Source organism: Pseudomonas sp. F8002 (assembly GCF_013385495.1).
In the GTDB taxonomy this organism is placed as follows: Bacteria; Pseudomonadota; Gammaproteobacteria; order Pseudomonadales; family Pseudomonadaceae; genus Aquipseudomonas.
The window spans coordinates 196,176-253,846 of sequence record NZ_JACAPW010000002.1 but is presented as its reverse complement, the minus strand read 5'-3'; the positions used below and the strand labels follow the sequence as shown (position 1 = coordinate 253,846).

Genomic DNA, 57,671 nt, shown 5'->3' with positions numbered 1-57,671 from the left:
ATCGACCAGGGTGTAGGTGAGGTCGCCGATCAGCTTCACCACCAATCCCAGCAGGGTGAAGATAAACAGGGTGCCGAACACCACCGGGTAGTCGCGGTTGATCGCCGCTTCAAAGCTCATCAGGCCCAGGCCGTCGAGGGAGAAGATCACTTCCACCAGCAACGAGCCGGTGAAGAAGATGCCGATGAAGGCCGACGGGAAGCCGGCAATCACCAGCAGCATCGCGTTGCGAAACACATGGCCGTACAGCACGCGGTGGTTGGTCAGGCCCTTGGCCTTGGCGGTGACCACGTACTGCTTGTTGATCTCGTCGAGGAAGCTGTTTTTGGTCAGCAGCGTCATGGTGGCGAAGTTGCCGATCACCAGGGCGGTCACCGGCAGGGCAAGGTGCCAGAAGTAATCGAGGACCTTGCCGCCCCAGCTCAACTCATCAAAGTTGTTGGACGTGAGCCCGCGTAACGGAAACCAGTCGAAGTAACTGCCGCCGGCGAACACCACGATCAGCAGGATCGCAAACAGGAACGCCGGGATCGCGTAGCCGACGATAATCGCCGAGCTGGTCCACACGTCGAAGTGGCTGCCGTGCCGCGTAGCCTTGGCGATCCCCAGGGGGATCGACACCAGGTACATGATCAGGGTGCTCCATAATCCGAGGGAGATGGACACCGGCATCTTTTCCTTGATCAGGTCGATGACCTTCGCATCGCGAAAAAAGCTGTCGCCAAAATCCAGCCGGGCGTAGTTCTTGACCATGATCCACAAGCGTTCCGGCGCCGACTTGTCGAAGCCGTACATCTTCTCGATTTCCTTCACCAGCGCGGGGTCCAGGCCCTGGGCGCCGCGGTAGCTGGAACCGGCCACCGAGACTTCGGCACCGCCCCCGGCAATCCGGCTGGTGGCGCCTTCAAAGCCTTCGAGCTTGGCGATCATCTGCTCCACCGGGCCACCCGGGGCGGCCTGGATGATCACAAAGTTGATCAGCAAAATGCCGAACAGGGTCGGGATGATCAGCAGCAGTCGACGAAAAATATAGGCCAGCATCTCAGTCGCCCCCGCTCGCCGGATCGGCGCTCTGGTTGGTGTCCACGGTTATCGCAGGTTTCACGTCGGGTTTGCTCCACCAGGTGGCGGTGCCGACGTCATACCGTGGCGAGACCTTCGGATGGCCGAGGTGGTCCCAATACGCCACGCGGAAGGTCTTGATGTGCCAGTTGGGGATCACGTAGTAGCCGAACTGCAGCACGCGGTCCAGGGCCTTGGCGTGGGCCACCAGGCTCTTGCGCGAGTCGGAGTCGATGAGTTCTTCCACCAACTGGTCGATGGCCGGGTCTTTCAGGCCGATGTAGTTGCGGCTGCCGGGCTTGTCGGCGCTGGACGACTTCCAGTACTCGCGCTGCTCGTTACCGGGCGATGAGGATTGCGGGAAGCTGCCCACCACCATGTCGAAGTCCCGGGAACGGATGCGGTTGATGTACTGCGAGATGTCGACCCGGCGAATCACCAGGTCGATCCCCAGGTCTGCCAGGTTACGCTTGAACGGCAACAGGATGCGTTCGAACTCGGTCTGTGCCAGCAGGAACTCGATGGTCACTGGCTTGCCGGTGGTGTCGACCATCTTGTCGTCGACGATCTTCCAGCCGGCCTCTTGCAGCAGTTGATAGGCCTCGCGCTGCTGGGTGCGGATCATGCCGCTGGCGTCGGTCTTCGATGGCTCGAAGGCTTCGGTAAACACCTGGGGCGGGATCTTGTCCCGCAGCGGTTCAAGAATCGCCAGCTCATCCGGGCCGGGCAGGCCGGTGGCGGCCATCTCGGAGTTTTCGAAATAGCTGCGGCTGCGGGTGTAGGCGCCGTTGAACAGTTGCTTGTTGCTCCATTCAAAGTCCAGCAACAGGCTGATGGCCTTGCGCACCCGCACATCCTGGAACATCGGTTTGCGGGTGTTGAACACGAAGCCCTGCATGCCGGTGGGGTTGCCGTTGGGGATTTCTTCCTTGATCAGGCGGCCCTGGGTGACGGCGGGGGTGTTGTAGGCATTGGCCCAGTTTTTCGCGCTGATTTCCAGCCAGTAATCGAACTGCCCGGCCTTGAGGGCTTCGAGGGCCACGGTGTTGTCGCGGTAGTAATCGGTGACCCGGTAATCGAAGTTGTAGAAACCCTTGTTGATCGGCAGGTCCTTGGCCCAGTAGTCCTTGACCCGCTCGTAGCGGACCGAGCGCCCGGCCTTGACCTCGGCCACCTTGTACGGGCCGCTGCCCAGCGGAATCTCCAGGTTGCCCCTGGAGAAGTCGCGGCCCTCCCAGTAATGCTTGGGCAACACTGTCAGTTGCCCAAGGATCAGCGGCAGTTCGCGGTTGTTGGTGCGCTTGAACTTGAACAGCACCCGCAGCGGGTCTTCGGCGATCACTTCGTCGACATCCGCGTAGTAGGTCTTGAAGATCGGCGAGCCGTCCTTCATCAGCGTCTGGAAGCTGAACACCACGTCTTCGGCACGGATCGGGTGGCCGTCGTGGAAGCGCGCTTCGGGGCGGATGTAGAAGCGCACCCAGCTGTTGTCCGGGGCCTTTTCGATCTTGCCGGCTACCAGGCCGTATTCGGTGATGGGTTCGTCCAGGCTTTGCTGGGCGAGGGTGTCGTAGATCAGGCCGATATCATCTGCCGGCACGCCCTTGCTGATGAATGGGTTGAGGCTATCGAAGCTGCCCATGCTGGATACGCGGAAGGTACCACCCTTGGGGGCATCCGGATTTACGTAGTCGACGTGTTTGAAATCGGCGGGGTACTTGGGCGGTTCGTTGTAGAGGGTCAGGGCATGTTGCGGGGCCGCATTGGCCGCGGCGCAAAACAGCAGGCTGCCAAGGATCGCAGTACGCAAAGGTATCATTGGGCTTTCTCCGAAGCTTTCAGCCACCATGCGCTCAGGCCCAGGCTGTAGGGCGGCGTGGTGACGAAGGCGAACCGGTTGCGGTACGCCAGGCGATGATAGTTGAGGTACCAGTTGGGAATACTGTAGTGCTGCCACAGCAGGACGCGGTCCAGCGCCCGGCCGGCGGCCAATTGTTCTTCACGGGTTTGCGCCGCCAGCAGTTGGTCCAGCAGGTGGTCGACCACCGGGTTGGCGATGCCTGCGTAATTCTTGCTGCCCTTGATCCCCGCCTGGCTGGAGTGGAAATACTGCCACTGCTCAAGGCCGGGGCTGAGGGTCTGGTTGAGGGTCATCAGAATCATGTCGAAGTCGAACTGATCGAGGCGTTGTTTGTACTGTGCGCGGTCTACCGTGCGCAAGCGGGCATCGACGCCGATGCTTGTGAGGTTTTCGACATAGGGTTGCAGGATGCGCTCCAGGTTCGGGTTCACCAGCAGAATCTCCAGCCTCAGCGGCTGCCCGTCACTGTTGAGCAAGCGTTGCCCGGACAGCTTCCAGCCGGCGTCCGCCAACAATGCGAGGGCGCGGCGCATCGTGTCGCGAGGAATGCCACGACCGTCGGTCTGGGGCAGGCTGAAGGGCTGGGTAAACAGGTTGGCCGGCAGTTGGTCGCGATAGGGCGACAGCATCAGCCACTCATGACCGGTCGGCACGCCGGTGGCGGAGAATTCGCTGTTGGGGTAATAGCTGAGGCTGCGTTTATAGGCGCCGCTGAACAGGGTGCGGTTGGTCCACTCGAAATCGAACATCAGCCCCAACGCTTCGCGGACCTTGGCCTGGCTGAAGGCCGGGCGCCGGCTGTTCATGAACAGGCCCTGGCTCTGGGTCGGTATCTGGTGGGCGATCTGCGCCTTGATCACATCGCCGCGGTTGACCGCCGGGAAGTTGTAGCCATTGGCCCAGTTTTTCGCCTGGTGCTCGATATAGATATCGAACTCGCCGGCCTTGAACGCTTCGAAGGCCACGTCGCTGTCGCGGTAAAACTCCACCTCGACCTTGTCGTAGTTATACAAACCACGGTTGACCGCCAGGTCCTTGCCCCAGTAATCCTTGACCCGCTCGAACACCAGTTGTCGCCCGGGGCTGACCTTGCTGATGCGGTAAGGCCCGCTGCCCAGCGGCGGCTCGAAGGTGGTGGCCTTGAAGTCGCGGTTTTTCCAGTAATGCTGGGGCAATACCGGTAGCTCGCCCAGGCGCAGGATCAGCAACGGGTTGCCGGCGCGCTTGAACACAAAACGAATGCGATGCCGGTTAAGAATGTCGACCCGGGCCACTTCCTGCAGGTTGGTGCGGTACTGCGGGTGGCCTTCGGTCAGCAGCGTGCGATAGGAAAACGCCACGTCGTAGGCGGTGATCGGCTTGCCATCGTGAAACCGCGCTTCAGGGCGCAGGTTGAACACCACCCAGCTGCGGTCCTCGCTGTATTCCACCGATTGGGCAATCAGGCCGTAGCTGGAGGTGGGTTCATCGCCGGAAGGGGCATATTGGCCGGTGCCGACCATCAACGGCTCATTGAGCTCGTTGACGCCATATTGCAGGAAATTGGCGGTGGAAACCGGGCTGGAACCCTTGAAGGTGTACGGGTTGAGGGTGTCGAAAGTGCCAAACGCCATGACCCGCAAGGTGCCGCCCTTGGGCGCTGCGGGGTTTACCCAGTCGAAGTGGGTGAATTTGGCCGGGTACTTGAGCGTGCCGAACTGCGCATAACCGTGGCTCTCGGTAATGGTCGCGTTCGCGGAAAAGCTCAAGGCCAGACTTATTAGTAGAAGGAGGGGACGCTTCAAGTCAGAGATCCGATCCAGGCGGCTTGGGCTTTATGAACCGTACAGTAACAGCTTGTTCCGATTGGAAAAAGGCTGGCGCCGTAGGAGGGAGGCTACAGGCTTGGGTGGGGGTTCGCAGGGTGAAGAACAAAGGGGGAGCTGTTGCCAGTTCCCCCTCGTGTTTGCTGCTTAGCGCGGCCCGGAAACCACCAGCATCTGCCCAGGTTTCAGGGCCTGGCCAGTGCGTGGGTTCCAGCGCTTGAGATGTTGCATCTCGACGTTGAAGCGCTTGGCGACGATGTACAGCGAATCGCCTTTCTTGACCTTGTATTGCACCGGCTTCTTGCTGTCGGCCTTGGCCACCAGCTTGCGGGTGTCCTGCATCACCAGGGTCTGGCCGACCTTGAGCGCCTGCCCATTGAGCTTGTTCCAGCGCTGCAGGTCATGTACATCGACCTTGTTGGCCTTGGCGATCAGCGTCAGGTTGTCGCCGCTGCGCACCTTGTAGTTGCGGGTGCGACCGGCAATGGCCTTGTGCTCAACGTCGTCGAACACCGGCTTTTTCGGGCGCATGCTCAGCAATTCTTCGGGCTTCATCGCCGAAAGGCTGCTGGCCAGCAACTGCGCCTTGGACGTCGGCACCAGCAAATGCTGCGGGCCGTCCAGGGTGGTGCGCTGTTTCAAGGCCGGGTTGAGCTGGAACAGTTCGTCTTCGTCGATCTCGGCCAGCGCGGCGACCCGTGACAGGTCCATGCTGGTCTTGATTTCTACCACTTCGAAGTACGGCGTGTTGGCGATCGGGTTCAGGTTGACGCCATACGCCTCGGGGGCCAGCACTACCTGGGACAGCGCCAGGAACTTGGGCACGTAGTCCTTGGTTTCCTGGGGCAGTGGCAGGTTCCAGTAGTCCGTCGGCAAACCGAGCTTCTCGTTACGCTCGATGGCCCGGCTGACCGTGCCCTCACCGGCGTTGTAAGCCGCCAGGGCCAGCAACCAGTCGCCGTTGAACATGTCATGCAGGCGAGTCAGGTAGTCGAGGGCAGCGGTGGTGGAGGCGGTGATGTCGCGGCGGCCGTCGTAGGCGCGGGTCTGGCGCAGGTTGAAATAGCGCCCGGTGGCGGGAACGAACTGCCACAGGCCGACCGCATCGCTGCGGGAATAGGCCATTGGGTTGTAGGCACTTTCAATCACTGGCAGCAGCGCCAGCTCCAGGGGCATGTTGCGTTCTTCAAGGCGTTCGACGATGTAATGAATGTAGAGGCTGCCGCGTTCGCCGGCGTTCTCGAGGAAGGATGGGTTGCTGGCAAACCACAATCGTTGCTGTTCAATGCGCGGGTTGACGCCTAACCCGTCCTGCAATTGAAAGCCCCGGCGCATGCGTTCCCAGACATCCTGGGGCACTTCCGGGCTTGGCTTCTCTGATAGCCAAAGGGGTTTTTGCTTGATCTTGGCGGTAAGGTTTGGCTTGGGTTGCACGGTGGATTGTGCGGCAAAATTAGTCGATTGGCAGCCCGCCAGAGTAGCGGACACAGCCACCGCCACGGCTTGAGCCAGGCGGGTCAATGCGTCTGAATGGTTGGTTTTACGAATAGATGACGACATTGGCTGGAAGTAAGTTCCGGGCAAAAATGTCGGGCGATTCTAGAAAGCGCGTGGGTTGCGGTCAACCATTCAGAAATTACGTACTAAATTCCGCGCGCTTAGAACGTATCTTTCCACGACCTCAAGCTAGCAAACACCTCACTCCCGGCCCGGTTATCGCGGCCATTCCGTTCGTCCGCTTTTTCTTTAACGGATGTTTCAGAGGTCCGCAGAAAAGGGTTGGTGCGTTTTTCCAGGGCCAAAGTCGAAGGCAATGTTATCTGGCCGTTCGCCCGCAGTTGCCGCACGTTCTCCACCCGTTCGGCGATATCCGCGTTATGCGGTTCCACGGCCTGGGCGAATTTCAGGTTACTTTGTGTGTATTCGTGGGTGCAGTACACCAGCGTGTTGGCCGGCAAGGCCGCCAGGCGTTCCAGTGAAGTGTGCATTTGCTGCGGGGTGCCTTCGAACAGGCGGCCACAACCGGCGGCGAAGAGGGTGTCGCCACAGAACAGCACGCCCTCGTGATAAAAGGCGATGTGCCCCAGGGTATGGCCGGGTACGGCAAACACCTCGAAGTCCCAACCCAGCACGTTGATGCGGTCGTTATCCTGGAGTGCCACGTCCCGCGCCGGGATCTTTTCATTTGCCGGGCCGTAGACCGTGGCGCCTGAAACACTTTTAAGTTGCTCGACGCCGCCGACATGATCATGGTGATGGTGAGTCACCAGGATGTCGCTGAGGGTCCACTCGGGATGCTGCTGGAGCCAGGCCAGCACGGGCGCGGCATCACCGGGATCGACCACCGCGCAGCGCTTGTTCGGCTGATCCTGTAACAACCAGATGTAGTTATCGGTGAAGGCGGGCAGGGCACTGATCTGTATCATTCTTTGATTCGCCAAGCTGAACACATTGGTGCATCTTAGAGCTTCTTGGCGCGTTGGAGAATGCAATGACTGATAAAGCGTTCGCCCAGGCCGATCCCGAGTGGCTGGCACTGATCGGTGCCGCCCGTGAATGGCTGTCCGGGCCTGTCGGGCAATTTTTACTGGATGAAGAACGGCGCATGCTCGAAGACGAGCTGGGTCGGTTCTTTGGTGGTTACCTGGTGCATTACGGGCCGTCGGCACAAACCCCGCCGTCGGCACCCCAGGTGCAACGCAATGTGCGCCTGGGGGCGCCGCTGCCGGGGGTTGAAATCGTCTGCGAGGAGCAGGCCTGGCCGTTGAGCGAGCATGCGGCCGATGTGGTGGTGATGCAGCATGGCCTGGATTTCTGCCTGTCGCCCCACGGTTTGCTGCGCGAAGCGGCCAGCAGCGTGCGCCCTGGTGGCCATTTGCTGATCATTGGCATCAACCCCTGGAGCAGTTGGGGCTTGCGCCATGTGTTCGCCCATGACGGGCTGCGCCAGGCGCGCTGCATCTCGCCGTCGCGAGTCGGCGACTGGTTGAACCTGCTGGGCTTTGCGCTGGAGAAACGCCGCTTCGGGTGCTATCGTCCGCCGCTTGCGTCTGCCAAGTGGCAAGGCCGGCTGGCCGGCTGGGAACGCAGGGCCGGTGCCTGGCAATTGTCCGGCGGGGGTTTCTACCTGTTGGTGGCGCGCAAGATCGTCGTTGGCCTGCGCCCGGTGCGCCAGGTGCGTCGCGAGCCGATGGGCAAGCTGGTGCCGATGCCGATGGCCAAGGTCAATCGCAAGCAGAGCGAACAGTAAACATACCTTTTTGATTTCAGGTCGAGCCTCTCGACCTCGGGCACTTGTCGGTCGATTATCGGCAACCCGCTTTGATGGATCCCGCTTTAATGGACAGTGAAATGACCGATACCGTAGAACTCTTCACCGATGGCGCCTGCAAGGGCAACCCCGGCCCCGGCGGATGGGGCGCCTTGCTGGTGTGCAAGGGCGTGGAGAAGGAACTGTGGGGCGGCGAAGCCAACACCACCAACAACCGTATGGAACTGATGGGCGCGATCCGTGGCCTGGAAGAGCTCAAGCGCCGTTGCGACGTATTGCTGGTGACCGACTCCCAGTACGTGATGAAGGGCATCAACGAGTGGATGGTCAACTGGAAGAAGCGCGGCTGGAAGACTGCGGCCAAGGAGCCGGTGAAAAACGCCGACCTGTGGCAATTGCTCGATGAGCAATGCAATCGCCACAACATCACCTGGAAATGGGTGCGCGGGCACATCGGCCATCCCGGCAACGAGCGGGCCGACCAACTGGCCAACCGCGGTGTGGATGAAGTGCGCGGCTACAAACAGAGCTGATGCCGTCTGACGTGTTAAGATCCCGCCCCTTGAAATGTACCAAACCGTTGAGAGCTGAACCCTGATGGCCATCCGATCTGTTGTACTCGATACCGAAACCACCGGCATGCCGGTGACCGACGGCCACCGGATCATTGAAATCGGCTGTGTCGAACTGATGGGCCGCCGCCTCACCGGCCGGCACTTCCACGTCTACCTGCAACCGGATCGGGAAAGTGACGAAGGCGCCATCGGCGTCCACGGCATCACCAACGAATTCCTGGTGGGCAAGCCACGGTTTGCCGAAGTGGCGGATGAGTTCTTTGAGTTCATCAACGGCGCGCAACTGATCATCCATAACGCGGCGTTCGACGTTGGCTTCATCAACAACGAATTCGCGCTGATGGGGCAGACCGACCGGGCTGATATCACCCGGCACTGCTCGATCCTCGACACCTTGATGATGGCGCGTGAGCGTCACCCGGGCCAGCGCAACAGCCTCGATGCGTTGTGCAAACGCTATGGCGTCGACAACTCCGGCCGTGAACTCCACGGCGCGTTGCTCGACTCCGAGATTCTCGCCGACGTCTACCTGACCATGACCGGTGGCCAGACCAGCCTGTCCCTGGCCGGTAATGCCTCGGACGGCAATGGTTCGGCGGAAGGCTCGGGCAATCGTCCTTCGGAAATCCGCCGCCTGCCAGCGGATCGCCAGCCCACTACGATCATTCGTGCCAGCGAGCAGGACATGGCCGAGCATGCAGCGCGCCTCGAGGCGATCGCCAAGTCTGCCGGCGCACCCGCGTTGTGGACCCAATTGACCCAGCAATAACCTTTACCCCAGCGCCAGCCCCTGGCTGGCCCTGATCAGGTCATATGCCTTGCGCGCAATCGGGTTCGCCGTGTTCGGACGGATCCACAGGTAGTACGTCACCTCCGGCATCCTCGGCAATCCATCGTTTTCCCCCAATACCCGCATATCCGGCCCGAGCATCTCCATGCTCCGTGGGGTCACGCCGAGCCCTGCGCGGGTTGCCGCCTTGATACCGATCAGGTTCGATGCCAGGTACGCCTGGCGCCACGGGATATTCGCCCGTTCCAGCGCCTCAAGGGCGTAGCGCCGATAAATGCTCGGCTCATCCACCAGAATCAATGGCAGCGGCTCGCTTGGCGAGTGAATGTATTGCGCCGAACAAATCCACCACACCGGCGAGGTGCGCAGTGCAAAGCCCTCCAGGTTGGCATCGGCGCGGGTGGAAATCACCATGTCGACCTTGCCCCGGTGCAGGTCATCCATCAGGAACGGGCTGCGCCCGACGTCGATCTCCAGGCGCAGGCGCGGTGCCGAGCGGGCGATGTGGCTGAGGATCGGCGGCAGGATGGTGTCGGCGATGTCGTGGGGCGAGCCGATACGCAGTACGCCGCTGAGGCTGCTTTCCCGCAGGGAATTGAGTGCATCGTCATTCAGCGAGAGCATCTGCCGCGCATGCCGCAACAGCTGCATCCCGGGTTCTGTCAGTTGTTTTTGCCGGCCACGTTTTTCAAACAGGCTGACGCCCACTTGTTGTTCCAGACGCTGCATATGCTGGGTGACGGAAGATTGTGTGCGTGCCAGGTGAGTGCCGGCTTCGGCAAAGCTGTGGTGGTCGACCACGGCGATAAAGGTGCGGAGCAGTTCAAGATCGAGGGTCGACATGGCCATTCCAGGGCGTTTTTATATCAAGGGTGCGAAGATAAACATTACAGATGTTTATGTTTTGTCGCGCCGGGTTTTTACGAGGGCTAATGAATTCGAGTATATGGCCAAAAGTCAGCGAGTCCATATACGGGAAGTTATAACGATATTAGATATTTGAATTTCCGTTAGCCCGGCACTCTCCCTAGCATGCCCCCACATCAGGTCGGGGTACGCCGATCGCTAATGAGGGGAGTTCCATGGGGTTTGTGCGCGCGGCGGTAAAACGAAGGTTGCCTGTGGTCCTGGGCGCGTTGATCGCCCTGGGCGGCAGCGCAGTGGCTCAGGCCGATGCGACCCTGGACAAGATCCAGCAGCGCCATGTGCTGGTGGTCGGCGTGCTGCTGTCTGGCGGGCCGTTTGGCGGCATCGACCCCACCACCCAGAAGCCCAGGGGCTTGAACGTCGACCTGGCCAACGAGCTGGGTCGTCAGTTGGGCGCCGAGGTGCAGCTGGTGCCGGTATTGCCGGCCAACCGTGTGCAGTTCCTGCAACAGGGCAAGGTCGACCTGCTGATCGCCAATATGGAATGGACCGCCGAGCGTGGCGAGATCCTCGGGTTCGTGCCGACGCCGTTCTACAAGATCGGCGGCACTGCTGCCGTACTCAAGGACAGCAAGATCACTCGCTGGGAAGATCTCAAGGACCAGCCGGTGTGCACCTCCCAGGGCAGCAGCTACGTCAAGCCGCTGACCGAACTGGGCGCGCAGATCAAGGCCTTCAAGAGCTCTTCGGAATCCCTGCTGGCCCTGCGCGGTAACAACTGCGTCGCTGCGGTGCATGACTCCACCCTGGTCAACCCGCTGATCAACGACAGCGCCGAATGGAAGGATTACCGCACCCTCAGTCCCGAGCTGAACCCGGCGCCATCGGTAATCTGGACCCGCCGTGGCGAGAGCGACACCCAGGCCAAACTCGACCCCATCGTCAAGGACCTGCACCGCAGCGGCTGGCTGATCGAAGCCCAGACCCGCAACCACATCACCCCGGCGTCCCCGGCGCTGGTGGAGTTGCAGAAACAGTTCAAGGGCGCCTGACACATGACATTGAGAACCCTGACTGCCTTGGGCCTGGCACTGTGCGCCAGCCTGGTCCACGCCGACGCCACCCTCGACAAGATCCAGCAACGCCACGCCATCAGCGTCGGCGTGATCCTCAGCGGTCCGCCGTTTGGCACCATCGACCCCAAGACCGGCGAACACCTGGGCTACAACGTCGAACTGGCCAAGGGCCTGGGCCAGGCGCTGGGTGTGGAGACCAGGACCGTTTCGGTACTGGCGCCCAACCGCGTGCAGTTCCTGCAACAGGGCAAGGTCGACGTGCTGATCGCCAACATGCAGTACACCGACGAACGCGCCGAGATTCTCGACTACGTGCCCACGCCCTATGAAGAAGTCGGCGGCGCGGCGTTGATCCGCAAAGGCGCCGGCATCACCCAGTGGGTCGACCTCAAGGACAAGCCGGTGTGCGTGTCCCAGGGCAGCAACTTCATCAAGCCGTTGCAGGAAATCTACGGCGCGCAGATCAAGGCGTTCCGCAGCCAGTCCGAATCCCTGCTGTCGTTGCGCGGCAATGGCTGTGTGGCGGCGGTGCACGTCAGCCCGACCATGCACGCGCTGCTCGGCGATGCCGAATGGTCCGGCTACGAGATCCCGTTGCCGGGGGATTTGATCCCGTCCAAATCCGTGATCTGGATCCGCAAAGGCGAACACGACACCCAGGCCAGGCTCGACGCCATCGTGCGCGACTGGCATCGCAGCGGCTGGTTGATCGCCCTCGGCGAACGTACCGGCATGGCTCCGTCCCAAGCCCTGCGTGATCTGCACGAGCAGTACAGCCATGAGTGAAGCGCTATTCGCTACCCTGCAACAACTGCTCGGCGCCGCCCATGTGCAGCGCAGTGAAGATGCCGCCCAGTACCTGACCGACAAACAGGGCCGCTACACCGGCGAGGTGATCGCCGTGGTGCACCCGGCCAACACCGAGGAAGTGGCCGCCGTGGTGCGTGCGTGTGTCGCCCTTGAAGCGCCCATCGTGGTCCAGGGCGGCAACACCGGCCTGATGGCGGGCGCCACACCGGATGCCAGCGGCCGCGCGGTATTGTTGCTGCTCGACCGCATGAACCGGGTGCGCGTGATCGATACCGACAACGACACCCTGACCGTCGAAGCCGGCTGCATCCTGCAAAACATCCAGGACGTGGCCCGTGAAGCCGGTCGCCTGTTTCCATTGAGTCTGGGCGCCGAAGGCAGTTGCACCATCGGCGGCAACCTTGGCACCAATGCAGGCGGCACCGCCGTGCTGCGTTATGGCAACACCCGCGAGTTGACCCTGGGCCTGGAAGTAGTGACCGCCGAAGGCGAAATCTGGAATGGCCTGCGAGGGTTGCGCAAGGACAACACCGGCTACGACCTGCGGGATTTGTACGTGGGCAGCGAAGGTACCCTCGGGATTATCACCGCCGCGACCCTGAAGCTGTTCCCGCTGCCCAAGGCCCAGGCGACAGCGCTGCTGGCCTTTGACGAGTTGGCCCAGGCGGTGGCGTTCCTGTCCCATGCCCGCGCCGGTTTTGGTGCAAACCTCACTGCATTCGAATTGCTCAGCGCCGATTGCCTTGCGTTGCTGCGCGAGCAATTTCCAGAGGGCCCGCAACCGTTTCTCAACGCCAGCCAACCCTGGTTTGCCTTGCTGGAGCTGTCGGATAACCACGGTGAAAGCCACGCCCGCGAAGCCTTCGAAACGGTCCTCGGTGAAGCCTTCGAACAGTCACTGCTGGCCGACGCACTGATCGCCGAAAGCCTGGCGCAAAGCGAAGCGCTATGGCTGCTGCGGGAGAACATGAGCGAAGCGCAGAAGCGTGCCGGACGCAATATGAAGCACGATATCTCGGTGCCCATTTCGCAAATCGTCGCCTTCGTCGCCCATACCGATGCGCTGTTGCAGACGCATTTCCCCGGTGTTCGCAACTTCACGTTCGGGCACCTGGGGGACGGCAACCTGCATTACAACGTGGCTCATCCGCTGGATTCAACGGTTGACGAGCACATGCGCAACTACGCCGAATTGAGCTTGCTGGTACACGACAGCGCCCACGCCCACGGCGGCTCCATCAGCGCCGAACACGGGATTGGCCAGCGCAAGGTCGGCCTGCTGGGCCGCTACAAAAGCCCGGTGGAACTGGACCTGATGCGCCGCATCAAGCGGGCCCTCGACCCGAAAAACCTGCTCAATCCCGGCAAAGTCCTTGAGGTGCAGCCATGACCGTTCGCCTGTCCAAGCGGGTGCAGCGCGTGTCGCTGTCGGCCAATGCGGCGGCCAAATCCCGCGCCACGGAACTGCGTGACGCCGGCCGCGACATTCTGGACCTGACCACCGGCGAGCCGGATTTCGATACCCCGGAGCACATCAAGCAAGCCGCCTGCGCAGCCATTGCTGCGGGCGCCACCAAGTACACGCCAACACCCGGGGTAAAAGCCTTGCGCGTGGCCGTGCAGCGAAAACTGGCCGAAGAAAACCACCTGGACTATTCGCTGCCGAATATCGTGATCGCCAACGGCGCGAAACAAATCATCTTCAACGCCTTCGCCGCAACCCTCGACGACGGCGATCAAGTGCTGGTGCCGACGCCTTACTGGCCGTCGTTCCCCGACAGCGTGCGCTTCAACGGTGGCGAACCGGTGTTTATCGAGTGCGGGCTGGAGCAGGGCTGCAAGCTGCTGCCGGCCCAACTGGAACAGCACATCAATCAGCGCACCCGCTGGCTGATCCTCAACGGCCCGGGCAACCCGAGCGGTGCCGTGTACAGCGAGGCTGAATTACAGGCGCTGGCCGAGGTGCTGCGTCGCCATCCCCAGGTGCTGGTGCTGCTGGATGAACTCTACGAACACATTCGTTTCGACGGCCGCCCGGCCCAGAGCCTGCTGAACGTCGCACCGGATTTGCAGGACCGTTGCCTGCTGGTGGGCGGCGTGTCCAAGACCTACGCCATGACCGGATGGCGCATCGGTTTTGGCGCCGGGCCGCAGACGCTGACCAACGCCATGGCGGTGGTGCAATCGCAATCCACCTCCGGCGCTTCTTCCGTCGGTCAAGCCGCTGCATTGGCCGCATTCACCGGCGGGCTGGGCTTTTTGGCCGAGCAGGTAGCGGCCTATCAACTGCGCCGGGACCTGTTGATGATGGCCCTCGGCACTGTCGAGGGCCTGGAAGTACTCGAACCCCAGGGCGGCTTTTTCGTGTTCGTGCGTTGCGCCGGGTTGCTTGGTCGCTATCGCCCGGACGGTGAGCGGCTGGACGATGATGGCGATGTCGTCGCGTACTTGCTGGAGGAGGGCGTCGCCGGAGTAGCGGGCAGTGCCTACGGCCTGTCGCCGTGGTTTCGCCTGTCCATCGCTACGGCGACCGACAGCGTGGCCGAGGCCGGCCGCCGTATCGCTGTCGCCTGCGGCAAGCTGCGGGGCGTCGAATGAGTCATTGGCTGGAGCTTTTTGTGCACTGGGCCGCCGGTATCGGCCTCAACTACAGCTTCCTGCTGGATGCCTATCAGCGCGGCACCCTGGAGCAGGGCGCGCTGACCACGGTGCTGTTGTGCCTGTTCACCATCGTCGGCAGCCTGCTGGCCGGGATCAGCCTGGCGGCGCTGCTGACTTCCGGCAACCCGTGGCTGGCCAAACCGGCGCGGGTGTTTATCGAAGTCACCCGCAACACGCCGACCCTGGTGCAGCTGTACTGCGCATTCCTGGTGTTGAACATGCTGCTGACCCAGGCCGTCGGCGCGGCCAACCCGCTGACGCCGTTTGCCTGGGTGGTGATCGTGATTTCGCTGCACAAGGGCGCGTTCCACGCCGAAGCCCTGCGCGCCGGCATTGAGGCGGTGCCCGCCGTGACCCTGGAAGCCGCCAGCTCCCTGGCCTTCAGCAGCCGGCAATTGCTGTGGAATGTGCAGTTGCCGTTGGCCCTGCGTTTCGCGCTGCCGTCGCTGATCAACAACCTGATCGACCTGGTGAAAATGACCGCCGTGGCCTCGGCCATCGCTGTGGGCGATATCACCTACGCCTCGATCATGATCTGGACCCAGAGCGACAACGTGCTGGAGCTGATGATTCTGATCCTGAGCTTTTTCGGCTTGCTGAGTTTTACCGTCAATTGTGTGGGGCGCTGGCTGGAAGCGCGCCTGAGGATGCCCGGCTATGGCCATTGATTCATTCCCGGTGCTGTCGGCGTTGCTGCAATGGTCGCCGGCGCTGGTGACTGGTTTCGGCCAGAACATCCTGATCAGCCTGGTGGCGATTGGTCTTGGTTCGCTGCTGGGGCTGATGGTGGGCGCGTTAGCGCTGTCGCCGTTGCGCCTGCTGCGGTTGCCCGCGCGGATCTGGGTGCAGGTTTTCCGCAATGCACCGTGGCTGGTGCTGATCTATTTCACCACCTACGTGTTCCCGTTCGAGATCCATATCGGCAGCAGCTACGTGTCGTTCCCGGACTGGGTCAAGGTGACGATTGGCCTGGCATTGCCGGCCAGCGCCAACGTGGCGGAGATCTTTCGCGGCGCCATCGGCTCGATCCCCAGCACCCAATGGGAAGCGGCGCGCTCACTGGCATTTACCCGCGGCCAGATATTCAGCTCGATCATCCTGCCCCAGTGCTTCAAGCGCATGTTGCCGCCGTGGATGAACCTCTACGCGGTGGTCACCATGGGCACCGCCCTGGCGTCGCTGGTGGGCGTGCACGACGTGATCGACACCGCACAGATCGCCAGCAACACCGTGAACATGACCGGCTTTACCGTGGTGATCTACCTGAGTTTGCTGGTGCTGTTCTTTGCCTACTGCTACCCGATTTCCCGTTTGACCCAACGCCTGGAGCGCCGTTATGCCTTCTATTGAACCCCTGGTCAGCCTGCGGGATTTGCAGCTGTCGTTCGGTGACAACCGGGTGCTCAAGGGCATCGACCTCGATGTGCATCGCGGCCAGGCGGTGTCGATCATCGGCCCGTCGGGCTCGGGCAAGTCGACCATCCTGCGTTGCATCACCGGCCTGTTGCAGCCCCAGCGCGGAACCATTCGCGTGGGCGAAACCCGGGTCGATACGCTGACCCAGGAAGCCCAGCGCATCGAGTTGCGCAAGCGTGTGGGTTTTGTATTCCAGCAATACAACCTGTTCCCGCATTTGTCCGTGCTGGAAAACCTGGTGATCGCCCCGCGCAAGGTGCTCGGTCGCAACCGTGCCGATGCCGAGAAAGATGCCCGGGCGCTGTTGGCCAAGGTGCGCATGGAGCACAAGGCCGATGCCTATCCGGGCCAATTGTCCGGCGGCCAACAGCAGCGGGTGGCGATTGCCCGGGCGTTGGCGATGCGCCCGGAACTGATCCTGTTCGATGAAGTGACCTCGGCCCTGGACCCGGAAACCGTCGGTGAAGTACTGACGGTGATTCGCGAGCTGACCGAAGAAGGCATGACCTGCGTGCTGGTGACCCACGAAATGCGCTTTGCCGAAGAGATCAGCGACATCGTCTATTTCACCGAAAACGGCGTGATCGTCGAGCACGGCAGCGCCGAGCAGATCTTCCAGCGTCCCACCAGTGAACGGACCCAGGAATTCCTGCGCCATGCCTTGGGCGATCCCGGCCGTCGGCCGCCGATCGCCAACGATCCGTACCTGTTGACCAACCTGAGCCGCTACACCCTGTCCGTCTAACAAGAGGAACCTCGTCATGAGTACCGCAAACCGTGCCGCCGTTATCGAAGACTTCCTGCAGCAGATCCGCGTCATCAACCAGCGTGGCGTAGACCGCGCGGCCCTGGTGGAAATCGTCGGGCTGCTGGAAACCCTGGCCGAGCGCCGGGACCTGTTCAACTTCAGCGAATTCCCCGCGCCGGTGCCGGGGCAGGGCAGTACCGCGTTCCGCTATCGCCTGAACGACGACGGCGACACGCCCACCCTGTACCTGAACTCGTTGCTGCCGGGCAAAAGCACCATCCCGCACAACCACGAAACCTGGGCGATCATCAGTGCCGTTGAAGGCCAGGAAATCAACTACGTGTATGGCCGCAACGATGAAGGGCGTGAGGAAGGCTTCACCACCCTGACCCTTGAGAAAGAAGTCGTCGTGCAGCCGGGCACCTCTATCTCGTTCCTCGGTGAAGACCTGCACGGGATTCGCGTTGAGGGTGAGCAGGCGACCTTGCATTTCCACCTGTACGGCTTGCCGCTGGAATCCCTCAATGGCCGTTATGGCGTTGAAGCAGACGGCCGGATCCTCAACTACAACGCCTCGCAGATGGCGCCTTCAATCCGGGCCTATTCCTGAGCACAACACACATCAAATGTGGGAGCGGGCTTGCTCGCGAATGGGGTGTGTCAGCCAATGAATGCGTTTCTGACCCACCGCATTCGCGAGCAAGCCCGCTCCCACAATTGGATCCGCGTTCATCCAGGGTTTTTTATGATTGATCTGTATTACTGGCCTACGGGCAACGGCCTGAAAGTCGGCATCCTGCTGGAAGAGCTGGAGGCGGAGTACCGCCTGATTCCGGTCAACATCCGCGAAGGCGCGCAGAAGCAGGAAAGCTTCCAGCGCATCAGTGCGAATGGGCGGATTCCGGCGATTGTCGACCACCGCCTTGAAGCACCCCTGAGCCTGTTCGAGTCCGGGGCGATCCTGAACTACCTGGCGGACAAGGCCGGGCGCTTCCTGCCGCCCGCCGGTACCGCCGAGCGCCAGAAGGTCCAGGAATGGCTGTTCTGGCAGGTAGGGCATATCACCCCGTACCTGAGCCAGTTGCAGCTGTTCAAGGAGAAGGCCCCGGAACCGATTCCCTTTGCCCTGGACCTGCTGAACGCCGAAGCCACGCGCCTGTATCGGGTGCTGGAGCAGCGCCTGGCGGAGGTGCCGTATGTGGCGGGCGAATACTCGGTGGCCGACATGGCGATCTTCCCGTGGATCCAGCCCCTGCGCCAAGGCCAGGACCTGGCGGACTACCCGAACATCCAGGCCTGGCGTCTGCGCATCAAGGCGCGCCCGGCAGTCCAGCGGGCCTATGCCAAGGGCCGTGAAGTGGCCGCCGGCGAGCGTTCGCTGGCCTTGCAGTAACCCATCTATTTTTTGCGGGACTTCCATGAGCCAGACCATCACACCCGGGCAATTGCAACAATGGCTGTTTGACGGCCAGGAAATCGCCCTGTTCGACGTACGCGAGCACGGCCAATACGGCGAGGCCCACCTGTTTCACGGGGTGAACCTGCCCTATAGCCGCCTGGAACTGGAGGTGCAGCGCCTGGCACCGAATCCCCGGGTGCGCCTGGTGATCTACGACCAGGACGGCGGCGATGTGGCTGCGCGCACGGCACTGCGTTTGCAAGCGCTGGGCTACCGCCATGTGCATGTGCTGGAAGGTGGTGCGAACGCTTGGCAGGCGGCGGGTCTGCAGTTGTTCGCCGGGGTGCATGTGCCGTCGAAAGCCTTTGGCGAATTGGTGGAAGAGGCCAGCCACACGCCCCACGTCACCGCGCAGCAACTGGCGGACTGGCAGGCCACGGGCGAGCCGCTGGTGGTGCTGGACGGTCGGCCGTTCGATGAATACCGCAAGATGACCATTCCCGGTTCCATCTGCTGCCCCAATGGTGAGCTGGGCTACCGCGTGCACGATCTGGTGCCGGATGAAACCACGCCGATCGTGGTCAACTGCGCCGGGCGTACCCGCAGCATTATCGGTGCCCAGACGTTGATCAATCTGGGTGTGAAGAACCCGGTTTATGCATTGGAAAACGGTACCCAGGGTTGGTACCTGGCGGATTTCAAGCTGGAGCATGGCAGTACCCGGCGTTATGCCGATCAGGTCTCGACGGATCTGGCCCGACAGCGCGCGGCTGCCCGGCAATTGGCGGAGCGGGCAGGGGTGGTCAGTGTCAAGGCGGAGCAGGTTCGCCAATGGGCAACGGACCCGGCCCGTAGCCTGTTCCTGTGCGATGTGCGTACCGCTGAAGAATTTGCCGCCGGCAGTTTGCCGGGGGCGCAACACACGCCGGGCGGGCAGTTGATCCAGTCCACTGACCTGTACATCGGCGTGCGTCAGGCGCGGGTGGTGCTGTTGGACAGTGATGGTGTGCGTGCGCCGATTGTCGCCAGTTGGCTGCGGCAGTTGGGGCATGAGGCGTATGTGCTGGAGGGTGGCGTCCACAGTGGATTGGCGCTGGAGGTAAAGGGGACTGTCTCCTTTGAAGCGCTGCCGGTGATATCGGTGCAGGCACTGGCTGACGCGTTGAAGGATGGCACCGTTGACCTGGTGGACCTGCGCCCGAGCATGATCCATCGCAAGGGCCGGATTGTCGGTTCGCGCTGGTCGATTCGTTCGCGGTTGACCGCGGGTGGGCGTCCACTGGTGCTGCTGGCTGATGATCCGGCACTGGCCGCTTTTGCTGCGTTGGGCTTGGGCGGCGATGTGCGTTTGCTCGACGGCGGCTATGCCGCGTGGGTTGCGGCCGGTTTGCCGGTGATCGAGGATGCGCAAACGCCTCCGGACAACCAGTGCATCGACTTCCTGTTCTTCACCCACGACCGCCATAGCGGCAACAAGGACGCTGCTCGCCAATATCTCGCCTGGGAAATTGGCCTGTTGGCACAGATGAGCGAAGCGGAAATCGCCAGTCTCAAGCCGTTGTTGCCCGCGTCACGGGTGCGTACCCGGCTGATTCACGCGGCGCGTACCGAAGGCGGCAATGGTGGTCGGGCGGTGAACGTACCGATCACCCGCCTGAGCACCGTGCTGTTCGACAACCTGGCCCAGATGCGTGACGCGCGCTCCCGACGCGACAGTGAGCGGGTCCTGAGCTACGGCGCACGTGGCAATCCCACTGCGTTTGCGCTGGAAGATCTGGTCACCGAACTTGAGGGGGGCTATCGCACACGGCTGTATGGCACCGGGCTCGCCGCCGCGGCGCAGACGTTCCTGGCCTACCTGCGGCCCGGCGACCATGTGTTGATCACCGACGCCGTCTATTCGCCGGTGCGCAAACTGGCCCGGGAGTTCCTCCAGCCATTCGGCATCGAAGTCAGCTATTTCGCCCCGGACGGCAGCGGCCTGGAAGCGCAACTGCAGGCCAACACCAAAATGGTCTACGCCGAAGTGCCGGGTTCGCTGCTGTATGAACTGTGTGACCTGCCCGCGCTAGCCGCACTGTGCAAGCCGCGAGGCATTCTGCTGGCGGTGGACAACACCTGGGGCTCGGCGTACCTGTACCGGCCGCTGGCGCTGGGTGCCGACATCTCGATCATGGCCTTGACCAAGTACCTTGGCGGCCACAGCGACGTGATGATGGGCAGCGTCTGCACCACCGAAGCGGCATGGCCGGCCCTGGCGAAAATGAGCGATACCTTTGGCAATGCAGTGAGTGCCGACGATGCCTACCTGATCCTGCGTGGCGCACGCACCCTGGCCTCTCGGCTGGACGTGCACGAGCGCCAGGCGTTGAAGATTGCCCAGTGGTTGCAGGCGCAGCCGCAGGTCAGGCGGGTGTTTCATCCGGCACTGGCGGAGCATCCTGGCCACGCGCTGTGGAAGCGTGACTTCAGCGGGAGCAACGGTTTGCTGTCCTTCGAACTCGACCGCGCGGATGCCGGCTACGTCGAACGGTTTATCGACGGCCTGCAGCTGTTTGGCCTGGGCGCATCCTGGGGCGGCTTTGAAAGCCTGGTGACCCTGGCCGATACACAGGATCGCCAGAGCGCCGCCGACCGTGGATTGAACCCGGTGGTGCGCCTGCATGTGGGGCTGGAGGATGTGGAGGCGTTGATCGAGGATCTGCAGCGCGGGTTCGTGGCGGCGGGGCGTTGAGCCTCGCACCATGACAATTTGCGTCCGCCCATAGGTGCCAATCGAACTTTGTGTTTAACTTCGGCACCTGAAATTCGTTTCACTACCACCACTAGAAGGATTCCGTTCATGGCTCAAGTTACCCTCCGAGGCGACCCTGTCCAGGTCGAAGGCGATTTGCCGAAAGTCGGCGCCAAGGCGCCAGACTTCACCCTGACTGCCGGCGACCTGTCTGACGCGACCCTGGCGACTTTCGCCGGCAAGCGCAAAGTGCTGAACATTTTCCCAAGCGTTGATACCCCGACCTGCGCCACTTCGGTTCGCAAGTTCAACGCCCAGGTCAACGACGTGAACAACGCCGTAGTGTTGTGCATTTCCACCGACCTGCCATTTGCCCAGGCGCGTTTCTGCGGTGCCGAAGGCCTGGAAAACGTGAAGAACCTGTCGGACTTCCGTGAGGCAGCCTTTGCTGTCGACTACGGTGTTGCGATTGCTGATGGCCCGCTCAAAGGCCTGACCGCCCGTGCCGTCGTGGTACTGGACGAGAACGACAACGTGCTGCACAGCGAACTGGTCAGCGAAATCGGCCAAGAGCCGAACTACGAGGCAGCCCTGGCTGTTTTGAAGTAACTGTTACTACGCATTACTGTCGTTTTGCAGTAACACGCGTGATGCAGTATTACGGCCTGGCCTAGTCCAGGCCGTTTTTATTTGTGCTTCAGAGGCTTAGCCAGATAGCGAATGGACTAAGCACAGAAGTTAAAAGTTGTAATCCAAGGTAAATAGCCGGTAAAGGCGCTTTTCTTAACGCGCCCCAGTGCTTATCTTTCAGCCTCCCGAAGAAGAAGCTCTCGCACCCAATGGTTGATCACTCCATGCAATCCACCCCTCGTCACTCCCGCCGCTGGCTGTTCGGCCTCCTCGTGCTGCTGGTCATTGCCGGCCTGTGCTGGAAGTTCTGGCCTGGCACCAGCCACAAGGACAGCGCCGAGAAGAAGCCCGCCGGGCATGCCGGCAAGTCGGGGATGATGCGCCCGGGCTTTGGGGGTTCTACTGGCCCGGTGCCGGTGCGTGTGGCGCCGGCGGTGCTGGGCGAGTTCCCGGTGTACTACAAGGCGCTGGGTACGGTGACGGCACTCAACACCATCAATGTGCGCAGCCGGGTTGGCGGAGAGCTGGTCAAGGTCGCCTTTGAAGAAGGGCAGATGGTCAAGGCCGGTGACCTGCTGGCGGAAATCGACCCGCGCAGTTACCAGAATGCCTTGCTCCAGGCCCAGGGCACGTTGCTGCAGAACCAGGCCCAGCTGAAAAACGCCCAGGTCGACGTGCAGCGTTATCGCGACCTGTATGCCCAGGACAGTATCGCCAAGCAGACCCTGGATACCGCCGAAGCGCTGGTGTTGCAGTACCAGGGCACGGTCAAGACCAACCAGGGCGCAGTGGATGACGCCAAGCTCAACCTCGAATTCACCAAGATCCGCGCACCGATTACCGGGCGTGTCGGCCTGCGTCAGGTGGACGTGGGCAACCTCGTCGCCGCCAATGACACCACCTTCCTGGCGGTGATCACCCAGACCCAACCCATCAGCGTGGTCTTCACGTTGCCGGAAAACACCCTGGAAACCGTGCTGGCGCGTTATCACGCCGGCAACAAGCTGCCGGTGGAAGCCTGGGACCGTGGCGATGTCGCGGTGAAAGCCACGGGCGTGCTGCAAAGCCTCGATAACCAGATCGACGTCACCACCGGCACCCTGAAATTCAAGGCGCGGTTCGATAACAAGGACCAGGCGCTGTTCCCGAACCAGTTCGTGAACGTGCACCTGCTGGCCGACACCCTGCACAACGTGGTGCTGGCGCCGTCGGCGGCGATTCAGTTCGGCAATACCGGCACCTTCGTCTACGTGCTCGATGGCGACAAGAAGGTCAAGGTGCGTCCGCTGGTGATCGGTGATTCCGACGGCGACAACACCGTGATCAAGCAAGGCCTGGCCGCCGGCGACCGCGTGGTGCTGGAAGGCACCGACCGCCTGAAGGACGGCAGTGACATTGAAGTGGTCAACGACAGCACTGAAGTGCCGACCACGCCGACCGAACACCTCCAGGGCCAGCCGGCAGCCAAGACGCAACAAGGCCCGGCTGACGCCGCCAAGGCGCAAAAGGGCGGCGCATGAACCTCTCGCGGCTGTTCATCCTTCGCCCGGTAGCCACTACCCTGAGCATGCTGGCCATTGTCCTGGCCGGCGTGATCGCTTATCGCCTGCTGCCGGTCTCGGCCTTGCCCCAGGTGGATTACCCGACCATCCGGGTGATGACCCTGTACCCCGGCGCCAGTCCGGACGTAATGACCAGCGCGGTCACGGCGCCCCTTGAGCGTCAGTTCGGGCAGATGCCTGGCCTGACCCAGATGGCCTCCACCAGCTCCGGCGGCGCCTCGGTGCTGACCCTGCGTTTCAACCTCGACATCAACATGGATGTCGCCGAGCAACAGGTGCAGGCCGCGATCAACGCCGCCACCAACCTGCTGCCCAAGGACCTGCCGGCGCCGCCGGTGTACAACAAGGTCAACCCGGCGGATACCCCGGTGCTGACCCTGGCCATCACCTCCAAGACCATGTTGCTGCCCAAGCTCAATGACCTGGTCGACACGCGCATGGCGCAGAAGATCGCGCAGATCAGCGGCGTCGGCATGGTCAGCATCGCCGGCGGCCAGCGCCAGGCGGTGCGGATCAAGGTCAACCCCGAGGCCCTGGCGGCCAACGGCCTGAACCTGTCGGATGTGCGCACCCTGATCGCCGCCTCCAACGTCAACCAGCCCAAGGGTAACTTTGACGGCCCCACGCGGGTGTCGATGCTCGACGCCAACGACCAGTTGGTCTCGCCCAAGGAATACGCCGAACTGATCCTCGCCTACAACAACGGCGCGCCGTTGCGGCTCAAGGATGTGGCGCAGATCGTCGACGGCGCCGAGAACGAACGCCTCGCGGCCTGGGCCAACGAAAACCAGGCGGTCCTGCTGAACATCCAGCGCCAGCCCGGGGCCAACGTCATCGAGGTGGTGGACCGCATCAAGGCGCTGTTGCCAAGCATCACCGACAACCTGCCGGCGGGCCTGGACGTGACGGTGCTTACCGACCGTACCCAGACCATCCGGGCCTCGGTCAAGGATGTACAACACGAATTGCTGATCGCCATTGCCCTGGTGGTGATGGTGACGTTCCTGTTCCTGCGCCGCTTCAGCGCGACCATCATTCCGTCCATCGCCGTGCCGCTGTCCCTGGTGGGCACCTTCGGCGTGATGTACCTCGCCGGTTTCTCCATCAACAACCTGACGCTGATGGCGCTGACCATCGCCACCGGTTTTGTGGTGGACGACGCCATCGTGATGCTGGAGAACATTTCCCGCTACATCGAGGAAGGCGATACACCGCTCAATGCGGCGCTCAAGGGCGCCAAGCAGATCGGCTTCACCCTGATTTCCCTGACCCTGTCGCTGATCGCGGTATTGATCCCGCTGCTGTTCATGGCGGACGTGGTGGGGCGCTTGTTCCGTGAATTCGCGATCACCCTGGCGGTGGCGATCCTGATTTCCCTGGTGGTGTCCCTGACCCTGACGCCGATGATGTGCGCGCGGTTGCTCAAGCGTGAGCCGAAAGAGGAAGAGCAGGGCCGTTTCTACAAGGCCAGCGGCGCCTGGATCGACTGGCTGATCGAGGCCTACGGGCGCAAGTTGCAGTGGGTGCTCAAGCATCAGCCGCTGACCCTGCTGGTGGCCATCGCCACCCTGGGCCTGACCGTGGTGTTGTACATGGTGGTGCCCAAGGGCTTCTTCCCGGTGCAGGACACCGGTGTGATCCAGGGCATTTCCGAAGCGCCACAGTCGATTTCCTTTGCGGCGATGAGCCAGCGCCAGCAGGAACTGGCGAAGATCATCCTCGAAGACCCGGCGGTGGAGAGCCTGTCGTCCTATATCGGGGTAGACGGTGATAACGCCACCCTCAACAGTGGTCGCCTGCTGATCAACCTCAAGCCCCACGGCGAACGGGACCTGAGCGCGGCGCAGATCATCACGCGCCTGCAGCCGCAGTTGGACAAGCTGGTGGGGATTCGCCTGTTCATGCAGCCGGTGCAGGACCTGACCATCGAAGACCGCGTCAGCCGTACCCAGTACCAGTTCAGCATGTCCTCGCCGGACGCCGAGCTGCTGGCCTTGTGGAGTGAAAAGCTGGTACACGCCCTCGGCCAGTTGCCGGAACTCTCCGACGTCGCCAGCGACCTGCAGGACAAGGGCTTGCAGGTGTACCTGGTGATCGACCGTGACGCCGCATCGCGCCTTGGTGTGTCGGTGTCGACCATCACCGACGCGCTGTACGACGCGTTCGGCCAGCGGCAGATATCCACCATCTACACCCAGGCCAGCCAGTACCGCGTGGTATTGCAGGCCCAGTCCGGTGAAACCCTCGGCCCGGACGCCCTGAACCAGATCCATGTGAAAACCACCGACGGCGGCCAGGTGCGGCTGTCGAGCCTGGCCCATGTGGAACAGCGCCAGGCCCAGTTGGCGATCGCGCATATCGGTCAGTTCCCGGCGGTGATGATGTCGTTCAACCTGGCCCCCGGCGTGGCGCTGGGCAAGGGCGTCGAACTGATCAACCAGGCCCAGAAAGACATCGGCATGCCGGTGGGCGTGCAGACCCAGTTCCAGGGCGCGGCCCAGGCATTCGAGGCTTCGCTGTCGAGCACCTTGCTGCTGATCCTGGCGGCGGTGGTGACCATGTACATCGTGCTGGGTGTGCTCTATGAGAGCTACATCCACCCGATCACCATTCTCTCGACCTTGCCGTCGGCAGCGGTAGGCGCCTTGCTGGCCTTGCTGCTCAGTGGCAACGACCTGGGGATGATCGCGATCATCGGCATCATCCTGCTGATCGGCATCGTGAAGAAGAACGCGATCATGATGATCGACTTTGCCCTCGACGCTGAGCGCAACCAGGGCCTGGACCCGCAAACCGCGATCTACCAGGCGGCGCTGTTGCGCTTCCGGCCGATCCTGATGACCACCCTGGCGGCGCTGTTCGGTGCCGTGCCGTTGATGCTCGCCACCGGCTCCGGCGCCGAGTTGCGCCAGCCGCTTGGCTTGGTGATGGTGGGCGGGTTGCTGGTGAGCCAGGTGTTGACCCTGTTTACCACCCCGGTGATCTACCTGTATTTCGACCGCCTCGGCCGTCGCTGGCGCAAAGAGCCGGTGCGCCTGGAGCCGGTTGAGTCATGAACCTGTCCGGACCTTTCATTCGCCGGCCGGTAGCCACCATGCTGCTGAGCCTGGCGATCATGCTGCTGGGCGGCGTCAGCTTCAACCTGTTGCCGGTGTCGCCATTGCCGCAGATCGATTTCCCGGTGATCGTGGTGTCGGCCAGCTTGCCGGGGGCCAGCCCCGAGGTGATGGCGTCTACGGTGGCCACGCCGCTGGAGCGTTCCTTCGGCGCGATTGCCGGCATTACCACCATGAGCAGTTCGTCGAGCCAGGGTTCGACCCGGGTGATCCTGGCGTTCGACTCCAATCGCGACATCAACGGCGCGGCGCGGGAAGTGCAAGCGGCGATCAACGCCTCGCGTAACCTGCTGCCCAGTGGCATGCGCAGCATGCCCACCTACAAGAAGATCAACCCGTCCCAGGCGCCCATCATGGTGCTGTCCCTGACCTCGGACGTGTTGCCCAAGGGCCAGCTGTACGACCTGGCCTCGACCATCCTGTCCCAGAGCCTGTCCCAGGTGCCGGGCGTGGGTGAAGTGCAGATCGGCGGCAGCTCCTTGCCCGCCGTGCGTATCGAACTGGAACCCAAGGCCCTCGACCAGTACGGCGTGGCCCTGGACGATGTGCGGAATACCATCGCCAATGCCAACGTGCGCCGGCCCAAGGGTTCGCTGGAGGACAGCCAGCGCAACTGGCAGATCCAGGCCAACGACCAGCTGGAAAAGGCCAAGGACTATGAACCGCTGCTGATCCGCTACCAGAATGGCGCGGCCTTGCGCCTGGGGGATGTGGCGAAGATCAGCGACGGCGTCGAGGACCGCTACAACAGCGGCTTCTTCAACAATGACTCGGCGGTGCTGCTGGTGATCAACCGCCAGTCCGGCGCCAACATCATCGAGACGGTGAAGCAGATCAAGGCACAACTGCCGGCCTTGCAGGCGGTGTTGCCGTCCAGCGTCAAGCTGAACCTGGCCATGGACCGTTCGCCGGTGATCACCGCCACCTTGCACGAAGCCGAGATGACCCTGCTGATTGCCGTGGCCCTGGTGATCCTGGTGGTGTACCTGTTCCTCGGCAACTTCCGCGCCTCGCTGATTCCCACCCTGGCGGTGCCGGTGTCGCTGGTGGGCACGTTTGCAGTGATGTACCTGTTCGGCTTTTCCCTGAACAACCTGTCGCTGATGGCGCTGATCCTCGCCACCGGCCTGGTGGTGGACGATGCCATCGTGGTGCTGGAGAACATTTCCCGGCACATCGACGAGGGTGTGCCGCCGATGAAGGCGGCTTACCTGGGGGCCCAGGAAGTCGGCTTCACCTTGCTGTCAATGAACGTCTCGCTGGTGGCGGTGTTCCTCTCGATCCTGTTCATGGGCGGTATCGTTACCAGCCTGTTCCGCGAGTTTTCCATCACCCTGGCAGCGGCGATCATCGTCTCGCTGGTGGTGTCGCTGACCCTGACCCCGATGCTCTGCGCCCGCTGGCTCAAGCCCCATGTCAAAGGCCAGGAGACAGGCTTGCAGCGCTGGAGCCAGAAGATAAACGACCGCATGGTGGCAGGCTACGCCCGCAGCCTGGACTGGGTGCTGCGCCACAAGCGCCTGACACTGCTCAGCCTGTTGGTGACCATCGGGGTCAACGTCGCGCTGTATGTGGTGGTGCCGAAAACCTTCATGCCCCAGCAGGACACCGGGCAACTGATCGGCTTTGTGCGTGGCGACGACGGGCTGTCATTCAGTGTGATGCAGCCGAAGATGGAAATTTTCCGCAAGGCCGTCCTGCAGGACCCCGCGGTGTTGAGCGTGGCAGGCTTTATTGGCGGCAACAGCGGCACCAACAACGCGGTGATGCTGGTGCGGCTCAAGCCCATCAGCGAACGCAAGATTTCTGCCCAGGCGGTGATCGAGCGCATGCGCAAGAATGTGCCACTGGTGCCCGGCGGGCGCCTGATGCTGATGGCTGACCAGGACCTGCAATTCGGTGGCGGCCGCGACCAGACCACCTCGCAGTATTCCTACATCCTGCAAAGCGGCGACCTGGCGGCCTTGCGCCTGTGGTACCCGAAAGTGGTTGCCGCGTTGCGTGAGCTGCCGGAGTTGACCGCCATCGATGCCCGTGAAGGACGTGGGGCGGCCCAGGTGACGTTGATTGTCGACCGCGACCAGGCCAAGCGCCTGGGCATTGACATGGACATGGTCACTGCCGTGCTCAACAACGCCTACAGCCAGCGGCAGATTTCCACCATCTACGACAGCCTCAACCAGTACCAGGTGGTGATGGAGGTCAATCCGAAGTACGCCCAGGACCCGATCACCCTCAATCAGATGCAGGTGATCACGTCCACCGGTGCGCGCGTGCCGCTGTCGGCCATCGCTCACTATGAGAACAGCCTGGCGGACGACCGGGTCAGCCATGAAGGCCAGTTCGCCTCGGAAAACATTGCGTTTGATATGTCGCCCGGCGTCACGGTGGAGCAGGGCACGGCTGCCATTGAGCGGGCGATTGCCAAGGTCGGCCTGCCGGAAGAGGTGATCGCGAAGATGGCCGGTACGGCCGACGCCTTCGCCGCCACCCAGAAAGGACAGCCGTTCATGATCCTCGGTGCATTGGTGGCGGTGTACCTGGTATTGGGGATTCTGTATGAGAGCTATATCCACCCGCTGACCATTCTGTCGACCTTGCCGTCGGCGGGGGTGGGCGCCTTGCTTTCGATTTACCTGCTGGGGGGCGAGTTCAGCCTGATCTCGCTGCTGGGGCTGTTCCTGCTGATCGGGGTGGTGAAGAAAAACGCGATCCTGATGATCGACCTTGCGCTGCAACTGGAACGCAAGGACGACATGAGCCCGCTGGAATCGATCCGCGCCGCCTGCCTGGTGCGGCTGCGTCCGATCCTGATGACCACGCTGGCGGCGATTCTTGGCGCCGTGCCGCTGCTGCTCAGCACGGCCGAAGGCGCGGAAATGCGCCAGCCTCTGGGCCTGACGATTATCGGCGGGCTGGTGTTCAGCCAGATCCTGACCCTCTACACCACGCCTGTGGTTTACCTTTATCTCGACCGCCTGCGCCACCGTTTCAACGGTTGGCGCGGAGTGCGTACCGATGCTGCCCTGGACACTGCGCTATGACCGATTCAACGTTTCCCACCGTGCAACGTCTGGCGATGACTCGCGGCTCAAAGCTGCTGAGCCTGGCCCTGTGCGGCGTGATGCTCAGCGCCTGCGCCGTCGGCCCGGACTACAAACGCCCCGAATTGACCGAGCCTGCCCAGTACAAAGAGGCCCAGGGCTGGCGCCAGGCCGCGCCCAGCGACTCGCTGGCCCGGGGCGCCTGGTGGGAGCTGTACGGCGACAAACAACTGAATGAGCTGGTAGAAAAACTCAACAGCTCCAACCAGACCGTGGCCCAGGCCGAGGCGCGTTATCGCCAGGCCGCCTCGCAGGTGCGCAGTGCCCGTGGGGCGTTCTTCCCCACGGTTGACCTGAGTGCCTCGAAAAGCCGGGCCAGCCAGGGTACCGGCAGCAGTAACGCCAGCCTCAGCAGCTCCAGCAGCGGTATTCGCGACACCCTCAACACCCAGTTGGGCGTGAGCTGGGAAGCCGATATCTGGGGCAAACTGCGCCGGGGCCTGGAAGCCAATGAAGCCAGCGCCGAAGCCAGCGCGGCGGATCTCGCGGCGATGCGCCTGAGCCAGCAATCGGAACTGGTGCAGGATTACCTGCAACTGCGGGTCATGGACGAACAGACCCGTTTGCTGCAAGCCACGGTGGACACCTACCAGCGCTCCCTGCAGATGACCCAGAACCAATACCGCGCCGGTGTCTCGGGCAAGGACGCCATCGCCCAGGCCCAGACCCAGCTGAAAAGCACCCAGGCCAGCATGATCGACCTGATCTGGCAGCGGGCGCAGCTGGAAAACGCAATTGCCGTGCTGATCGGTGTGCCGCCGGCCAACTTCAACCTGGCGGTGAGCACGGACATTCCGGCGCTGCCGCAGATTCCGGTGAGCCTGCCGTCGCAACTGCTGGAGCGCCGCCCGGATATCGCTCAGGCGGAGCGCTCGGTGATCGCGGCCAACGCCAACATCGGCGTGGCCAAGACCGCCTACTACCCGGACCTGACCCTGAGCCTGGCCGGCGGCTACTCCAGCAGCACCTACGCCGACTGGATCAGCCTGCCGAACCGCTTCTGGTCGGTGGGGCCGAAACTCGCCATGACCCTGTTCGACGGGGGCCAGCGTTCGGCCGAAGTTGACCGCGCCGAGGCGTCCTACGATGAAACCGTGGCCAAGTACCGCCAGACCGTACTCGACGGTTTCCGCGAGGTGGAAAACTACATGGTCCAGCTCAAGGTCCTGGAAGACGAGGCGGTCGTGAGTAACGAGGCCCTCGAAGCGGCCCGGGAATCCCTGCGCCTGACCCAGAACCAGTACAAGGCCGGGTTGATCGCCTATCTCGATGTGGTCACCGTGCAAGCCACCGCCCTGAGCAACGAGCGTACGGTGCTGACCCTGCTGCAAACCCGGCTGGTTGCCAGTGTGCAATTGATCGCTGCACTGGGCGGTGGTTGGGATGGCCAAATGCAGCTGAGCGACAAGAAGTAAACCCCGCTCTGGCTGGTGTACGGGCTTGTGTGGGAGCGGGCTTGCTCGCGAAAACGGTGGGGCAGTCAACTGTGTATGAACTGACCCGCCGCTTTCGCGAGCAAGCCCGCTCCCACAAGGGTTCTGCGGTGTTTTTGAGCCAGCAGATTGGCGTCAAATTTTGAATGATGGCTATACGACAATATTTCAGGTGTACAAGATTTATTCTCGCTACAATCCCTGACTTTTCAGCCCGGCACGGATGCCGTTCGGCCCATAGGTCACGAGAAGTCCCATGCTCACCGGTAGTTATTCCCCCGCCCTGGTCCTGATTTCCCTGTTCGTCGCGATCCTCGCATCCTATACGGCGTTGGACCTGACCGGCCGCATCGCCACTGCCAGGGGCCGCGCGGTGTACCTGTGGATGGGCGGCGGCGCGCTGGCGATGGGCGTGGGGATCTGGTCGATGCACTTTATCGGCATGCTCGCCTTCCGCCTGCCCATCAGCCTCGGCTATGACGTCGGCATCACGGCGCTGTCGTTGTTGATCGCGATCCTGTCCAGCGGGTTTGCCTTGTGGCTGGTGAGCCAGCCGCGTTTGCCGGCGTGGCAACTGGGATTTGGCGCATTGGTCATGGGCGCCGGCATCAGCGCCATGCACTACACCGGCATGGCCGCCATGCGCATGACCCCCGGCATCGACTACGACCCCACGCTGTTCACCGCCTCGTTGCTGATTGCCGTGGGTGCGTCGGCGGCGGCGTTGTGGATTGCCTTCAACCTGCGGCGCAACACGCCGTATGTGCGGTTGGCCCGAGGCGGGGCGGCGATGGTGATGGGCGTGGCGATTGTCGGCATGCACTACACCGGCATGGCCGCCGCGCGTTTCGCCGATGGCAGCTTCTGCGGCGCGGCCCTGGACGGCTTGAGTGGCAAGGGCCTGGATAACCTGGTGCTGGTCACCACCCTGGCAGTGTTGATCATCGCGCTGCTGACCTCCCTGGCCGATGCCCGCCTGGAAGCCCGCACCGCGGTGTTGGCCGACTCCCTGACCCAGGCCAACCAGGAACTCACCCACCTGGCCCTGCACGACATGCTCACCGGCTTGCCCAATCGCACCCTGCTCGCCGACCGGATCCAGCAGGCGATACAGCGGGTGAACGAAGAGGGCGGCTGCTTCGCGCTGATGTTTATCGACCTGGACGGCTTCAAGCCGGTGAATGACGCTTTTGGTCACCACATGGGCGACCAGCTGTTGCAGCAAGTCGGCCTGCGCCTGCGCGAAGACTTGCGCAGCCAGGACACCCTGGCCCGCATCGGCGGTGACGAGTTTGTATTGCTGGTGCAATTGGGCCAGCCCGACGATGCGTTGCGCCTGGCCGAGCGCCAGGTGGGCATGATCAACCAGGCCTTCCACGTCGCCGAGCATGAGCTGAAAATCTCCGCCAGCATCGGCATCGCACTGTTCCCCGGCAATGGCGCCACGCCCCAGGAACTGCTGATGAACGCAGACGCGGCGATGTATCACGCCAAGGGCATGGGCAAGAACGGCTACAGCTTTTTCGACGTGTCGATGAACACCAATGCGCGCAAGCAACTGCAACTGCTGCAGGACTTGCGCAATGCCGTGGAGCACGAGCAGTTCCGGCTTTATTACCAGCCCAAGTTCGACGCCATCAGCGGCCGCCCGGTCGGTGCCGAGGCGCTGCTGCGCTGGGAGCACCCGCAACAAGGCCTGTTGTTGCCGGACAAGTTTATCGAGCTGGCGGAAAAGACCGGGCTGATCATCCCCATCGGCGAATGGGTACTCAACGAAGCCTGCCGCCAGATGCAGGTGTGGTATGCCCAGGGCTATCACGACTGGCGCATTGCCGTGAACCTGTCGGCGTTGCAGTTCTGCCACGCCGGGCTGGTCAAGAGTGTCGCCGCTGCCCTGGAACGCCACCGCTTGCCAGCCAACAGCCTGACCCTGGAAATCACCGAAACCACCGCCATGAGCGATGCCGACGCGAGCATGACGGTGTTGCAGAAGCTTTCGGACATGGGCGTCGACCTGTCCATCGACGACTTCGGTACCGGCTATTCGAGCCTGATGTACCTCAAGCGCCTGCCGGCCAATGAGCTGAAGATCGACCGGGGCTTCGTGCGTGACCTGGAGCACGACAGCGACGACGCCGCTATCGTCTCGGCCATCGTCGCCCTCGGTCAGGCCCTGGGCCTGCGCATTGTGGCCGAGGGTGTAGAGACCGACTCACAGCAGAGCTTCCTCACCCGGCTGGGCTGCGATTCGCTTCAGGGGTATCTGCTGGGGCATCCGTTGCCGGCCGAGGGTTTCATGGCCGACATCCAGCGCGCCGAGCAGGTGGTGAGTGTGCATTCGGTGATGTGAGCCCATGCAAAACCTGCAGGGCGCAGGTAGTATTGGATCCATCAGCTCACGTTGAACCAGGAGACCTTACACATGGACAAAGTCGTCGTCATCACCGGTGGCAGTCGTGGGATCGGCGCCGCCACGGCGCTGCTGGCCGCCGTCCAGGGCTATCGCATCTGTATCAATTACCAGGCCGATGAAGACGCCGCCCACCGCGTACTTGAGCAAGTGCGTGCCCTCGGCGCCCAGGCGATTGCCGTGCGGGCTGATGTCAGCATTGAAGACGAAGTGATTGGCCTGTTCCACCGGGTCGATACCGAACTGGGCCGGGTGACGGCACTGGTCAACAACGCAGGTACCGTCGGGCACAAGTCGCGGGTCGATGAGATGTCCGAGTTCCGCATCCTGAAGACCCTCAGGACCAATGTGTTGGGGCCGATCCTGTGCGCCAAGCATGCGCTGCTGCGCATGTCGCCCAAGCATGGCGGGCAGGGCGGCAGCATCGTCAACGTTTCATCGGCCGCCGCCCGGTTGGGCTCGCCGGGGGAATATGTGGATTACGCCGCGTCCAAGGGCGCGCTGGATACCTTCACTCTCGGGCTCTCCAAGGAAGTGGCGGGCGAGGGGATCCGGGTCAATGGCGTGCGTCCCGGGTTTATTTTCACCGACTTCCACGCCCTGAGCGGCGATCCGGATCGGGTCAGCAAGCTTGAGCCGGGCATCCCCATGGCCCGTGGCGGGCGTGCAGAGGAAGTTGCGGAAGGGATTATCTGGCTGCTCTCGGACAAGGCGTCCTATGCGACGGGAACCTTTCTTGACCTGGCGGGCGGCCGATAAAGTTATAGCGCCTGTCCGGGCGTCATCGCGGGCAAGCCCGGCTCCCACAGCGACACGCGATCAATTGTGGGATCCGGGCTTGCCCGCGATGACGTGAGTTGTTTTCATGCAGCCTTTCAAAACGACCGCACGATCTTCCCCAGCGTCTCCATCGCCTTCTCACACGACTCATCCCACGGGCTGCCGTAGTTCAAGCGAATGCAGTTCCTGAAGCGCTGTGTCGGCGAGAAGATCGGTCCCGGTGCGATGCTGATGCCCTGGGCCAGCGCCATCTGGAACAACTTCAACGAGTCGGTTTGTTCCGGCAATTCCAGCCACAGGAAGTAGCCGCCGGCAGGCTGGCTGACCCGTGTCTGCGCCGGGAAATAGCGCGCGATGGCGGCGAGCATGGCGCTTTGCTGTTCTTCCAGCGCGTAACGCAATTTACGCAGGTGCCGGTCGTACCCGCCGTGTTGCAGGTAATCGGCAATCGCCGCCTGGGCGGGCATCGAGGCACACAGCGACGTCATCAACTTCAGCCGCTCGATCTTCTGCGCATAACGTCCGGCGGCGACCCAGCCGATGCGGTAGCCCGGAGCCAGGCTCTTGGCGAACGAGCCGCAATGCATCACCAGGCCTTCGGTGTCGAACGCCTTCGCCGGTTTGGGCGCCTGTTGACCGTAGTACAACTCGGCGTACACGTCGTCTTCGATCAGCGGCACCTGGTGGCTGCGCAGTAACTCCACCAGTTCCTGTTTCCGGGCCTCGGGCATGGTTGCGCCCATCGGGTTCTGGAAACTGGTCATGCACCAGCAGGCCTTGATCGGGTAGCGCTCCAGGCTTTGCGCCAGCACCTTGAGGTCGATGCCATCGCGCGGGTGTACGGGGATTTCCACCGCCTTGAGTTTCAGGCGCTCGAGGATTTGCAGGCTGGCGTAGAACGCCGGTGCTTCGATGGCCACCAGGTCGCCCGGCTCGGTCACGGCTTGCAGGCACAGGTTCAGTGCTTCAAGGGCGCCGTTGGTGATCAACAGTTCTTCCATGGGCAGCATCAGCCCGCCCACCATGTAGCGCAAGGCAATTTGCCGGCGCAGTTGCGGGTTGCCCGGCGACATGTCGGTGACCACCATGCGCGGGTCCATTTCCCGGCTGGCGCTGGCCAGGGAACGGGCCAGGCGTTGCAGCGGGAACAGCGTCGGGCTGGGGAAGGCCGAGCCGAAGGGCACGGTTTGCGGGTCCTTGATGGAATCGAGCACCGAGAACACCAACTCGCTGACGTCCACCTCGGTGGACTCGTGCACATGGGCACTCACCACCGGCTCGGAAAACGGGCTGGGCGCATGGGTGTTGACGAAGTACCCGGAGCGCGGCCGGGCGCGGATCAGCCCGCGTCGCTCCAGCAGGTAGTACGCCTGGAACACCGTGGACGGGCTGACACCGTAGGTCTGGCTGGCATAACGCACCGAAGGCACGCGCTGGCCGGGCCCGAGCACGCCGGAGCGGATCAGTTCTGCGATGTCGTCGGCGAATTTTTCGTAGCGTTTCATTGGGGCTCAGTGCTTTGAACAGATTTTGCTGATTGAACACAGATCAAACGGTGGGAGCGGGCTTGCTCGCGAAAGCAATCTTTCGGTTGATGTATCCATTGACTGGCACACCGTTTTCGCGAGCAAGCCCGCTCCCACATTTAATCTCCAGTGTTGCTGAAAGCTTGGGCTCAGCGATTCAATGGCGCCACAAACCGGCTGTCCGCCGCGCTGTAAATCCACGGCTCATCCACGTCCGAGACCTTGAAGCGGATCGTCTGCGAACTGCTGGCGGGCTTCTCTGCGGTCATCGCCACCGACACCGGCACATCGGTAATCTCCCCGGGTGCCAGGCTGATCTCGGTCTTGCCTTGCAGCTGGAAGCCGTCGCCGTCCATCAGCTCCAGGCGGTAATCCTGGCGCTGCTGGGTCTTGTTGATGACCTTGAGGCTGTAGATGTTCTCGATCAAGCCGTCACTGTTCTCGCGGAACATCCCCCGGTCCTTGGTCACGTCCAGCGATACCATCGGGCGTTCCACCAGCGCCACCACCAGCGCGCCGATCATCACCAGCAGCACGGCACTGTAGCCGATCAGGCGTGGCCTGAGCAGATGGGTCTTGCCACCTTGCAACTGATGCTCCGAGGTGTAGCTGACCAGGCCGCGGGCATAGCCCATTTTATCCATGATCGAATCACAGGCATCGATACACGCGGCGCAGCCGATGCATTCCATTTGCAGGCCGTCACGGATGTCGATGCCGGTGGGGCATACCTGCACGCACAGCTGGCAGTCGATGCAATCACCCAGGCCGACGTCCGCCGGTTGCACGTCTCGTTTGCGCGGGCCACGGTTCTCGCCGCGGGCTACGTCGTAGGAAATGGTCAGGGTGTCCTTGTCGAACATCACACTCTGGAACCGCGCATACGGGCACATGTGCATGCACACCGCTTCCCGCAGCCAGCCGGCGTTGATGTAGGTGGCGCCGGTGAAGAACAGCACCCAGAACAGGCTTACGCCGCCCATTTGCCAGGTCAGCAGCTCCTCGGCCAGCGGCCGGATCGGCGTGAAGTAGCCGACAAATGTCAGCCCGGTCAGCACGCTGATGCCCAGCCACAGCGTGTGCTTGGCCGAGCGCCGCGCCAGCTTGTCCAGGCTCCAGGGCGCAGCTTGCAGCTTGATGCGTTGGTTTCGCTCGCCTTCAGTGACCTTTTCGCACCACATGAACAGCCAGGTAAACGAGCTTTGCGGGCAGGTATAGCCACACCACACACGCCCTGCGAATACGGTGATGGCGAACAGGCCGAACGCGCAGATGATCAACAGCGCCGACAGCAGGATGAAATCCTGGGGCCAGAACGTGGCACCGAAGATGTGGAATTTGCTTTCAGCCAGGTCCCATAACACCGCCTGCCGTCCGCCCCAGTTCAGCCACACGGTGCCGAAAAATGCCAGGAACAGAAAGCCTGCGCCGGCCACGCGCAAGGTACGGAACAGGCCGGTAAAACTGCGGGTGTGAATCAGGTTGTCGCTGGATTTGGCCTTCATCTTCTTTGGATGTGCAGGCTCAAACACTTCTACGGTTCGGACGGGGATTCTATCGCTCATGGTCTTTCGCTCATCAGCCTCCATCAGGCAGATGAACTATGACCGGCGCTCTGTTTGCATAACAGACTCAGGTATGGCGATAAAAAGCGGATCAGATGGGCCGCCCGTGCATGCCTGCGACAATGTGCTGCACCCGGTGGTGCGCGGGGTGCAGCACTTTTGAGGCGGGGCTGATCCAGGTCAATCAAATCACCGAATCACCGTCGGTAGCTTTCAAGTGCTTACGGCCGTCTTTGGCACCCGCTACGGTCAATGCGTCGGCTTCGGCTTCGGTGATATAGGTGCGGTCACCGTTCAGCTTCACGAACGACATGGATTTCTCGCTGTCGGTTTCGACCGTGACATGGGTGGCTTCCAGTTGTTTCTCGTGGCCGTCCACATCGACGGTGAAGAAACATTGCTGACCTTCGATACGTACGGGCATATCGATCTCCTTTTTGTGGGCTATTACTGATTAGGGTGGGATGCGCAGGCAATGGTTCTGCGCAACTGACTGACGGTCGATGCTGTCCATGTTCTATCGACCCCCAACAAGGAAACGTCCATGGACGCCTGGTGGCATGAAGTCTGGCAAACCCTGCAAGCGGAATTTGCCGATATCGGCGATGCCCGGCAACTCACGCAAATCACCGTTCGGCTGCTGATTGCCGCGATATTGGGCGGGATCCTGGGTTACGAGCGCGAACAGAAAGGCAAGGCCGCTGGGGTACGCACCCACATGCTCGTGGCCCTGGGCGCCGCGCTGTTCGTGTTGGTGCCGAGCATGTCCGGCTCCCAGGCAGACGCCATGAGCCGTGTGCTGCAGGGCGTGATCGCGGGTATCGGCTTTCTTGGCGCCGGCACCATCCTAAAGGGCAAGGAAGACGAGGAGGGTCAGCACGTCAAAGGGCTGACCACCGCCGCCGGCTTGTGGATGACCGCCGCCATTGGGGTGGCGGCGGGAATGGGGCGGGAATCCACGGCGGTACTCAGCACGTTGTTGGCCTTGGCGGTGTTCAGTGTGATGCCAAGGGTTGTGCGGTTGCTGGAAAAGGACTAGACGATGACCGGCGGCATCGTCGTCGGTGGTTCCTCCACCGGTGGTGGCTGTGTGCCTGGCGGTTCCTGCTCGGGAACCGGGTCGGGTTCGGTCGGCGGTAACGTGGGCTTATCTATATTGGGATCAGGCGTTTCAGCCGGAATAGGGATATTCATCGGTGTGGCCTCCTTTGTGCTTTGCTCTATCGGTGGACAATCGCGTGGTGGATTTGATTCCCCGCCCGATGGCGGGATATCCGCCTGAACTTTTCACTCGTCGGCATGCTCGGAACCTAGACGGCCCTGCTCAGGGAGAGTGGCGTCGTTTCAGAATTTGAATCAAGCACAAGAGCGTCCACTGGGCGTTAAGGGGAGATGCTCGATGACTGCTGAAACACTGACTCAAGACGATTCAACCTCCACATTACCGCTGTCCCAGGCACTGTTGCTGCCAAGGATCGCGATTGAAAGCACGACCCCGGTGATCGATAGCGGCGAGTTCGCGGTCAAGGCTGTGGTTGGCCAGCGCGTGCAGGTTGCCAGCAAGGTGTTCGCTGATGGCCACGACAAGCTTGCGGTGATGATCCGCTGGCGCCCGCGCAGTGAAGAAAGCTGGCACAGCGTGGTGATGACCGATGTCGGCAACAACGGCTGGGAGGGCGCATTCACCGTGACCGCCCAGGGCCCGCATGAGTATTGCATCGAAGCCTGGATCGACACGTTTGCCAGCTTTCGCTACGAACTGAGCAAGAAACACGAGGCCGGGGTGCCCGTCAGCCTGGAGTTGCAGGAAGGCCGCAGCCAGGTCCTGCAAGCCGCCGAGCGCAGTGACAATGAGCTGCGTGACCGCTTGATGTTGCTGCACCACGAACTCTCCGGTTTGCTGGAAACCGAGCAGGTCGCATTGTTCCTGCACGAAGACAGTGCACACCTGATGACCCAGGCCGATCACCGCGCCTATTTGAGCATCAGCCCGGTGTATCCGATTGATGTAGAGCGCGAGGCTGCGCAATTTGCCAGCTGGTACGAGTTGTTTCCCCGCTCGATCACCGACGATCCCGCGCGCCATGGCACATTCAACGATGTGCACTCACGGCTGTCGATGATCCACGACATGGGCTTTGACGTGCTGTACTTCCCGCCGATCCATCCGATCGGTCGCAGCCACCGCAAGGGCAAGAACAATTCCCTGACCGCCGGGCCGGACGACCCGGGCAGCCCGTATGCCATCGGCAGCGAAGAGGGCGGCCACGAGGCGATCCATTCGCAGTTGGGCACCCGTGAGGATTTCCGCAACCTGGTCAAGGCCGCCGCCGACCATGGTCTGGAAATCGCCCTGGATTTTGCCATCCAGTGCTCCCAGGACCACCCGTGGCTCAAACAGCATCCGGGCTGGTTCAACTGGCGGCCCGACGGCACGATCAAATACGCCGAGAACCCGCCGAAGAAATACCAGGACATCGTCAACGTCGACTTCTATGCGGCCGACGCGATTCCCAGCCTGTGGGTCGAGTTGCGCGACATCGTGGTCGGTTGGGTGGAAGAGGGCGTGAAGACCTTTCGCGTCGACAACCCCCACACCAAGCCGCTGCCGTTCTGGCAATGGCTGATCAGCGATGTGCGTTCTAAATACCCCGAAGTGATCTTCCTCGCCGAAGCCTTCACCACCCCGGCGATGATGGCGCGCCTGGGCAAGGTTGGTTACTCCCAGAGCTACACCTACTTCACCTGGCGCAACACCAAGGCCGAGTTGAGCGAGTACCTGAGCGAACTGAACGAGTCGCCGTGGCGCGAGTGCTTCCGGCCGAACTTCTTCGTCAACACCCCGGACATCAACCCCGGCTTCCTGCATGAATCCGGCCGCGCCGGCTTCTTGATCCGCGCCGCGTTGGCCACCATGGGCTCAGGCCTGTGGGGCATGTACTCGGGTTTTGAACTGTGCGAAGCGGCACCGGTGCCGGGCAAGGAAGAGTACCTGGACTCGGAGAAGTACGAGATCCGCCCGCGAGACTTCACGGCGCCGGGCAACATCATTGCCGAGATCGCCCAGCTCAACCGCATCCGCCGGCAGAACCCGGCCTTGCAGACGCACCTGGGGCTCAAACTCTACAACGCGTGGAACGACAACATCCTGTACTTCGGCAAACGCAGCGAGGATGGCAGCAACTTTATCATGGTGGCCGTGAGTCTCGACCCGTTCAACGCCCAGGAGGCCAATTTCGAGTTGCCGCTGTGGGAGCTGGGCTTGCCGGACGATGCCCAGACCCAGGGCGAAGACCTGATGACCGGCCACCGCTGGACCTGGTACGGCAAGACCCAGTGGATGCGCATCGAACCGTGGCATCAGCCATTCGGCATCTGGCGCATTACCGTTTCCTGAAGCTGATCTGCAATCCAAAGGAGATCAAATGTGGGAGCTGGCTTGCCTGCGATAGCGGTGTGTCAGTGCAGATAATACTGGCTGATCCACCGCTATCGCAGGCAAGCCAGCTCCCACATTTACCGAGTTCCTTCAGGCAGAATTTTTCGAATTCCCAGGAGTTTCCAATGGCGAAGAAACCCAAGGCTGCCACCTTTATCAAAGATCCGCTCTGGTACAAAGACGCAGTGATTTATCAGGTTCACGTCAAATCCTATTTCGACTCCAACAACGACGGCATCGGTGATTTTCCCGGGCTGATCGCCAAGCTCGACTACATCGCCGACCTTGGTGTGAACACCATCTGGCTACTACCGTTCTACCCCTCGCCACGCCGTGACGATGGCTACGACATCGCCGAATACCGCGGTGTGCACAGCGACTATGGGACCATGGCCGACGCCAAGCGCTTTATCGCCGAAGCCCATAAACGCGGGCTGCGGGTGATCACCGAACTGGTGATCAACCACACCTCCGACCAGCACCCATGGTTCCAGCGCGCCCGCAAGGCCAAGCCCGGCTCGGCGGCGCGGGATTTCTACGTATGGTCCGATGACGATCAGAAATACGACGGCACCCGGATCATTTTCCTCGACACCGAAAAGTCCAACTGGACCTGGGACCCGGTCGCCGGCCAGTACTTCTGGCACCGCTTTTACTCCCACCAGCCGGACCTCAACTTCGATAACCCGCAGGTCATGAAAGCCGTGCTGTCGGTGATGCGCTACTGGCTCGACATGGGCATCGACGGCCTGCGCCTGGACGCCATTCCGTACCTGATTGAGCGCGACGGCACCAACAACGAAAACCTCCCCGAAACCCACGACGTGCTCAAGCAGATCCGCGCCGAGATCGACGCCAACTACCCCGACCGCATGCTCCTGGCCGAAGCCAATCAATGGCCGGAAGACACCCAGCTGTACTTCGGGGACAAAAAGGGCGACGACGGCGACGAGTGCCACATGGCGTTCCACTTCCCGCTGATGCCGCGCATGTACATGGCGCTGGCCCAGGAAGACCGTTTCCCGATCACCGACATCCTGCGCCAGACCCCGGAGATCCCGGCCAATTGCCAATGGGCAATCTTCCTGCGCAACCACGATGAACTGACCCTGGAAATGGTCACCGACAAAGAGCGCGATTACCTCTGGAACTATTACGCTGCCGACCGCCGTGCACGTATCAACCTGGGGATTCGCCGCCGCCTGGCGCCGCTGATGGAGCGCGACCGCCGGCGCATCGAGCTGCTCAACAGCCTGCTGTTGTCGATGCCGGGCACGCCGACCCTGTATTACGGCGATGAAATCGGCATGGGCGACAACATCTACCTCGGTGACCGCGACGGGGTGCGTACGCCGATGCAATGGTCCATCGACCGCAACGGCGGCTTCTCCCGCGCCGACCCGGCCAGCCTGGTATTGCCGCCAATCATGGACCCGCAATACGGCTACCAGTCGGTCAACGTCGAAACCCAGACCCAGGACCCGCACTCGTTGCTGAACTGGACGCGGCGCATGCTCGCGGTGCGTAAACAGTCCAAGGCGTTCGGTCGCGGCAGCCTGAAAATGCTCTCGCCCAGCAACCGCCGCATCCTGGCGTATACCCGCGAATACGCAGGCGCCGATGGCAAGAATGAAATCATCCTGTGCGTGGCCAACGTGTCCCGCAGTGCCCAGGCCGCAGAGCTGGACCTCTCGGCGTTTGCCGGCATGGTTCCGGTGGAGATGCTCGGTGGCAATGCCTTCCCGCCCATTGGCCAGCTGAATTTCCTGCTGACCCTGGCGCCGTATGGCTTCTATTGGTTCGTGCTGGCGGCGGAAAACCAGATGCCAAGCTGGCACGTGGAACCGGCGCAAAGCATCCCGGACTTCACCACCCTGGTACTGAAGAAACGCATGGAAGAATTGCTCGAAGCACCGTGTCGCACCACCCTGGAGCAGAATGCGTTGCCGGCGTGGCTGCCCAAGCGCCGCTGGTTTGCCAGCAAGGATACGGCAATCGACAGCGTGCACATCGCTTATGGCGTGCGCTTCGGCGACCCGCAGCACCCGGTGCTGCTCAGTGAAATCGAAGTCACCAGCGCCGGCCAGGTCAGCCGCTATCAGCTGCCGTTCGGCTTCCTTGGCGAAGACCAGTTCACCAGCGCCTTGCCGCAACAACTGGCGCTTGCCCGTGTACGGCGAGTGCGTCAGGTAGGTTTGGTGACCGATGCCTTCAGCCTCGACACTTATATCCGCGGCGTGATCCAAGGCCTGCAGGCCAAAACCGTCCTCGACTCCACCGATGGCGAGATTCGCTTCGAGCCCACGACGCAGTTGGCCAAACTGGAATTGAACGACGAGTCGGAAGTGCGCTACCTCGCGGCGGAGCAGTCCAACAGTTCCGTGGTGGTGGGCGGCAGCCTGGTGCTCAAGCTGATCCGAAAAGTCAGCGCCGGGGTTCACCCCGAACTGGAAATGGGCGCCTACCTGACCGAGGCCGGCTACGAACATATCTCGCCGCTGCTGGGCTCGGTGATCCGCCACGACGCCGATGGCCAGGACAACCTGCTGATGATCGCCCAGGGTTACCTGAGCAACCAGGGCGACGCGTGGGGCTGGACCCAGAATAACCTGGAGCGAGCGATTCGCGACGAACTGGCCGAAGCCATGTCCGAGCAGGAACAGCACTACAACGCCCTTGGCGAGCTGGCGGATTTCGCCGGCTTGCTCGGCCAGCGCCTGGGCGAGATGCACCTGGTGCTGGCGGCGCCCACCACTAACAAGGCGTTCAAGCCCGAGGTTACAACCCTCAAGGACAGCCAGGGCTGGGCCAGGCACGTGGGCGCACAAATCGACCACGCCTTGCAGTTGCTCAAACAGCATCAAACCAAGTTGAACCCTGCCGATCAGGCGTTGGTCAGTGCTTTACTGGAGCAGAAAAAGGCCATCGCCAGTCACGTTCAGGACCTGGCGAAAGCCACGGTGGGCGGGTTGCGCATTCGCGTGCACGGCGACCTGCACCTGGGCCAGGTACTGGTGGTCAAGGGCGATGCCTACCTCATCGACTTCGAGGGCGAACCGGCGCGGCCGCTGCCTGAACGTCGCGGCAAACACAGCCCGTACAAGGATGTGAGCGGGGTGCTGCGCTCGTTTGATTACGCGGCGGCCATGGCGGTGAATGTGCAGGGCGTCGACCAGTCGCCCGAGGCCAATGCGTCCCGGCAACGTGTGGCGGATCGCTACTTGCATGAGGCCAGGCAGGCATTTATCCAGGCCTATCACGCTGCCACGACTACACTGGCCCATGACTGGCAGGATGCCAAAGGCCAGGACGCAGCGCTGGCGTTGTTCAGCCTGGAGAAGGCCGCGTACGAAGTGGCCTACGAAGCAGAGAATCGCCCGAGCTGGTTGCCGGTGCCGTTGCAAGGTTTGCACGGGCTGCTCAGCGGGTTGAAACCAATATCGAAAACTGCACGCGGTGGGGAGACGTCATGAGTTTTACAAGCAAAGAACCGCTGCAGGAAAAGTTGAGTGTGATGCCCAAGCCTGCTGATATCGAAGCCCTGGTGCGGGCCGAGCACCATGATCCATTCTCGATCCTGGGTCCCCATGACGATGAGCAGGGCGGCCAGTTCATTCGCGCCTTCCTGCCGGAAGCACTGAGTGTCCAGGTCCTGGCCCGCGACAGCGGCGAGCACATCGGCAGCCTCGATGCGACCCAGGTACCGGGCTTGTTTGTCGGGCATTTCGGCAGCCGTCAGGCGTACTTGCTGAAGATCCAGTGGGCCGGTGGCGAACAGATCACCGAAGACCCTTACAGCTTCCAGCAACTGCTGCTGGGGGAGATGGACCTGTACCTGTTTGCCGAAGGCAATCACCGCGACCTGAGCAGTTGCCTCGGGGCACAAGTGACCAGCGTCGACGGGGTCCAGGGCGTGCGTTTTGCGGTATGGGCACCGAATGCCCGCCGGGTCTCGGTGGTGGGCGACTTCAATATCTGGGACGGGCGCCGTCATCCGATGCGCCTGCGCCATCCGTCCGGTGTGTGGGAGATTTTCATCCCGCGCCTGCAACCCGGCGCGGCCTACAAGTATGAAATCCTCGGTGCCCACGGGATTCTGCCGCTCAAGGCCGACCCCATGGCCCTGGCCACGCAACTGCCGCCGGATACTGCGTCCAAGGTCGCTTCGCCGCTGCAGGTCGACTGGCAGGACCACGACTGGATGCAATCGCGCAGCGAGCGGCAGAAACCCAGCGCACCCTTGTCGATCTACGAGTTGCATGCCGGTTCCTGGCAGTGCGAGCTGGATGAAGTCGGCGAGGTGTCCCGCCAGTACAGTTGGCGCGAGCTGACCGAGCGGTTGATCCCTTATGTACAGCAGTTGGGCTTCACCCATATCGAATTGATGCCGATCATGGAGCACCCGTTCGGCGGCTCATGGGGTTATCAGGCGCTGTCGCAATTTGCCCCGACGGCACGTTTCGGCTCGCCGGAGGATTTCGCGTTTTTCGTCAACGCCTGCCATCAGGCCGACATCGGCGTGATCCTGGATTGGGTGCCGGCGCATTTCCCCACCGATACCCACGGCCTGGCGCAATTCGACGGCACCGCGCTGTACGAATACGCCAACCCGCTGGAAGGCTTCCACCAGGATTGGGACACCTTGATCTACAACCTCGGCCGCACCGAAGTCCACGGCTTCATGCTGGCGTCGGCGTTGCACTGGCTCAAGCATTTCCATATCGATGGCCTGCGGGTGGATGCAGTGGCCTCGATGCTGTACCGCGACTATTCGCGCAAGGCCGGGGAATGGGTACCCAACCGCCACGGCGGTCGGGAAAACCTCGAGGCCATCGACTTCCTGCGCCACCTCAACGATGTCGTTGCCCTTGAGGCCCCCGGCGCGCTGGTGATCGCCGAGGAGTCCACCGCATGGCCGGGCGTAAGCCAGCCGACCCAACAGGGCGGCCTGGGGTTCAACTACAAGTGGAACATGGGCTGGATGCACGATTCGCTGCACTACATCCAGCAGGACCCGGTGTACCGTGCCCATCACCACAACGAGCTGAGCTTCGGCCTGGTGTATGCCTGGTCCGAGCGTTTTATCCTGCCGATTTCCCACGATGAAGTGGTGCACGGCAAACACTCGTTGATCGACAAGATGCCCGGCGACCGCTGGCAGAAATTTGCCAACCTGCGGGCGTACCTGAGCTTCATGTGGATGCACCCGGGCAAAAAGCTGCTGTTCATGGGCTGCGAGTTCGGCCAATGGCGCGAGTGGAACCACGATCAGCAACTGGACTGGTACCTGCTGCAATACCCCGAACACCGGGGCGTGCAGAAACTGGTGGGCGACCTGAACCGCCTGTACCGCGAAGAGCCGGCGCTGCATGACCAGGACGACGCGCCACAGGGCTTCCAGTGGTTGATTGGGGATGACGCGATCAACAGCGTCTACGCCTGGTTGCGCTGGAGCAAGGACGGCAGGCCGGTGCTGGTAGTGGCCAACTTCACGCCGGTGCCGCGCGAGGCCTACAAGGTCGGTGTGCCGTTTGCCGGGCGCTGGAGCGAGGTGATCAACAGCGATGCCGACACCTATGCCGGTTCCAACTTCGGCAACGGTGGCGGGGCGTTTACGGAGGAGGAGCCCAGGCATGGGCAGCCGTTGTCGCTGTCGTTGAACCTGCCGCCATTGGGCGTGCTGATCCTGCGACCGGACGCCTGATTTCCAGACGATGAGGATCAAATGTGGGAGCTGGCTTGCCTGCGATAGCCTCACTTCGGTCTAGCTGAAAGACCGAGGTGCCTGCATCGCGGGCAAGCCCGGCTCCCACATTGGGAATGTGTTGTGGCTTAGAAATCCACCCTCACCCCAATCGTGCCTTTGCGCCCATTCAGCTGATTACTGTCCAGATTGCTGTTGTACCCCACCTCGCCATACACACTGACCGTACTCGATACCTGCAGCATTGCCCCGGTGCTGACGTCCAGCGTGGTGGACTTCTGTTCGGTGTTGATGTCCGTGCTGTCATTGAACGTGACGGTGTTATTCCCGGCGCTGGCGTGCCACACGTTGGTACGCACGTAAGGCAGCAGGGGCATGCCGCTCACGCTGTAGCTGCCCTTGAGGCGGACACCGAGACGGGTGACGACGTTAGTGTCGGCGCGGAATGAGACATCCGAGATTCCGTCATTCTGGCTGTCCACATAGCTTCGATCGACAATCACCTGGGCCTGCGGCTCGACCTCCCACTGTTCAGACACCGCAAACGGCATTCCCACCTCCACAGACCCCAGCACGTTGTGGCCCTTGGTTGGGAGTTTGACGTCCCGGTCGGATTCACTGTGGCCATCGAACCGCGTGCCCATCAGCACGACATCGATATAGGCGCGGTTGGCGCCGATGAGCGTCCAATACGCGCCCAGGCTGTCACCGCGCAGGGTGGTGTTGCCGGCGTCCTTGCCCTGAAAACCGCCATTGAAACCCGCCACATTGCCGGTCAGGCGGCTGTGGCCGACAAAGAAGCCGAAGCGTTGGGTCAGGCCAGCGTCGTTGGTCCAGGCATACAGGTCAGTGCCAACCTGGAAACCGGACAGGGAGCTGTCCAACGACGGGCTGACGGTGCCGGCGAATGATTGCCGCGTGCTGCTGCCATACACCCGGCCCCAACCGGCCGCTAGTGCACCAGGTTGGCGTTGCAGGCTTTGGTCGCCCATGCGTTCGTGGTAGGTGCCCAGCATGCCCTGGACCATCTGCTGCACGGCGGGAAACAGTACGGCATACACCGGGACTTCCGGGCGATAGATCGGTATGGGTTCTTCGCCCGGGAAGATCCCCGGAAGCTCTGGCGTGCCATCGGCTGGAACGGGGGGAAAGATGCCCACCGGGTTTTCAGGATTACCGGGATTCCCAGGATTCTCAGGATCGCCAGGGTTGGGCAGCGGCGGCGCCACCACCGAGGACCGCAGGAACCAGTTTTGCCCGGTGCCCGGCGTTACGCCTCCTTTGAACAGGTAGTACTCATAGGCGCCTGCGGAAACGGATCCACCGCGCAGGGTAAAAGCGAGGTCGCTGCTGGTTGCACCGTTAAGCGCTTCAACCACCTGGATGCCGTTCTGCAGCGTCATGGCGCCGGGGCCGGCAAGGTTGGTGACGGTGATGGTGGTGCCGCCTTGCAGCGTGCCCTGGCTGACTACCAGCTTGTCACTGGCCGAGCCGTCGGCGCCGAGTACCGATTGCAGCGCGAGTTCGCCGCCATCGCCGGTGTAGTTGCCGTTGACGGTCAGGCTGTCGGTGGCGCTGGAGCTGCCGGTGGTCATGTCGATCAGGCCACCGTTGTTCAGGTTGGCTGGTTGCCCGGCCGTGAAGGGGCTGATGCTGCCTTGGGTCACCTGCAGGGCGGCACTGCCAAAAATATTCAGGGTGCCGGTGGCCGTAGCACTGTCACCGAGCTTGAAGTCGCCACCCAGGGTCAGGCGCGAATTGTTGTCCAGGTTGACGGTTTCCCAGTTGACATAGCGGGTTGGCGTGGCGGATCGGGTGTTGTCGAAGGTCAGGGTGTCATTACCCAAACCACCGTCCAGAAGCGGAGTGGAAGCCAGGGTGGTTTCGGTCAGGTTGAGCAGGAAACCCCTGTCAGCGCCATCACCCATGAGGATTTCCTTATGGATCAGACCGCCGCCTTCCCAAGTGAACTCATCGTTGCCAAAGCTGGCGAGGATCTGCCCACCTACTTCCCCTCCGCTGACGTTGATGATGTCGTCGCCGCCGCTGACGCTGATGTTGCCACCAACCGTTCCTCCGGACACCAGGATGGTGTCGTTTCCGAAGCCAGTAACGAGGTTGCCGATGATCGCTCCACCCCGCAGGTCGAACAGGTTGTTGTCGAGCTTCATGTCGACCCGTCCGATGCTGCCACCGGTCATCAGCGCTACATCTCCATCTTCAAAAGCGCCGACAATCCTGCCGCTGCTCATGGTGAACTCGTCACGGCCGTCGCCCTGAGCCAGTGAGGCGACGGTGCCACCGCTCTGGAAGTACTGGTCTACCCCGTCACCCTGGGAGATTGCACCGGAGCTGCCCCCGCTGATTTGCGCAATATCACCGCCTGCGCCTTGCGTCACCGTGCCGGAGATATTGCCATTGAACAGTTGGAAAATATTTCTTCCGTCACCTTGATTGATCGCACCGTTGATCGCGCCGGAATCCATCGTGACCCGATCATCTCCCGCGCCATAAGTCACGTTGCCGACGATGATGCCGGTGCCGCCGAGGGGGAACTCCAGGACGTTGCTTCCTTGTAAATCCGTCAGCGCGCCAGCACTGCCATCGCTGCACAGGGTGGTGTCGTTGCCTGCGGTAATGACCAACGTACAGGCGGCCTGCGCGGGGAGAGGCCAATTGAGCAACAGCGTCGTCACGCTGCAGACGCTCAGATACGTCACTGATGAAAACCGCGTGCTCATGATTCGCCCTCCCTGCAAGCCGGTGTTCCAAGCTAGCCACACAGAGAGAGCGTTCGCTACTGTCAGAAGTTACAGGTATAGACGAGTGGGTGCGCCTACAAAAATACAATCTCATAGGGCTCGCGCATGCGCTCCAGCAGCACCTGCGCCAGGATCGGCGCCAGGCCGATTTCCGGGTCGCCTGCCAGTTGGCTGGCATAGGCGTGGGCGGCGTGCAGCTTGCGGGCGACGCTCCAGGTGTCGAGCCGCACCTTGCGCGCGCGCTGCCAGGGGATGGCGGCGGTTTCCCGAAGCGGCCAGTGCCACGCCCAGATCGGCAGTTCGTGCAAGCGCACGCCCTTGACTGCGCAGGCTTTGGCAGCGGCACGGCCGACGGCGTCGTGGTCGTCATTGCCGTCGTTGCGCCAGGTGGTGAACACCACGTCGCCGGGCTGCAGGTAGCGCGCAATGAACTGGCTCATTTGCTGTTCCCGCGCGGCCAGGGCGTTGTCGGCGAAACCGCCGCGGATCCATTTCAGGCTGTGCAGGGGCACGCCCAGGCGGCGCAGGGCTTCGACACTTTCCTGGGGCCGCACCACGCTCAAGCGTTTGGCCGGCCACACGGTAGACCCCGGATGGCTGGCGCTGCCGTCGGTGATGGAGATCAGTTGCAGGGAGTATTCAAGGGTGCTGAGCAATTGCAGCAGACCGCCGCAGGCGATCACTTCATCGCCGGGATGCGGGGCGATGATCACCACGCGGGCGCCCTTGGGCACCAGGGTTGCGGGGTTGATGGCAGGGATTTGCGCGAGTTGCGGGGCGCTGTTCCAGATTTGCGCGGGGCCCCGGCGGTTGTCACTTAACAGTGCAGGCTTCATGGGTGTCACGTCCTTGTTTATCGGTGGTGCAGGCCGTACCCCGTTGACGGGACGGCTCTTGTGGTACGCGAGCGTCAGGTACTGCACGCTCGCGGCGCGACGGCGTTCCAACCCTGGATTGCCGTGCAAGGAATAGTGATGATAGTTATGAATCGCCGCTTTAACACCGCCGGGTGTCGCAATTTTTTCAGGAGGCCTGCATCAGGCTCTTCAGGTAATCACCGAAGCCGCCCTGGGCGCGACAATCCAGGCGGGCACTGGTAATCACCTGGGGCGAGTGGCTCCAGGCAATGGAAGCCCCGCAGCGCTCCAACTGGCGCACCAGCTCCACGTCTTCATGGCAGGGCAGGGGCTCGAAACCGCCGGCCCGCACGTAGGCGCCGGCACTGACGCCCAGGTTGGCGCCGTGGATATGCCGATGCCCGTCCCGGGCGGTGTAGGCCTGGTGATAGCGAATCTGCGCCGCCGGGTCGAAGCCCTCGCTCCAGGCGTCCACCGTCACCGTGCCGCACACCGCATCCACGCCCAGGGCCAGTTGCGCCACCAGCCAATCGGGAGCGACGCGGCTGTCGGCGTCGGTGCAGGAAATCCAGCGCGCGCCGTTATTAAGCAGGTGCCGCGCACCCACGCCGCGCACGTGGCCCACGTTTCGCGCCTGCACTTCCAGGCTGTGCACCTGGTATTCGCGGGCGATCATGGCGCTGCGGTCGCTGCAGCTGTCGAGCACTGTCAGAATCTGCACCTCTTCACCCAGCAGGCCCGGATGACTGGCGGCGACCATCGCAGCTTTCAGGCATTCGGGCAGCAGTTTTTCTTCGTTATGCACGGGTATCAGGATGCCGATCATCGCAGTCCCTCCAGGGTCGCAACCGTGGTGCCGTCGCGGCTCCACAAATCCAGTAGAAAATCGCTTTCGTGATGCTGCGCCAGATGTGGCATGCCCAGGCGCTGGCCGAGGCGCGCATGCACCTGTTCGGCGGTCTGCGGGCAGCCTTCGATGATCGGGCGCCAGTGGCAGGCGAGGATTTGTCCGTCAGGCGTCAGGGAGGCGAGGGCGCGATCGATCAGCCCATCGAAATCCTTCGGGTCCAGGTAGTAGCAAAGCTCGCTGAGCACGATCAGCTCGAAGGTTTCGCTGGGCCATTGCTGCGGCAGGCGGCTCTGCTGCACGGTGGCATGGCTGAAACCCCGCAGCCGCGCCTGTGCCAGGCTGACCGCCGCTTGCGCCGTGTCACAGCAGAGCAGGCGGTCACAGCGCGGGGCCAGCTCGAAGCTCAGTTCGCCATTGGCGCAGCCGGGTTCAAAGATCGAGGCATAGCGCGGTCGGGTCAGCAGCGCCAGGGTCAGGGCCCGCTTGCGCTGTTCATACCAGCGTTGCCGAAAGGCCCAAGGGTCGTCGTTGCCGGCAAACAGCTCGTCGAAATAGGGCGTGGCGACACTCATACGAACACCACTTCAAAAGGTTGCAGCAGGCGCTCCAGCACATAGGGCGCGAGCACCGGCGGCAGGCCGATCTGCGGGTCGCCTTCCAACTGGCTGGCGAAGGCATGGATGGCGTGCCGTTTACGGGCCACGGCTTCAGGTGTCAGGGGGATTTTACGAGCGCGATCCCAGGGCACCTGGCTGTCTTCCGGGGTTGCCCAATGCCAGGTCCACACGGGCAGCTCGAGCAAGGTTGCGCCCACCGTCCGGGTCGCCTTGGCACTGGCACGGCCCACGGCCTCGTGGTCGCAATGGCCGTCTTCGCGCCAGGTGGTGAAGACCACGTCGCCGGGCTTGAGGTAACGCTCGATAAAGCGGCTCAGGTCTTCTTCACCTGCGGCGACCTGGCTGTCGCTGAACCCGGCCCGCAACCATTTCAGGCTGTGCAACGGCAATCCCAGCCGGTGCAGGGCCTGCGCCGACTCTTGCGGCCGCACCACGCTCAGGCGTTCCACCGGCCAGCGGCGGGAGCCGGGGTGACTGGCGCTGCCGTCGGTGACGGAGATCAGCAGGATAGGGCGATCCAGCGCGGCAAGGCCTTGCAACAGGCCGCCGCAGCCCAGGACTTCGTCATCCGGATGTGGCGCGATGATCACGGCGCGGCTGCCTTCAGGCACCAGTTCGGCAATGTCTACGCAAGGCAGCTCGGCCAGTCGCGACGAGCCTTGCCACACATGCAAGGGCGTGCCCTGGCCGACGATTGGATTGATCTTCATAGTTCCCATCTCCCTGGGCGCTCATCGGCGACTTGTTGACCAAGGGCGGCCAGGTCGCGCTCGGCGTGACTTTGCCGCAGGTACACCGGCAAGTCGGCCATCAACTGGGCAAAATGCGGGTCCTTGCAATACGGCCCGGCGCCCAGTGCGCGGCCGACATGGTGAATCACCTGGTCGACGGTTTCTTCGATACAGGCCCGTGCCTGTTGTGCCAACAGCTGGGCATCTGCCTTGGGCTGCCGGTCGATATGGGTGGCGCTGTCGCGCAGCACACAGGCCGCGCTGTGCAAGGCACTGTCGACGCTGCCAAGGTGCGCCATGGCGTGGGGCTCCGGGCGTTTTGCACACTGCTCGCGCAAGGCCTCCGCCAGGCGTTGTGCCGCGCCGTACCAGCAGGCGGCGATGCCGATGCCGCCTTGCCAGAAGCCCGGGCGTGCCAAATAGTCCCCAGGCTTGCCGATGGCCAGGCCAACGGCGTCGTGGAAAAGCACTTCAACACTGCCGGTAGCGGCCATGCCCACGGCGGCCCAGCCCTCATCGGTGACGGTTACGCCGGGCTGGTGCATTTGCACTGCAACCAGTTGCTGGCGATCCTCTTCATCCCACGCCGTGAGCAACCCGTGGCTGACCACCGCCGCGCCCGAGCACCAGGCCTTGCGGCCCTCCAGCCGCACACGTTGGCCGTCACGCCGGATCCGCACCTTGGCGGTGGGCGGCTCGGCCGCCCACATGCCCCACGTGCTGCCAACCGGCGGCAAGGGGCTGTCGAGTTCAGCGATGATCGCCAGGGCGTCCGTGTGGCCTTCAAACAACTTGCACAACCGCAGGTCATGGCCGGCGACTTGCGCCAGCCGGCTGAAGCGTTCCAACGTTTGTCCGCTGCCCGGCAAGGGCAACTGGTCCAGGCCTTCCTCCACCAAAGCCCTCAGCGCAGCGCCAAGGGCCTGGGTGTCCGGGTAGTCCCGGTAGCCGCGAAGAAACTCATGCAAGGCCATGTCACACCTCGTCCTCATGCTGCAATTCAAACAGCAGCAGCGAACGCCCGGTGACCGCGTATTCGTGATCGAAATCGAAGCGTTCCTGGCCACGCACTGCCGGCTGGTTGGTGTCGAGCATGCAGGTCCAGAAGCCGCCATCCGGCACCGGTGGCAGGCGGAAATTGACCATGTCGTGGTGGGCATTGACCACCAGCAACAACGTGGCATCGGCCCCCGGGCGGCGAATCCCGGTTTCCTGGGCGCGGCCATCCATCAGCATGCCCAGGCAACGGCCATGGCTGTCCTGCCATTGCTCGATGGTCATTTCATCGCCGCTCGGCGCGAGCCAGGTGACGTCCTTGACCCCTATATCTTCGTTGTAGTCGCCCACCAGGAAGCGCCCGCGACGCAGGATCGGGTACGCCAGGCGCAACTTGATCAGGCGCTTGACGAACTTGAGCAGGGCCTTGCCGTCTTCATCCAGTTCCCAATTGATCCAGCCGATCTCGCTGTCCTGGCAGTAGGCGTTGTTGTTGCCGTGCTGGGTCCGGGCGAACTCGTCACCGGCCACCAGCATTGGCGTGCCCTGGGCCAGCAGCAGGGTGGCGAAGAAATTGCGCATCTGGCGCAGGCGCAGCGCGTTGATTTCCGGGTCGTCGGTAGGGCCTTCGACACCGTGGTTCCACGACAGGTTGTTGTTGCTGCCGTCCTGGTTGTTCTCGTCGTTGGCTTCGTTGTGTTTGTCGTTGTAGGACACCAGGTCGTGCAGGGTGAAACCGTCGTGGGCGGTGATGAAGTTCACCGAGCTGTACGGCCGGCGGCCGCGCTGGTTGAACATCTCGCCCGAGGCGGTCATGCGTCCGGCGAAGTCGGCCAGTTGGCCGTCGTCACCTTTCCAGAACGAGCGCACGGTGTCGCGGAAACGGTCGTTCCATTCCACCCAGCCCGGCGGGAAACCGCCGACCTGATAGCCGCCGGGGCCGCAGTCCCACGGCTCGGCAATCATTTTCACCTGGCGCAGCACCGGGTCCTGGCGGCAGGCCACGAGGAAGCTGTGGCGCTCGTCGAAACCGTCGCGGTAGCGGCCAAGGATGGTTGCCAGGTCGAAGCGGAAGCCGTCGACATGCATCTCGGTCGCCCAGTAGCGCAACGAGTCGGTGACCATTTGCAGTACGCACGGGTGGCTTAGGTCGAGGGTGTTGCCGGTGCCGGAATCGTTGATATAGAAGCGCTTGTCATCGGGCATCAGGCGGTAGTACGAGGCGTTGTCGATGCCGCGCATGGACAGCGTCGGGCCTTGCTCGTTGCCTTCGGCGGTGTGGTTGTAGACCACGTCCAGGATCACTTCCAGCTTGGCTTCGTGCAGGTGCGCGACCATTTCCTTGAACTCGGCGATCTTGCCGCTGGCCAGGTAGCGCGGGTCCGGGGCGAAGAAGGCGATGCTGTTGTAGCCCCAGTAGTTGGTCATGCCTTTTTGCAGCAGGTGCTGGTCGTTGACGAAGGCGTGCACCGGCAGCAACTCGACCGATGACACACCCAACTGGCGAATGTGCTTGAGCACATCGTCGACCATCAGCCCGGCGCAGGTGCCGCGCACTTCCTCAGGCACCGAAGGGTGGCGCATGGTGATGCCGCGCAGGTGGGTTTCATAAATGATCGTGCGATCCCACGGCGTGCGCACTGGCTGGTCGTTGCCCCAGGTGTGGGCCGGGTCGATGACTTTACACTTGGGCACGAAGGGCGCGCTGTCGCGTTCGTCGAAACTGAGGTCGGCGTCCGGATGGCCGATGGTGTAGCCAAACAGGGCCTCGGACCATTTGAGTTCGCCCACCAGCTGTTTGGCGTAGGGGTCGATCAGCAATTTGTTGTGGTTGAAGCGATGACCATTGGCCGGGTCATAGGGACCATACACGCGGTAGCCGTAGATCAGCCCTGGGTGGGCGTCGGGCAGGTAGCCGTGGAAGGTCTCGTCGGTGTATTCCGGCAGTTCGATGCGCTCCAGCTCGACTTCGCCGCTGTCGTCGAAGATGCACAGTTCGACTTTGGTGGCGTTGGCCGAGAACAGCGCAAAGTTGACCCCCAGACCGTCCCAGGTCGCGCCGAGAGGGAAGGGCAAACCTTCACGAATCCGCGACGGCTCGTTTTCCGGCGTCGAGTTGGGCTTGTTGGGTTTGCTCATTGAGATGCTCCTGCAAAAGGGTTTTTCCGGGCCGAACGGGGCCATTCCGGCGTGATGCCGGGTAGATATCGGTAGTTGGATAGCCTCCTGCGGTGCGGGCGCACCTGCAGGAGGATCTTTGGGTCAGGGTGCCTTGGGCTTCTTCGCAGCAGGCTTCTTCGCCGCCGGCACTGCGCTTGGCTTGGCTGCCGGTTTGGGCGCTGCCGCTGCGGGCTTGGCTTTTGGCTTGGCCTTGGCGGCGGCCTTCGGTGCCTTGGATGGCGTCAGCGCTTCGGCTTCCGCCAGTTTGCGCGCCATTTCCCAGTGTCGTGCGTCCTCGCCATGGGGTTTACCTTCAGATTCCCAGATCTGATGTGCCAGTTCGCGGATGCGTTTGTCTTCAGTACTCATCGCAATGCTCCTCACAGAAAATTTCAGCTTTCTTGATCATCAGGATTGATAAAGACATTGACCGGGAAATCCCCCAGGGCAGCGCTGATCATGAGCTCCTTGTTTGGTGTGACTGCGCCTGTTCGGAAAAGTCCCTTCCAATTTTGGGTTGGAGCGGCGAACGGTAATCGGACCCGGGTATCGCCCCAAATCTGCGCGTTGATCAGGGGGTACACACCGTTTTCAAGCAGCCGGTGAGGCCAGCGTGGCACCACCACCAGCAGCTGTTTGCCCTGGTATTCGCGGTAGAAAGCGACCACCCGCTCGGCGTGTTCGCCCACCACTTCCAGAGGCTCGTACGTGCCCTGGCGAAACAGTTGCGGATGCGCCTTGCGCAACCCCAGGACCTGGCTGATCAACGCCTGTTTTATACGCCCGTCATGCCAGTTGAACATCAGCTCGCCGATGTCCGGCGGCGTGTGCAGCCCCTGTTGCCGTGCGGGGTAGTCCACCGGGCGGCGGTTGTCAGGGTCTACCAATGTGAAGTCCCAGAACTCATCACCCTGGTACAGGTCCGGCACGCCCGGCACGGTGAGGCGAAGCAAGGATTGCGCCAGCCCGTTGAGCGCGCCGGCCGGGGCGATGGCCTGGGCGGCCTCGCCGATGGCATCGCGCAGGGTCTTGCCGGCGTCCTCCAGCAACAGCCGTGACAGGAACGCTTCGACACCTTGCTCGTACAACTCGTTGGGTGCGCTCCAGCTGCTGTTGAGCTTGGCTTCACGCAGGGCTTTCTGCTGCCACTGCCACAGGCGCTGGTGATAGTCCGCCAGGCCCTCGGTATCGTCGCGGTGCAAGTCCAGCGGCCAACTGCCCAGCAGCACCTGATAGAGGATCAGTTCGTCACCCGCGGACGGCGTGTTGGCATCGCTGCGCAGGCGGGCGGCGAGGGGGCGCCATTGCTCCACCTGCTCGGCATACCAGTCGGCGGCCTCGCTGAGCACGGCCAGGCGCGCACGGGTATCTTCGCCGCGCTTGTGGTCGTGGGTGGCGGTGGCCAGCAGGTTGTCGGGGAAGGTGCGCAGTCGTTGCTGGTTGACCGCGTGGAAGTCTTCCAGCGGGGCGCTGAATTGTTCGGTGCTGAAACCCACGTCATTGCGCGACAACAACACACCCGAGCGGTAGAACGCAGTGTCTTCCACGGCCTTGGCCGCCGCCGGCGAGGTCAGTTGCTGGAAGCGTACGCAGGCGTGCTTGAGCATCTTGCGTTTGCGGCCCAGGGGGCGGTCGCGCCAGGGTTGGCCGCCGAGCCATTTTTCCAGGTAGTCGAGCACCGGCCAGTCGCCTTCGCTCAAGGTGCTGCGGGCACCGGCCAGGGCTTGCAGGAAAAACACGTCATCCAGTTCGCTGCGGCCCCGGGCGCTGATGTAGGTGCGGTACACCGGGAAATGCACGATCAATTCCTGCAACGCGCGGCGAATTGCACCCAGGGTCAGGTCGCGGCTCATCACATCGTCCCGAGCCACTTGCAGCAGGGCCTGGGCCACACTTTCAAAATCCCCGGCCAGGGAACCCTTGAGGATCTGCTGCCGGGCCAGCCAGGCTTCTTCGATAAATGAAGACGGGCGCTCGGTGTGGCGGGTCCATAACTCGGCCAGGGGTTCGAAGCCCTTCGGGTCATGTTGCAGCAATGACAGCTGGTTCATGAATTCGTAGCCGGTGGTGCCGTCCACGCGCCAGTCTTCACGCAAGGTTTCGCCTTCGCCGAGGATCTTCTCGACGAAGATCGGCAGGTGCCGTCCACTCGCCAGCGAGTCCACCCGGCGGCGCAGCTTGCGGCAGTAACCGCGCGGGTCGGCGAGGCCGTCGATGTGGTCGATGCGCAGGCCGTCGATCAGGCCTTCGCTGATCAGCTGGAAGATCTTGCCGTGGGTCGCTTCGAACACCGCGCTGCGTTCAACCCGCAGGCCGCCCAGCTCGTTGACGTCGAAGAACCGCCGCCAGTTGAT

General features: G+C 62.4%; 42 protein-coding genes (2 of these 42 cut by a window edge). 24 read left to right on the top strand and 18 right to left on the bottom strand.

Translation table 11 applies throughout. The annotated features are described in order from the left end of the window. From HX811_RS03495 to gloB, 5 genes are all read right to left on the bottom strand, one after another. Positions 1-1,041, bottom strand: partial view of a microcin C ABC transporter permease YejB gene (locus HX811_RS03495; RefSeq protein ID WP_008435207.1) — the 5' portion only. The gene continues 33 nt to the left of window position 1, outside the view; only the first 1,041 of its 1,074 coding nucleotides appear in the window; its start codon is at positions 1,039-1,041; the stop codon falls past the left edge of the window. Between the two features lies 1 nt (position 1,042). Further along, positions 1,043-2,881: an extracellular solute-binding protein gene (locus HX811_RS03490; RefSeq protein ID WP_177044780.1), complete on the bottom strand. Its 1,839-nt coding sequence runs from the start codon at positions 2,879-2,881 to the stop codon at positions 1,043-1,045. Next, positions 2,878-4,707: an extracellular solute-binding protein gene (locus HX811_RS03485; protein ID WP_008435204.1), complete on the bottom strand. Its 1,830-nt coding sequence runs from the start codon at positions 4,705-4,707 to the stop codon at positions 2,878-2,880. The genes HX811_RS03490 and HX811_RS03485 overlap by 4 nt, the downstream gene beginning before the upstream one ends. 168 nt (positions 4,708-4,875) lie before the next feature. After that, positions 4,876-6,288: a lytic transglycosylase domain-containing protein gene (locus tag HX811_RS03480; RefSeq protein ID WP_010171672.1), complete on the bottom strand. Its 1,413-nt coding sequence runs from the start codon at positions 6,286-6,288 to the stop codon at positions 4,876-4,878. A gap of 98 nt (positions 6,289-6,386) precedes the next feature. Further along, positions 6,387-7,154: a hydroxyacylglutathione hydrolase gene (gene gloB / locus HX811_RS03475; protein ID WP_003207471.1), complete on the bottom strand. Its 768-nt coding sequence runs from the start codon at positions 7,152-7,154 to the stop codon at positions 6,387-6,389. A 65-nt stretch (positions 7,155-7,219) separates the two neighbouring features. Between gloB and HX811_RS03470 the strand changes: the two genes are divergently transcribed. The 3 genes from HX811_RS03470 (at position 7,220) to dnaQ (ending at position 9,343) form a co-directional block, all read left to right on the top strand. Then, positions 7,220-7,978, top strand: a complete 759-nt coding sequence (locus HX811_RS03470) for a class I SAM-dependent methyltransferase (RefSeq protein ID WP_008435200.1) — start codon at positions 7,220-7,222, stop codon at positions 7,976-7,978. A gap of 101 nt (positions 7,979-8,079) precedes the next feature. Continuing rightward, positions 8,080-8,532, top strand: coding sequence for a ribonuclease HI (gene rnhA, locus HX811_RS03465; protein WP_003207474.1), 453 nt, complete (start codon positions 8,080-8,082; stop codon positions 8,530-8,532). 70 nt (positions 8,533-8,602) lie between these two features. Next, entirely contained in the window at positions 8,603-9,343 is a 741-nt protein-coding gene (gene dnaQ, locus HX811_RS03460; protein ID WP_162835175.1) for a DNA polymerase III subunit epsilon, read from the top strand. Positions 9,344-9,346: 3 nt separating this feature from the next. Here the strand turns inward: dnaQ and HX811_RS03455 are convergent, their stop codons facing one another. Next, positions 9,347-10,207: a LysR substrate-binding domain-containing protein gene (locus HX811_RS03455; RefSeq protein WP_003207477.1), complete on the bottom strand. Its 861-nt coding sequence runs from the start codon at positions 10,205-10,207 to the stop codon at positions 9,347-9,349. 239 nt (positions 10,208-10,446) lie between these two features. Here HX811_RS03455 and HX811_RS03450 point away from each other — a divergent pair, with 239 nt between their 5' ends. The 17 genes from HX811_RS03450 to HX811_RS03370 all read left to right on the top strand — a co-directional run bounded on the left by HX811_RS03450 (position 10,447) and on the right by HX811_RS03370 (position 34,089). Beyond that, a complete protein-coding gene (locus HX811_RS03450; RefSeq protein WP_008435195.1) occupies positions 10,447-11,283 on the top strand; it encodes a transporter substrate-binding domain-containing protein in 837 nt (278 codons plus the stop codon). Positions 11,284-11,286: 3 nt separating this feature from the next. After that, a complete protein-coding gene (locus tag HX811_RS03445) occupies positions 11,287-12,093 on the top strand; it encodes a transporter substrate-binding domain-containing protein (protein WP_177044778.1) in 807 nt (268 codons plus the stop codon). After that, the gene (locus tag HX811_RS03440; RefSeq protein ID WP_177044775.1) at positions 12,086-13,507 is read left to right on the top strand and encodes an FAD-binding oxidoreductase; all 1,422 of its coding nucleotides are present in this window, start codon (positions 12,086-12,088) and stop codon (positions 13,505-13,507) included. The genes HX811_RS03445 and HX811_RS03440 overlap by 8 nt, the downstream gene beginning before the upstream one ends. Then, positions 13,504-14,715: an aminotransferase class I/II-fold pyridoxal phosphate-dependent enzyme gene (locus tag HX811_RS03435; RefSeq protein ID WP_177044773.1), complete on the top strand. Its 1,212-nt coding sequence runs from the start codon at positions 13,504-13,506 to the stop codon at positions 14,713-14,715. Before HX811_RS03440 ends, HX811_RS03435 begins: the two co-directional genes overlap by 4 nt. Continuing rightward, entirely contained in the window at positions 14,712-15,446 is a 735-nt protein-coding gene (locus HX811_RS03430) for an amino acid ABC transporter permease (RefSeq protein WP_003207485.1), read from the top strand. The genes HX811_RS03435 and HX811_RS03430 overlap by 4 nt, the downstream gene beginning before the upstream one ends. After that, positions 15,436-16,128 carry an amino acid ABC transporter permease gene (locus HX811_RS03425; protein ID WP_003207487.1) on the top strand — a complete coding sequence of 231 codons (693 nt, stop codon included), beginning with the start codon at positions 15,436-15,438 and terminating at the stop codon, positions 16,126-16,128. Before HX811_RS03430 ends, HX811_RS03425 begins: the two co-directional genes overlap by 11 nt. Next, positions 16,115-16,939 carry an amino acid ABC transporter ATP-binding protein gene (locus tag HX811_RS03420; protein ID WP_003207489.1) on the top strand — a complete coding sequence of 275 codons (825 nt, stop codon included), beginning with the start codon at positions 16,115-16,117 and terminating at the stop codon, positions 16,937-16,939. Before HX811_RS03425 ends, HX811_RS03420 begins: the two co-directional genes overlap by 14 nt. Positions 16,940-16,955: 16 nt before the next feature. Beyond that, complete coding sequence (locus HX811_RS03415) at positions 16,956-17,552, top strand: cysteine dioxygenase (RefSeq protein WP_102368879.1); 597 nt, start codon at positions 16,956-16,958, stop codon at positions 17,550-17,552. A 135-nt stretch (positions 17,553-17,687) separates the two neighbouring features. Beyond that, a complete protein-coding gene (locus HX811_RS03410; RefSeq protein ID WP_032899376.1) occupies positions 17,688-18,335 on the top strand; it encodes a glutathione S-transferase family protein in 648 nt (215 codons plus the stop codon). 25 nt (positions 18,336-18,360) lie between these two features. Next, positions 18,361-21,075, top strand: coding sequence for a cystathionine beta-lyase (gene metC / locus HX811_RS03405; protein WP_177044771.1), 2,715 nt, complete (start codon positions 18,361-18,363; stop codon positions 21,073-21,075). Between the two features lie 108 nt (positions 21,076-21,183). Continuing rightward, a complete protein-coding gene (tpx, locus tag HX811_RS03400; RefSeq protein ID WP_177044769.1) occupies positions 21,184-21,684 on the top strand; it encodes a thiol peroxidase in 501 nt (166 codons plus the stop codon). Between the two features lie 230 nt (positions 21,685-21,914). Beyond that, positions 21,915-23,225, top strand: coding sequence for an MdtA/MuxA family multidrug efflux RND transporter periplasmic adaptor subunit (locus HX811_RS03395; protein WP_177044767.1), 1,311 nt, complete (start codon positions 21,915-21,917; stop codon positions 23,223-23,225). Continuing rightward, positions 23,222-26,323 (top strand): MdtB/MuxB family multidrug efflux RND transporter permease subunit, encoded by a 3,102-nt coding sequence (locus tag HX811_RS03390; RefSeq protein WP_177044765.1) that lies wholly within the window; start codon positions 23,222-23,224, stop codon positions 26,321-26,323. Before HX811_RS03395 ends, HX811_RS03390 begins: the two co-directional genes overlap by 4 nt. Then, complete coding sequence (locus tag HX811_RS03385; protein WP_177044763.1) at positions 26,320-29,427, top strand: efflux RND transporter permease subunit; 3,108 nt, start codon at positions 26,320-26,322, stop codon at positions 29,425-29,427. Before HX811_RS03390 ends, HX811_RS03385 begins: the two co-directional genes overlap by 4 nt. Continuing rightward, the gene (locus HX811_RS03380; protein ID WP_177044761.1) at positions 29,424-30,902 is read left to right on the top strand and encodes an efflux transporter outer membrane subunit; all 1,479 of its coding nucleotides are present in this window, start codon (positions 29,424-29,426) and stop codon (positions 30,900-30,902) included. Before HX811_RS03385 ends, HX811_RS03380 begins: the two co-directional genes overlap by 4 nt. 274 nt (positions 30,903-31,176) lie before the next feature. Then, positions 31,177-33,270 (top strand): bifunctional diguanylate cyclase/phosphodiesterase, encoded by a 2,094-nt coding sequence (locus HX811_RS03375; protein WP_177044758.1) that lies wholly within the window; start codon positions 31,177-31,179, stop codon positions 33,268-33,270. Between the two features lie 72 nt (positions 33,271-33,342). Beyond that, positions 33,343-34,089 carry an SDR family oxidoreductase gene (locus HX811_RS03370; protein WP_177044756.1) on the top strand — a complete coding sequence of 249 codons (747 nt, stop codon included), beginning with the start codon at positions 33,343-33,345 and terminating at the stop codon, positions 34,087-34,089. A gap of 116 nt (positions 34,090-34,205) precedes the next feature. On the opposite strand, the gene mapR is transcribed toward HX811_RS03370, so the two are convergent. The 3 genes from mapR to HX811_RS03355 all read right to left on the bottom strand — a co-directional run bounded on the left by mapR (position 34,206) and on the right by HX811_RS03355 (position 37,625). Further along, complete coding sequence (mapR, locus tag HX811_RS03365; protein ID WP_003207510.1) at positions 34,206-35,615, bottom strand: GntR family transcriptional regulator MpaR; 1,410 nt, start codon at positions 35,613-35,615, stop codon at positions 34,206-34,208. A gap of 170 nt (positions 35,616-35,785) precedes the next feature. Further along, the gene (gene ccoG / locus HX811_RS03360; RefSeq protein WP_023658783.1) at positions 35,786-37,201 is read right to left on the bottom strand and encodes a cytochrome c oxidase accessory protein CcoG; all 1,416 of its coding nucleotides are present in this window, start codon (positions 37,199-37,201) and stop codon (positions 35,786-35,788) included. Positions 37,202-37,385: 184 nt separating this feature from the next. Further along, complete coding sequence (locus tag HX811_RS03355; RefSeq protein ID WP_003207514.1) at positions 37,386-37,625, bottom strand: DUF3203 family protein; 240 nt, start codon at positions 37,623-37,625, stop codon at positions 37,386-37,388. A gap of 120 nt (positions 37,626-37,745) precedes the next feature. On the opposite strand from HX811_RS03355, the gene HX811_RS03350 reads away from it, so the two are divergent. The 4 genes from HX811_RS03350 (at position 37,746) to glgB (ending at position 46,344) form a co-directional block, all read left to right on the top strand. Next, the gene (locus HX811_RS03350; RefSeq protein ID WP_177044754.1) at positions 37,746-38,240 is read left to right on the top strand and encodes an MgtC/SapB family protein; all 495 of its coding nucleotides are present in this window, start codon (positions 37,746-37,748) and stop codon (positions 38,238-38,240) included. Positions 38,241-38,600: 360 nt separating this feature from the next. Next, on the top strand, positions 38,601-40,598 hold the full coding sequence (locus HX811_RS03345) for an alpha-1,4-glucan--maltose-1-phosphate maltosyltransferase (RefSeq protein WP_177044752.1): 1,998 nt from the start codon (positions 38,601-38,603) through the stop codon (positions 40,596-40,598). A 167-nt stretch (positions 40,599-40,765) separates the two neighbouring features. Next, complete coding sequence (gene treS, locus HX811_RS03340; protein WP_177044750.1) at positions 40,766-44,113, top strand: maltose alpha-D-glucosyltransferase; 3,348 nt, start codon at positions 40,766-40,768, stop codon at positions 44,111-44,113. Next, positions 44,110-46,344, top strand: coding sequence for a 1,4-alpha-glucan branching protein GlgB (glgB, locus tag HX811_RS03335; protein WP_003207521.1), 2,235 nt, complete (start codon positions 44,110-44,112; stop codon positions 46,342-46,344). Before treS ends, glgB begins: the two co-directional genes overlap by 4 nt. A 128-nt stretch (positions 46,345-46,472) precedes the next feature. On the opposite strand, the gene HX811_RS03330 is transcribed toward glgB, so the two are convergent. The 9 genes from HX811_RS03330 to HX811_RS03290 all read right to left on the bottom strand — a co-directional run. Continuing rightward, positions 46,473-49,085, bottom strand: a complete 2,613-nt coding sequence (locus tag HX811_RS03330) for an autotransporter outer membrane beta-barrel domain-containing protein (protein WP_177044749.1) — start codon at positions 49,083-49,085, stop codon at positions 46,473-46,475. Positions 49,086-49,180: 95 nt separating this feature from the next. Continuing rightward, positions 49,181-49,942: a PIG-L deacetylase family protein gene (locus HX811_RS03325; RefSeq protein WP_087692380.1), complete on the bottom strand. Its 762-nt coding sequence runs from the start codon at positions 49,940-49,942 to the stop codon at positions 49,181-49,183. A gap of 187 nt (positions 49,943-50,129) precedes the next feature. Beyond that, positions 50,130-50,789, bottom strand: coding sequence for a glycosyltransferase family 2 protein (locus HX811_RS03320; protein ID WP_003207526.1), 660 nt, complete (start codon positions 50,787-50,789; stop codon positions 50,130-50,132). Further along, positions 50,786-51,385: an SAM-dependent methyltransferase gene (locus tag HX811_RS03315; RefSeq protein WP_177039914.1), complete on the bottom strand. Its 600-nt coding sequence runs from the start codon at positions 51,383-51,385 to the stop codon at positions 50,786-50,788. The genes HX811_RS03320 and HX811_RS03315 overlap by 4 nt, the downstream gene beginning before the upstream one ends. Beyond that, a complete protein-coding gene (locus HX811_RS03310; protein ID WP_177044748.1) occupies positions 51,382-52,140 on the bottom strand; it encodes a PIG-L deacetylase family protein in 759 nt (252 codons plus the stop codon). Before HX811_RS03310 ends, HX811_RS03315 begins: the two co-directional genes overlap by 4 nt. Next, positions 52,137-53,135 (bottom strand): acyl-CoA dehydrogenase family protein, encoded by a 999-nt coding sequence (locus HX811_RS03305; protein WP_177044747.1) that lies wholly within the window; start codon positions 53,133-53,135, stop codon positions 52,137-52,139. Before HX811_RS03305 ends, HX811_RS03310 begins: the two co-directional genes overlap by 4 nt. Before the next feature lies 1 nt (position 53,136). Further along, on the bottom strand, positions 53,137-55,296 hold the full coding sequence (glgX, locus tag HX811_RS03300; protein WP_003207536.1) for a glycogen debranching protein GlgX: 2,160 nt from the start codon (positions 55,294-55,296) through the stop codon (positions 53,137-53,139). Between the two features lie 123 nt (positions 55,297-55,419). Further along, positions 55,420-55,686, bottom strand: a complete 267-nt coding sequence (locus HX811_RS03295) for a DUF2934 domain-containing protein (protein ID WP_003207537.1) — start codon at positions 55,684-55,686, stop codon at positions 55,420-55,422. A gap of 23 nt (positions 55,687-55,709) precedes the next feature. Beyond that, positions 55,710-57,671 carry the 3' portion of a malto-oligosyltrehalose synthase gene (locus HX811_RS03290; protein ID WP_177044746.1) on the bottom strand. 795 nt of this gene lie beyond the right edge of the window, so 1,962 of the gene's 2,757 nt are visible here — the last part of the coding sequence; its start codon lies beyond the right edge, outside the window; its stop codon occupies positions 55,710-55,712.

Excerpts from the sequence above, each read along its gene's own strand:
- glgX (WP_003207536.1), bottom strand. The coding sequence starts at position 55,296 with ATGAGCAAACCCAACAAGCCCAACTCGACGCCGGAAAACGAGCCGTCG.
- tpx (WP_177044769.1), top strand. The coding sequence starts at position 21,184 with ATGGCTCAAGTTACCCTCCGAGGCGACCCTGTCCAGGTCGAAGGCGAT.
- HX811_RS03370 (WP_177044756.1), top strand. The coding sequence starts at position 33,343 with ATGGACAAAGTCGTCGTCATCACCGGTGGCAGTCGTGGGATCGGCGCC.
- HX811_RS03430 (WP_003207485.1), top strand. The coding sequence starts at position 14,712 with ATGAGTCATTGGCTGGAGCTTTTTGTGCACTGGGCCGCCGGTATCGGC.
- HX811_RS03480 (WP_010171672.1), bottom strand. The coding sequence starts at position 6,288 with ATGTCGTCATCTATTCGTAAAACCAACCATTCAGACGCATTGACCCGC.
- mapR (WP_003207510.1), bottom strand. The coding sequence starts at position 35,615 with ATGAAACGCTACGAAAAATTCGCCGACGACATCGCAGAACTGATCCGC.
- HX811_RS03470 (WP_008435200.1), top strand. The coding sequence starts at position 7,220 with ATGACTGATAAAGCGTTCGCCCAGGCCGATCCCGAGTGGCTGGCACTG.
- glgB (WP_003207521.1), top strand. The coding sequence starts at position 44,110 with ATGAGTTTTACAAGCAAAGAACCGCTGCAGGAAAAGTTGAGTGTGATG.
- treS (WP_177044750.1), top strand. The coding sequence starts at position 40,766 with ATGGCGAAGAAACCCAAGGCTGCCACCTTTATCAAAGATCCGCTCTGG.
- HX811_RS03295 (WP_003207537.1), bottom strand. The coding sequence starts at position 55,686 with ATGAGTACTGAAGACAAACGCATCCGCGAACTGGCACATCAGATCTGG.
- HX811_RS03435 (WP_177044773.1), top strand. The coding sequence starts at position 13,504 with ATGACCGTTCGCCTGTCCAAGCGGGTGCAGCGCGTGTCGCTGTCGGCC.
- HX811_RS03455 (WP_003207477.1), bottom strand. The coding sequence starts at position 10,207 with ATGTCGACCCTCGATCTTGAACTGCTCCGCACCTTTATCGCCGTGGTC.
- HX811_RS03425 (WP_003207487.1), top strand. The coding sequence starts at position 15,436 with ATGGCCATTGATTCATTCCCGGTGCTGTCGGCGTTGCTGCAATGGTCG.
- HX811_RS03315 (WP_177039914.1), bottom strand. The coding sequence starts at position 51,385 with ATGAGTGTCGCCACGCCCTATTTCGACGAGCTGTTTGCCGGCAACGAC.
- HX811_RS03490 (WP_177044780.1), bottom strand. The coding sequence starts at position 2,881 with ATGATACCTTTGCGTACTGCGATCCTTGGCAGCCTGCTGTTTTGCGCC.
- HX811_RS03345 (WP_177044752.1), top strand. The coding sequence starts at position 38,601 with ATGACTGCTGAAACACTGACTCAAGACGATTCAACCTCCACATTACCG.
- HX811_RS03375 (WP_177044758.1), top strand. The coding sequence starts at position 31,177 with ATGCTCACCGGTAGTTATTCCCCCGCCCTGGTCCTGATTTCCCTGTTC.
- HX811_RS03350 (WP_177044754.1), top strand. The coding sequence starts at position 37,746 with ATGGACGCCTGGTGGCATGAAGTCTGGCAAACCCTGCAAGCGGAATTT.
- metC (WP_177044771.1), top strand. The coding sequence starts at position 18,361 with ATGAGCCAGACCATCACACCCGGGCAATTGCAACAATGGCTGTTTGAC.
- HX811_RS03310 (WP_177044748.1), bottom strand. The coding sequence starts at position 52,140 with ATGAAGATCAATCCAATCGTCGGCCAGGGCACGCCCTTGCATGTGTGG.
- rnhA (WP_003207474.1), top strand. The coding sequence starts at position 8,080 with ATGACCGATACCGTAGAACTCTTCACCGATGGCGCCTGCAAGGGCAAC.
- HX811_RS03355 (WP_003207514.1), bottom strand. The coding sequence starts at position 37,625 with ATGCCCGTACGTATCGAAGGTCAGCAATGTTTCTTCACCGTCGATGTG.
- HX811_RS03390 (WP_177044765.1), top strand. The coding sequence starts at position 23,222 with ATGAACCTCTCGCGGCTGTTCATCCTTCGCCCGGTAGCCACTACCCTG.
- HX811_RS03440 (WP_177044775.1), top strand. The coding sequence starts at position 12,086 with ATGAGTGAAGCGCTATTCGCTACCCTGCAACAACTGCTCGGCGCCGCC.
- HX811_RS03330 (WP_177044749.1), bottom strand. The coding sequence starts at position 49,085 with ATGAGCACGCGGTTTTCATCAGTGACGTATCTGAGCGTCTGCAGCGTG.
- HX811_RS03410 (WP_032899376.1), top strand. The coding sequence starts at position 17,688 with ATGATTGATCTGTATTACTGGCCTACGGGCAACGGCCTGAAAGTCGGC.
- HX811_RS03415 (WP_102368879.1), top strand. The coding sequence starts at position 16,956 with ATGAGTACCGCAAACCGTGCCGCCGTTATCGAAGACTTCCTGCAGCAG.
- HX811_RS03450 (WP_008435195.1), top strand. The coding sequence starts at position 10,447 with ATGGGGTTTGTGCGCGCGGCGGTAAAACGAAGGTTGCCTGTGGTCCTG.
- HX811_RS03420 (WP_003207489.1), top strand. The coding sequence starts at position 16,115 with ATGCCTTCTATTGAACCCCTGGTCAGCCTGCGGGATTTGCAGCTGTCG.
- HX811_RS03395 (WP_177044767.1), top strand. The coding sequence starts at position 21,915 with ATGGTTGATCACTCCATGCAATCCACCCCTCGTCACTCCCGCCGCTGG.
- HX811_RS03325 (WP_087692380.1), bottom strand. The coding sequence starts at position 49,942 with ATGAAGCCTGCACTGTTAAGTGACAACCGCCGGGGCCCCGCGCAAATC.
- HX811_RS03305 (WP_177044747.1), bottom strand. The coding sequence starts at position 53,135 with ATGGCCTTGCATGAGTTTCTTCGCGGCTACCGGGACTACCCGGACACC.
- HX811_RS03445 (WP_177044778.1), top strand. The coding sequence starts at position 11,287 with ATGACATTGAGAACCCTGACTGCCTTGGGCCTGGCACTGTGCGCCAGC.
- ccoG (WP_023658783.1), bottom strand. The coding sequence starts at position 37,201 with ATGAGCGATAGAATCCCCGTCCGAACCGTAGAAGTGTTTGAGCCTGCA.
- HX811_RS03320 (WP_003207526.1), bottom strand. The coding sequence starts at position 50,789 with ATGATCGGCATCCTGATACCCGTGCATAACGAAGAAAAACTGCTGCCC.
- HX811_RS03385 (WP_177044763.1), top strand. The coding sequence starts at position 26,320 with ATGAACCTGTCCGGACCTTTCATTCGCCGGCCGGTAGCCACCATGCTG.
- HX811_RS03380 (WP_177044761.1), top strand. The coding sequence starts at position 29,424 with ATGACCGATTCAACGTTTCCCACCGTGCAACGTCTGGCGATGACTCGC.
- gloB (WP_003207471.1), bottom strand. The coding sequence starts at position 7,154 with ATGATACAGATCAGTGCCCTGCCCGCCTTCACCGATAACTACATCTGG.